A 57,671-nucleotide genomic window follows, 5' to 3' on the forward strand; every position below is an offset into this window, starting at 1 on the left:
GGTTAATCAGAAAAAATTGGAAGAAACCGCTCAATTTTATTTGGATAAATTGGAATTAAATATTTCACCATCTACCCAATTAAAAGAACTGTCTATTGGGCAGTGGCAGATGATTGAAATAGCCAAAGCGTTAAGTCGTGGAGCAAAAATTATAGCTTTTGATGAACCAACCAGTAGTTTATCAGCCCCTGAAATTGAAAAATTATTTTCGGTAATTAATGAGTTAAAAGCTGAGGGAAAAGTCATTTTATATATTTCTCATCGTATGGAGGAAATTTTCAGAATCAGTGATGAAATTACTGTATTGAAAGATGGGCAGTATGTGCAAACTTTTTCAGATTTATCTCAAATTACCAATGATGATCTTGTGCGAAGTATGGTTGGGCGTAATTTAGGGGATATTTATAATTATCGCCCAAGAGCGTTAGGTAAAGAACGCTTAATCATTTCTCATTTATCCGGAACGGCTCTGAAAGGTGATTTTAGTTTAAGTGTAAAAGCCGGTGAAGTTTTAGGATTATTCGGTTTAGTCGGTGCCGGGCGGTCAGAATTACTTAAAGTGATTTTTGGTGCCGATAAAATAACACAAGGGACAATTGAATTAGATGGAGAGGCGCTAATTATAAATTCGCCTAAAGATGCGATTGCAAATGGTATTGTACTTTGTCCGGAAGATCGTAAAAAAGAGGGCATTATTCCAACTGCGACAGTAGGTGAGAATATCAATATTAGTGCCAGAAGATTGCATAATTTTATGAATTTTATCATCAATGATAAATGGGAGAAAAATAACGCTGAATTTCAGCGTAAGCAAATGAATGTGAAAACACCTTCTATTGAACAATTAATTGTGAATTTATCTGGTGGAAATCAACAAAAAGCGATTTTAGGGCGATGGTTATCTGAAAATGTGAAAGTTTTATTGTTAGATGAACCAACAAGGGGTATTGATGTAGGAGCTAAATCGGAAATATATGATTTAATTTTTAAACTGGCAGATCAAAAATTAGCCATTATTGTGGTTTCAAGTGATTTACCTGAAGTCATCGGCTTATCTGACAGGATTATGGTTATGAAAGGACGGCAAGTTACCGGTGAAGTTAGCCGAGATAATGCGACGGAAGCCGGAATATTGAAATTAGCTATGGTGAATAATTAGACTTTTTATTGATGAGGAATAAGTTATGTCAGATGTAATGAATGCAAATGTGAAATCAGCAAATACAATCAATAAAATTTGGACTGCTTACGGAATGTTGTTGATTTTCTTCGTCACTTTTATTGTTGCCTGTATTTTTGTACCAAATTTTGCTACTGCGATTAATATGAAAGGGTTAGGCTTAGCTATTTCAATGAGTGGAATGGTAGCTTGTGGAATGTTATTTTGCTTAGCTGCAGGTGAAATTGACCTATCGGTAGCTTCAGTGATTGCTTGTGCCGGAGTGGTTACAGCGGTGGTAATTAATCAAACCCAAAGTGTTTGGCTTGGTGTTTTAGCCGGTGTTGGATTAGGTATTGTAGTGGGATTATTAAATGGTTTTATTATTGCAAAACTAAAAATAAATTCCTTAATTACAACCCTTGCCAGTATGCAAATTGCACGAGGATTAGGTTACATTATTTCTGATGGTAAAGCGGTAGGCATTACTAAAGAAGAATTTTTTGAAATCGGTTATCAAGATTTCTTAGGCGTACCGCTACCTATTTGGTTTACGATTGTTTGCTTTATTATTTTTGGTTTCTTATTAAGTAAAACAACCTATGGACGCAACACCTTAGCGATTGGTGGTAACCAAGAAGCAGCCAGATTGGCAGGTATTAATGTAGATCGCACAAAATTAATGATTTTTGTGGTATCAGGTTTTATTTCTGCTGTTGCAGGCGTTATTCTTGCAGCCCGTATGACCAGTGGACAACCAATGACATCTGTCGGGTTTGAATTAACTGCAATTTCCGCCTGTGTTCTCGGCGGAGTTTCACTAACCGGTGGTGTGGGAAGAATATCTTTCGTTATTGCAGGGGTGTTAATTTTAGGAACTATTGAAAATGTAATGAATTTACTGAATATCTCTCCGTTTGCTCAATATGTTGTGCGTGGCTTAATCTTGATGGCAGCGGTAATTTTTGATAAATATAAACAAAAAATATTTAGATAAAATATCGAGGGTATTATGCCTCAACATAAACAGGATTCACAAAATAATCCTCTCCTTCCCGGGTACGACTTTAATGCTTATTTAGTGGCAGGTTGTACCCAAATTGAAAAAGCGAATGAACTTGATTTTCCTATCTACCGCCCTAACGGTATGAATGGTTATATTCTCAATTTAACCATAAAAGGCAAAGGTTCGGTTTTTCAAAATGATCACCAATTTGATTGCAATGTTGGTGATCTTCTTTTATTCCCACCTAATGCAGTTCACGATTACAAACGTTCGCCTGATTCGGAATCTTGGCATCATCAATGGATCTATTTTCGAGCCAGAACCTTATGGAAAGATTGGTTAAAGTGGAGTGATACGATTGCAAATGTCGGCAGATTAAAGATACCTGATCAAAAAACATATCAGAATATTTTAGCGTTATTTCAACAAATCGAAAAAGAATACAATTCTAACCGCTTGTTTTCCGAAGCAATGTCAATGTGCTTACTTGAACAGCTTATTATTACTTGTATTGAGCTAGAACCTTCCAACCAAAAACGAAAAATAGAGCCAAGAATATTAGATGTATGTAATTTAATCTCACAAGATATTCATTTAAACCACAAAATTGAAGAATTGGCGGAATATATCCATATTTCACCTTCCCGCTTAACTCATTTATTTGTAGAACAAGTTGGCACAAGTATAGTGAAATGGAGGGAAGAACAGCGAATGATAAGAGCAAGACATCTATTACATACCTCAAATGCTCCTATTTATCATATAGCCAGACAATTAGGTTATGATGACCAGCTCTACTTTACCCGTTTATTCAAGCGTTATACAGGATTAAGCCCTTCAGCGTTTAGGGATTCGAGATGAAATTGTGATCTTAATCTCATTTAAAATAAAGTAGCTGTTTTGTCCATATAAATAGCGGTTTATCCCCTAACTGTATTTGAATTTGGGTGTTAGTCTAGCACTTAATTAAATGTGGTTTAGGGGGGTATTTTATGTCAGAAGTACAAAATCCTATTGCGGAAGGAAAGGTTTCTCTTGGTATTGAATTTGGTTCAACCCGTATTAAAGCTGTTTTAATTGATACTCAAGGAAATATTCTTTCGGTAGGTGGATTTAACTGGGAAAATCATTTTATTGATGGGGTGTGGACTTATCCTTTAGAAGAAGTTTGGACTGGAGTTCAGGTTGCGTTCAAAACTTTATCTGAAAATGTGCAGCAACAATATGGTCAACCTTTACAGAAAATAGCCAATATTGGTATTAGTGCAATGATGCACGGTTACCTTGCTTTTAATCAACAAAATGAATTATTAGTGCCATTCCGCACTTGGCGAAATAATTTTACCAGTGGAGCCTCTCATCAATTAACACAACTGTTTAATTACAATATTCCTCAACGTTGGAGTATTGCCCATCTCTATCAAGCTATTCTGAATAATGAAACGCATCTCTCAGAAGTTAATTTTATAACAACCTTAGCCGGTTATGTGCATTGGCAATTAACAGGCGAGAAAGTATTGGGTATTGGTGATGCATCCGGAATGTTTCCTATTGATTTAGGTTTACAAAATTACAATGCTCAAATGCTTTCTCAGTTTGATGAACTGATAAAAGATAAAAAGTTTGAGTGGCGTCTAAGCAATATTTTACCCAAAGTGCTAGTGGCAGGAGAAAAAGCAGGTGTTTTAACGGAACAAGGAGCGTTATTGCTTGACCCAAGCGGCAATCTAAAATCTGGTTCTTTGCTATGCCCGCCTGAAGGAGATGCTGGCACAGGAATGGTCGCTACTAACAGTATTTCTGAAAAAACAGGCAATATTTCAGCGGGTACTTCTGCTTTTGCGATGATCGTACTACAAAAAGAGCTTTCAAAAGTATATGAAGAATTGGATATGGTAACAACGCCAACAGGTAAGCTGGTTGCGATGGCTCATTCCAATAACTGCTCTTCGGATATTAATGCGTGGGTTGGATTATTTAAAGAAACCTTATCTGTCTTAAATTTATCTTGTGATACCGACACCCTATATCAAACCCTATTTTTAAAAGCCTTAGAGGGCGATGCTGATTGCGGTAATTTGCTCTCTTATGGATTTTATTCAGGCGAACATATTGTGGGATTACCAGAAGGCTGCCCTACCTTTATGCACCCAGCCAATGCAAATTTCAATTTAGCGAATTTTATGCGGGTTCATCTCTACACTGCATTTGCGGCAATGAAGATTGGAATGGATATTTTAATGCAACAAGAGAAAGTGGAGATTACCCAAATTCTTGGTCACGGAGGCATTTTTAAAACCGAAAATGTCGCACAGAAAATTTTAGCTTCCGCTTTAAATGTCCCGATTGCCACAATGCAAACTGCAAGTGAAGGAGGTGCTTGGGGAATTGCATTATTAGCTAATTATCTCAATGAATATCAAAAAGGGATCTCGTTAGAGGATTATCTTAACCATCAAATTTTCAGTTCTACATCAGTTTCGATTGTCGAGCCGGATGTAAAAATCTCAGCTGGCTATGACATTTTTATGCAACGTTATAAAAAAGGCATTAATGTTGTAAAAGAAGTAGTTTCAGTATTTAAACAATAAGGAGTTGTTATGGAATTTATTAAATCATTAGAGGCTTGGTTTATTGTTGGTAGCCAACATTTGTATGGGGCCGAAGCCTTAAAACAAGTAGAGCTTGATGCAACTGAAATAGTCGATTATCTGAATAAACAGAACCCTTTTGTAAAAATTAAATTAAAACCGGTGGCAACTACAGCTGAAGAAGTTTATGCCGTGTGTAAGGACGCAAATAGTCAAGAAAACTGCATTGGGGTCATTGCGTGGATGCACACTTTTTCACCTGCTAAAATGTGGATTGCCGGGCTGCAGGCTTTCTCTAAACCGTTAGTTCAGTTCCATACTCAATTTAATCGCCACATTCCTTGGGATAAAATTGATATGGATTATATGAATTTGCACCAAACTGCTCACGGCGACCGTGAATTTGGTTTCCTCGTCTCTCGCCTACGTTTACCAAGAACAATTGTTGTCGGACATTGGCAAGATGAAAGTGTATTAGATAAATTCAATCGTTGGATGCGTGTGGCGGTTGCAATTTACGATCATAAACAACTTAAAATTGCTCGCTTTGGCGATAATATGCGAGAAGTGGCAGTAACAGAAGGCGATAAAGTAGAAGCCCAAAAAGTGTTTGGTTATAGCGTAAACGGATACGGTGTTTATGAACTGGCAGAAGCGATTGATGCTGTCTCTGATGAAGATGTTTGCAAATTATTGGCAGAATATGACCGCTTGTATAATGTTGAAGAGAGCTTGAAAGAGAATGGTGCAGCAAGAGAATCGTTAGCATATTCAGCACGAATTGAAATTGGTTTAAAAACGTTCTTGGACAACGGTGGATTTAAAGCCTTTACCGATAATTTCCAAAACTTAAACGGCATCAAACAACTGCCGGGCTTAGCGGTACAACGCTTAATGGAACAAGGTTATGGCTTTGGTGGCGAGGGCGACTGGAAAACCGCTGCTCTTGTGCGTGCCGTTAACGTAATGGGGTATGGCTTACCAAATGGTTCTTCTTTTATGGAAGATTACACCTACGATTTAGATGAGAAAAACCAAGTTGTGCTAGGGGCTCATATGCTTGAAGTTTGTCCATCTATTGCCAAAGAAAAATCAACATTAGCCATTCGACCGCTAGGTATTGGAGGCAAAGCAGATCCTGTTCGCTTAATTTTCAGTAGTAAGGCAGGAAAAGCAGTGAATGCAACCGTTGTAGATATGGGAGACCGTTTTAGAATAGTTGTTGCGGATTTAGAAGCTATCGCCCCTCCAAATCCAATGCCAAATTTACCGGTTGGGCACGCTTTTTGGAAGCTTCAACCCAATTTTGAAGTTGGCACTCAAGCATGGATTTTAGCCGGCGGTGCTCATCATAGTGCATTTAGTTTAGATATTGATGCCGATATGCTACGAACTTTTGCTGAATATTTTGGTATTGAGTTTATCCATATCAACCAAAATACCGAGCTACCACAACTTAAAAATGAATTACGCTGGAATGATTTGGCATATAAATTTTCAAAATAATTAAAAAGGAATTGAGTAAGCGGTTATCTTTCCTTAAAAAACTTACACTTTTTGAGCAAAATATAACCGCTTTTTATAATAAGCTACGAAAGCATCATTTTTCCGATTGTTGATAGGTTTTCAAGGTTTCCATATTAAAAAAATAAGGTTTTAATATCAGTAGTATATCGAAAAAATGTTTAAGTTTTTCATCTTGTTGAACGCTATTTGATAGACTTTCTAAGGTTATATTTACCTCAAACTGTGCTAGTTTTTTTGCTACATCAATGTAGGTTTGGAGTAGGTTTAATTCTGTTTCATTACAGCGGCGGATAATCGCTAAAATATCTCTCTCCTTCCGGGTGAAAATTCCTTCGCGTGGGTTTAATAATCCCTTTTCTATATATTCATTAAGCATTTGCTCACTTATTTTAAATTCATTGCATAGCTGCGCTGAGCCAAAGGTTTCATTTCTTTCCCCAATCATTAATGAGAAGGTATGAATTAGACTTTCATAAGGGTTGTTTTTATCAAAATCAGGTTGTAAAAAAAGAGTCTTTATTTGAGAAATGCTTGCATTGCAATTAGTTTGTAAATATTTGATAAATTCGAGGAGTTTTACATTACTTTCATCATATAGGTGAAAATTAGGTTTATCTTTATAGGGTTCAGGTAAAATTCCTTCCTTGATGTAATATAGAATAGTAGATTTTGGAGTATTACTAAGCTTGACTAAGTCGTTCATTTTTAGCATGAATTACGTCCTTCTTTTCAGTCTTTATTTTATACACAAGTGTAAAGTAAAACTTTATAGTTCTGATTATAAATTTAAACTAAATTGTTTGTTTTTTACAATAGTTTTTTTACTTTTTTGTAAAAAGTAGTCACTTTTTTTTAAAAGTGTGAAGAATGCCTCGTTTTCACAAGTTTTGGGGTTGCAACTCTTAATTTGTGACGTATAATTTATGGCTGATTTTCATTGATTTAACAGTGGTTAATTATTAATCTCATTGAGTGGAAGGTTTACTGCAAAATAAGGATAAAAGGTGTCTGCTGTAATCAATAAAGCAAAATCACAGTATAAACAAGCATTAAAGACTGAGTTTTTTATCTTGTGTCTTTTGGTAGTTGGACTGTCTTGTTGGAAAATGAATCTTGATTTTTCCTTTTTAGGCGGTGCTTTAGCAAGTTTTTTACCACATCTTGTGTTTGTATATTGGATTTTTTTCAAAAAATCGGCAAAAAATCAATCAAAAATGACCGCTTTCTATCGTGGTGAAGGAATGAAATGGTTGGTTACTATTATTTTGGTGATCGGCTGTTTTAAATTAATACCAAATCTAGATTTTGTTTGGTTTTTTGTTGGATATTTTATCGCATTATTTTTAAATAATATGATTCCGTTTGTGTTAAGCAAACATCACCGCTAATTTTAATTAAAAGGATATGTTATGGCTGGAACGACAGCAGAATATATTAGCCACCACTTAAGCTTTTTATCAACAGGTGAAGGCTTTTGGGCTGTGCATTTAGATACGCTATTCTTCTCTTTAGTGGCAGCTGTAATTTTCTTATGGGTTTTCTCGCGTGTAGCAAAAAATGCAACCACAGGAGTTCCTGGAAAATTACAATGTTTTGTAGAGATTGTGGTGGAATGGGTAGATGGCTTGGTGAAAGATAATTTCCACGGTCCACGTAATGTGATAGCGCCATTGGCGTTAACCATTTTCTGTTGGGTGTTTATTATGAACGCGATCGACCTTGTTCCTGTCGATTTCTTACCACAGCTTGCAAATCTGTTTGGGATTCATTATTTACGTGCAGTACCAACAGCAGATATTAGTGCAACGCTGGGTATGTCTATTTGTGTATTTGCGCTAATTTTGTTTTATACAGTTAAATCGAAAGGTTTTGGTGGTTTAGTAAAAGAATACACTCTACACCCGTTTAATCATTGGGCATTTATTCCAGTAAATTTTATCCTTGAAACAGTAACGCTACTTGCAAAACCGATTTCATTGGCATTCCGTTTATTCGGTAATATGTATGCTGGTGAGTTAATCTTTATCCTTATTGCAGTAATGTATATGGCAGACAACTTCGCTCTACAGGCGTTGGGGATTCCATTGCACTTGGTTTGGGCAATTTTCCATATTTTAGTTATTACGCTTCAAGCCTTTATTTTTATGATGCTAACGATTGTTTATTTGAGTATCGCTTATAACAAAGCGGATCATTAAACTACCCTTGCAAGCGGTAGGTTTTTTGCAAATTTTTGCAAAATATTGACCGCTTGAATTTATATTTTTATCAACAACCTAGCCTTCGGGCTAATTCCTCAATCTAATGGAGAACATTATGGAATCAGTAATCACAGCAACAATTATTGGTGCTTCAATTTTATTAGCTTTCGCTGCGCTTGGCACTGCTATCGGCTTTGCTATTTTAGGTGGCAAATTTTTAGAGTCATCAGCTCGTCAGCCTGAATTAGCATCAAGCTTACAAACTAAAATGTTTATCGTTGCTGGTCTTTTAGATGCTATCGCAATGATCGCTGTAGGTATTTCATTACTATTCATCTTCGCAAACCCGTTCATTGATTTATTGAAATAAGTCGGGATTTGATTAACCGTTATTCAGTTGAATAACTTTACCGGCTTTTAGGAGGGCGTTGTGAATTTAAATGCAACACTAATTGGTCAACTGATTGCGTTCGCACTTTTTGTTGCGTTCTGTATGAAGTTTGTATGGCCACCGCTAATTCGAGCGATAGAAGAGCGTCAGGCAAATATTGCTAGCGCATTGGCTTCTGCCGAAAAAGCGAAACAAGAACAAGCTGATTCTAAAGCGGCTGCGGATCAAGAAATCCTTAGAGCGAAAGAAGAAGCACAAAATATCATTGATTTAGCAACAAAACGTCGTAATGAAATTTTAGAATCTGTACAAGCAGAAGCTGAAGTGGAACGTCAACGTATTATTGAACAGGGTTACGCGGAAGTTGAAAGCGAACGTAAACGTGTTCAAGAAGAGCTTCGTCAAAAAGTGGCTGCATTGGCTATTGCTGGTGCAGAAAAAATCGTGGGTCGTTCGGTGGATGCTGCTGCGAACAACGATATTATTGATAAGCTAGTTGCGGAACTATAACTAGGAGGGGCAGATGTCAGAATTAAGCACAGTAGCTCGCCCCTATGCTAAAGCGGCTTTCGATTTTGCTTTAGAACAAGGTCAATTGGAACAATGGCAGCAGATGTTAACTTTTTCTGCCGCCGTCGCTAGCGATGAGCAAGTAGCTAGTTTTCTTAACTCATCACTTGCAAGCGGTCAGATTTCTGAGACGTTTATCAAGATTTGTGGCGAACAATTAGATCAATATGGGCAAAATTTCATTCGCGTAATGGCTGATAACAAGCGTTTAGCAGTATTACCTGCGGTATTGAATGCATTTTTAGAATTAAGAGCAGAACAGGAATCAATTAAAGATGTTGAGGTTGTTTCTGCAGATAAATTAACAGATGCACAAGAAGCAAAAATTGCCAATGCGATGGAAAAGCGACTCGGAACGAAAGTACGTATTACTTCATCAATAGATAGTTCATTAATTGCGGGTGTGATCATTCGTTATGATGATGTAGTGATTGATGGTAGTAGTCGTGGACAGCTAAACCGCTTGAGTCAAGAGTTGAGCTTGTAAGAGGAATAAAAAATGCAACTAAATTCAACTGAAATTAGTGAATTGATTAAAAAACGTATTGCCCAGTTTAATGTGGTGAGTGAAGCTCAAAGCACAGGGACAATCGTTTCGGTAAGTGACGGGGTTATTCGTATCCACGGCTTATCTGATGTAATGCAAGGTGAAATGATTGCATTACCGGGCAATCGTTATGCGATTGCATTAAACTTAGAAAGAGATTCTGTTGGTGCAGTTGTAATGGGACCTTATGCCGATTTAGCAGAAGGTATGCAAGTACAATGTACCGGTCGTATTTTAGAAGTGCCGGTTGGTCGTGGTTTATTAGGTCGTGTTGTAAATACCTTAGGTCAGCCAATCGATGGTAAAGGCGAAATCCAAAATGACGGTTTCTCACCAATCGAAGTGATCGCACCGGGCGTTATCGACCGTCAATCGGTTGATCAGCCGGTTCAAACCGGTTACAAAGCTGTTGACTCAATGGTACCAATCGGTCGTGGTCAGCGTGAATTGATTATCGGTGACCGTCAAACCGGTAAAACCGCATTAGCGATTGATGCGATTATCAACCAACGTGATTCAGGCATTAAATGTATCTACGTTGCAATCGGTCAAAAAGCCTCTACTATCGCTAACGTGGTGCGTAAATTAGAAGAGCACGGTGCATTAGCGAACACTATCGTGGTTGTAGCATCTGCATCTGAATCTGCTGCATTACAATATCTTGCACCTTATGCAGGTTGTGCAATGGGTGAATACTTCCGTGACCGTGGTGAAGATGCGTTGATCGTTTACGATGATTTGTCTAAGCAAGCAGTTGCTTACCGTCAAATTTCATTGTTATTACGCCGTCCACCGGGTCGTGAAGCATTCCCGGGTGATGTGTTCTATCTACACTCTCGCTTATTAGAGCGTGCGTCTCGTGTAAATGCAGACTATGTAGAACGTTTCACTAACGGTGCTGTGAAAGGTCAAACCGGTTCTTTAACCGCATTACCGATCATCGAAACCCAAGCAGGTGACGTTTCAGCCTTCGTACCGACTAACGTAATTTCAATTACCGATGGTCAGATTTTCTTAGAATCAGGCTTATTCAATGCTGGTATTCGTCCTGCGGTAAACCCGGGTATCTCGGTTTCTCGTGTAGGTGGTTCTGCGCAAACTAAGCTGGTTAAAAAACTTGCTGGTGGTATCCGTACCGCACTTGCTCAATACCGTGAATTAGCTGCATTCGCACAGTTCGCATCAGATCTTGATGAAGCAACACGTAAACAGCTTTCACACGGTCAGAAAGTAACTGAATTGTTGAAACAGAAACAATTCGAGCCGATGTCTGTTGCACAATTAGGTTTATCATTAGCAGCAGCTGAATACGGTTACTTAGATGATATTCCGGTTGAGCGTGTAGGCTCATTTGAAGCGAACTTATTAGCTTATGCTCAAAGTAACTACGGCGAGTTTATGCAAGAACTGTCAAAATCTGGCAATTTCAACGATGAAATTAAAGATAAATTGAACGAGATTTTATCTGGTTTCAAAAAGAACAGTGCTTGGTAATCTAACTTTTTAGCGGAGAAATAATATGGCAGGTGCTAAAGAGATAAGAACCAAAATTGCAAGTGTTCGTAATACACAAAAAATTACCAAAGCGATGGAAATGGTTGCCGCATCAAAAATGCGTAAAACCCAAGAGCGTATGGCAGCTTCTCGCCCTTATGCTGAAAGTATTCGCAAGGTAATTAGCCATATTGCCAAAGGTAACATTGAGTATAAACACCCATTTTTGACTCCACGTCCAGTAAAAAAAGTTGGCTATTTAGTAGTTTCAACCGATCGCGGTTTATGTGGTGGCTTGAATATCAATTTATTTAAAACCGTTTTACATGAATTGAAAGAAAAAGATGACCAAGGTGTTAAGTCTCGACTTGCTGTGGTGGGAAATAAAGGGATCTCCTTTTTTAACCCAATGGGGCTAGAGATTAAAGGTCATATCAATGGATTGGGTGATACACCGGCAATGGAAGATTTAGTCGGTATTGTTAACGGTATGGTAAATGCCTACCGTGAAGGCGAAATTGATGAAGTGTATGTGGTATATAACCGTTTTATAAACACGATGTCACAAAAACCGACAGTACAACAGTTGCTTCCTTTGCCTGCACTGGAAAATGACTCATTAGAGCAAACCGGTTCTTGGGATTATCTCTATGAACCAAATCCACAAGCGTTATTAGACAGCTTACTGGTTCGTTATTTAGAATCTCAAGTTTATCAGGCAGTGGTAGATAATCTTGCGTCTGAACAGGCTGCTCGAATGGTGGCAATGAAAGCAGCAACCGATAACGCAGGTAATCTGATTAATGAGTTACAGTTAGTGTATAACAAAGCTCGTCAAGCAAGTATTACGAATGAATTAAATGAAATTGTCGCGGGTGCCGCAGCAATTTAACAATGAATAGAGGAACGGTAATGGCAACGGGAAAAATTGTACAGATCATCGGTGCGGTAATCGATGTTGAGTTTCCGCAAGATGCAGTACCAAAAGTTTATGATGCATTAAAAGTTGAATCAGGATTAACCCTTGAAGTTCAACAACAATTAGGTGGCGGTGTGGTCCGTTGTATCGCACTTGGTTCATCTGATGGTTTAAAACGTGGCTTAAAAGTTGAAAATACGAATAAAGCGATTGAAGTACCGGTTGGTACAAAAACACTCGGTCGTATTATGAACGTATTAGGTGAGCCAATTGATGAAGCAGGCCCAATCGGTGAAGAAGAACGTTGGACAATCCACCGTGCAGCACCAAGCTACGAAGAACAAGCGAACAGCACCGAGCTTTTAGAGACCGGTATCAAAGTTATCGACTTAGTCGCTCCGTTTGCAAAAGGGGGTAAAGTTGGCTTATTCGGTGGTGCGGGTGTAGGTAAAACCGTAAATATGATGGAGTTAATCCGTAACATCGCTATCGAACACAGCGGTTACTCGGTATTCGCCGGTGTAGGTGAGCGTACTCGTGAGGGTAACGACTTCTACCACGAAATGAAAGACTCTAACGTATTAGACAAAGTATCACTGGTTTACGGTCAGATGAACGAACCACCAGGCAACCGTCTGCGTGTGGCATTAACCGGCTTAACCATGGCGGAAAAATTCCGTGATGAAGGTCGTGACGTGTTATTCTTTGTGGATAACATCTATCGTTACACCCTAGCCGGTACTGAAGTATCTGCGTTATTAGGTCGTATGCCGTCTGCGGTAGGTTATCAGCCGACATTGGCAGAAGAGATGGGTGTATTACAAGAGCGTATTACCTCAACCAAAACCGGTTCTATTACCTCTGTACAAGCGGTATATGTTCCGGCGGACGACTTAACTGACCCGTCTCCGGCAACTACCTTTGCCCACTTAGACTCAACGGTGGTATTAAGCCGTAATATCGCTTCACTCGGTATTTACCCGGCGGTTGACCCTCTTGACTCAACCTCTCGTCAGTTAGATCCACTCGTGGTTGGTGAGGAACACTATAACGTTGCTCGTGGTGTACAAGGTACATTACAACGTTATAAAGAGTTAAAAGACATCATTGCAATTTTGGGTATGGATGAATTATCGGAAGACGACAAACGCCTTGTTGCTCGTGCGCGTAAAATCGAACGTTTCCTTTCACAACCATTCCACGTTGCGGAAGTATTCAACGGCGTACCGGGCAAATTCGTACCGTTAAAAGAAACAATTCGTGGCTTTAAAGGCATTTTAGAAGGCGAATACGACCATATTCCGGAACAAGCGTTCTATATGGCGGGTTCAATTGACGAAGTGGTTGAAAGAGCAAAACAGATGTAATTTTGTTCTAAACTAAAGGAGAACAACATGGCATCTCAATTTGAACTCACAGTGGTGAGTGCAGAACGTAAAATCTTTGAAGGCACTGTTACCAGCGTGCGTGTTTCAGGAACAGACGGTGAATTAGGGGTGTATGCAGGGCATGCACCGTTATTAACCGCAATTAAACCGGGAATGGTTAAATTCACTTTAGCTGACGGCAAAGAAGAATTTATCTACGTTTCAGGTGGTTTCCTTGAAGTACAACCGACCGTAGTAACAGTGTTGGCAGATACCGCAATTCGTGGCGAGGAGCTAGACGAACAACGTATTCTTGCCGCAAAACGCAAAGTAGAAGAAACACTTTCAAAAACCAGCGATGCAGATATGACCGCGAAGTTAGCGAGAGAAATTGCGAAACTGCGTGTTTACGAACTCACTAAAACCAAATTAGCGAACAGACGTTAATATCAAAAAACCCCACGAAAGTGGGGTTTTGTTTTACAAGCGGTCAAAAACAGTAAATTTTTTGTAAAATCTGACCGTTTGTGAACGTTAAAAGCGAACCCTAAGGTTCGCTTTTTTATGATTAAAGAATATTCTCAAACTGTTCAAACACTTCTTTTGGCCAAACGCTGGATTGCACTTCGCCGATGTGTTTTTTGCGTAGTAAGAACATCACTAAGCGAGACTGACCGATACCGCCGCCGATTGAAAGCGGGAGCTTGCCGGCTAATAAATCTTTGTGCCAATCCATTTCGAGACGGTCTTCGTCGCCGGTTAAATCAACTTGTAAGCGTAAGGCGGTTTCATCTACACGAATACCCATTGAGGAAAGTTCAAAGGCTGTGCCGAGTTCTTCGTTCCAAACTAAAATATCGCCGTTTAAGCCTTTGTAGCCTTGTTCGGACTCGGTTGTCCAGTCATCATAGTCCGGAGCTCGTCCATCGTGAGGTTTACCGTCTGATAATTTGCCGCCGATACCGATTAAGAACACCGCTCCGCACTCTTTACAGATAGCATTTTCACGCTCTTTGCTGGTCATATTCGGATAGCGTTGCACTAAGTCTTCGCTGTGAACGAAAGTAATTTGTTTAGGCAATACAGATGGAATATCGAAACGAGCCTCCACCGCTAATTCGGTTAAACGAATTGCTTTATAGATTTCGTTTACGGTTTCTTTTAAGAAATCGAAGTTGCGGCGACCTTCAGGAATGACTTTTTCCCAGTCCCATTGGTCAACATATACCGAGTGTGTGCGATCTAAAGAATCTTCATCAGGGCGAAGAGCTTTCATATGAACAAATAACCCTTCTCCTTCTTTAAATCCAAAGCGAGCTAAGGTGTGGCGTTTCCATTTTGCAAGAGAATGAACCACTTCATAAGTAGAGCTTGGAATACATTTTACGTTTACTTTTACCGCTTTTTCGATACCGGAAAGGTTGTCTTGCATACCGTTGCCGACTTCGCTCAAAATAGGACCTTGTACTTCGATAATGCCTAATTTATCAATAAGGTATTGCGTAAAGGTGTTTTTAACGAAACTGATTTCTTGTTGCTGTAAAATAAAAGATTTTTTCATTGTTTGCTTTCCTAATTAAAGAATGTTGATTTTTATTTCTCGTGCTTGATTGCATTTAAGAATTGATGAGTGCTAATTTAAAGAAATATCTAAAAAATGCAATATTTATCAAATAAAAAAGCATTTGTGATAAATTTCATTTAAAATATTTGCAATATTTTTAAATATTATCTAATTAGTTTGATTTTGAGGAGAAAAAATGTACAGTAAAAACACGACTAAATCGGAAATTGATAAGCTGGATCAAAAAATTTTACGTTGGCTAATTAAAGATGCTCGCACGCCTTATGCGGAAATGGCAAAAGTTTTTGGTGTGAGTGCTGCAACTATCCATGTCCGTGTTGAAAAAATGCGCCAAGCCGGCATTATTGAATCCACCAAAATTGTAGTGGACGAGCGTAAGGTTGGGTATGACGTGTGTTGCTTTATTGGCATTATTTTAAAATCAGCTAAAGATTATGATAAAGTAATTGCTAAACTTAGTGAATTTAATGAAGTTGTTGAGGCGTACTATACCACTGGTAATTATTCTATTTTTATTAAAGTAATGACCCATACCATCGAGGAGTTGCATTCGGTATTAGCAGGAAAAATTCAGTCTATTGATGAAATTCAGTCAACAGAAACGCTTATTTCACTTCAAAATCCTATTTCAAGAGATATTCTTCCTTAAAAGAATTAAGTAAAGATAAGACCACTTGTATTGTGGTTACAAGCGGTCGTTTTGTTTTGGTTTTTTGCAACTATTTTGTCTACTATGCCTATTTTTCCAAAATAGTCTTAATCAATAGCATTAATGCGGCGGCATCATCAACCAAACCGAGTGGGCCTAGAATCGCTTCGGGTAGAATATCTACAGGGCTGAACATATAGATTAAGATAATAGCGATTTTAATCCACTTCGCCTTATTTGCACTGATTTTGTTCATTGATACTTAAGTTATAATTGTTCAACAAATGATGGTAACCATTCTTCAGCACTGCCATCGTGGTCGAAATTATTCATTACATCAATTCTCAGTGATTCGCAAACTTGGCTTGCCCCTTTCGCTTTGAGAGCTTCTTCAACAATATTTACTGCATTGCAGAAGGTGTCATAGTCGGAGCTACCTAAACCGATTACACCAAATTTCATACTGCTGAAATCAGCCAAGCTAGTTGCTAAATCACCAAATAACGGTTGGATATTTTCGGGTAGCTCGCCGGCTCCGTGGGTGGAGGTAACGACAATCAGATTGGCTTTACCTTCAATATCGGCAAGGGTGGCTTGGTTAAACAGTTCCACTTCAAAACCTTGTTCGCTTAATACCTCATTAATGTGATCGGCAACATATTCTGCACCGCCTAAGGTGCTGCCGGTGATGATACAAATAGATGTCATAATAATCTGTTCTCCGTTATTTTTTGGCTATTCTAGCGAAGATCGCTTGCTTTGCAATAGCTTATTTTTTGCAATAGTTTGATTATATCTTATAACTTTTGGTTATTTTTAAAACTAAAGAATGCCGAGTAAGTTAGCGAAAAATGTTAAGGAGTCTTTATGCGTCTTTCTCAATTATCTCTTTCTGTTTTACTCTTAACTGCCAGCAGTTTGGTGGCAGCAGCTCCGGCAAATACGCTGATTAATTGCGTGGCAACTCCACCGATGAAACTTAGCCCTGCAATTACTAATGATGCCAATGATTTCAATGCCAGCTCACAACAAATTTATAATCGCTTATTGGCGTTTAAAGCCGGTGAACTGACGGTTGAGCCGAGTTTGGCAGAATGTTGGGAAATTAGTGACGATGGCTTAAGTTACACTTTCTATTTGCGTAAAGATGTGAAATTTCATTCCAATAAACAGTTTACGCCAACTCGAACGCTGAATGCTGATGATGTGGTGTTCTCGTTCCAACGCCAGATGGATTCAAACCATCCTTACCATAAGGTCTCTGACGGCACTTATTTCTATTACCATTGGATGAATTTGCCGAAGATTTTAAAAACAGTGGAAAAAGTGGACGATTACACCGTTAAAATCACCTTACAGCAACCCAATGCCCCTTTTCTGACAACCTTAGCGATGGATTTCTTGTCGATTTATTCAAAAGAATATGCGGATAAATTGCTGGCGGAAGGCAAGCCGGAGTTATTGGATCAATCCCCGATCGGCACAGGGCCTTTTGTGTTCCAAGTCTATCAAACCGATCAAGCGGTGCGTTATGTTGCGAACCCGGATTATTTCCAAGGTAAAGCAAAATTTGAGAAACTGATTTTTAGTATTACCCCTGATGCGGGAACTCGTTATGCCAAACTGAAAGCGGGTGAATGCGATGTGATTGATTTCCCGAATATTTCCGATATTGCCCAAATGAAACAAGATCCGAAGGTGAATTTATTACAGCGAGACGGGCTGAATTTAGCTTATATCGGCTTAAACAGCACCAAACCGGCATTAAATAACGCCAAAGTTCGCCAAGCCTTGCATTATGCAACCGATAAGAAAGCGATTGTCGAGGCTGTTTATCAAGGCGGTGGCACGGTGGCAAGTAATCCGTTCCCTGATTCGGTGTTGGGCTATAATCCAAATTTACCGCAATATGAATTTAACCTTGAAAAAGCCAAAGCCCTATTAACAGAAGCCGGCTTTGCCGATGGTTTTGAAACAGAAATTTGGGTGCAGCCGGTTGTGCGACCTTCCAATCCGAACCCACGCCGTACCGCAGAAATTATTCAAGCAGATTGGGCGAAAATCGGGGTGAAAGCGAAATTAGTGACCCACGAATGGGCGGATTTCAACAAACGCACCCGTGAAGGCGAGTTCTCTGCCGGCACTTATGGCTGGACAAGCCGTAATGGTGATCCGGATAACTTCCTTTTCCCATTATTGAGCAAAGCCAATATTCCCGGCACTAATTATGGACGTTGGACAGATGAGAAATTTGAGCAGTTATTAGCTCAAGCTGTACAAACCCAAAACCGTGATGAGCGTGCGAAGCTCTATCAACAAGCGGTGGAAATTGCCAACGAGCAAACGCCATTTATTCCACTGGCTCACGCTATCAACTATGTACCACTCAGCAAACGGGTGCAAGGTTTTGTGCAAAATCCGTTTGGCTACACGCCATTTTATGGGGTGAGTTTATCGGAGTGATATGCCATACAAGCGGTCTATTTTTGCCACTTTTTTGCAAAATGTGGTAGAGAATAGACTGCTTTTCTTTTAGAATGAGTTACCTTTCTATACGGATAAATCTATATGAAAAAGATACTCCTCTTAGTTCTTTTACTTACGCTTGCAACTCAAATAAAAGCAGATGAAGGTAATAACACACAGGTTTGTGCTGAGCAACAACATCAAATTATTGCTCATTACTTTAAGATTTCTCAAGAGAAACTTTCTGCTCGTACTTTAGCTTCTGCCTGTAAAACAGCTCCTAACAATTCAACGGAAACCTTAGTGAGTTATGCGGTAATAGAGCCTAAATACAGCAAAGAAAATTATCAAAACGACGAAAACACACCTAAGTGGACGCTTTTTGTTGCTCGTGTGAATGATAATGCGATATTGCAATCGTGGGAGCAGGATATGGAGATCGATGCCTCTATCGATGTGAATGCAGATAGTCTTAAAATTGATACCGCCCGTTATATTCTAAACGACAAAGTAAGAGCTTTCGGCGTGAGGTTTAATAACGCTGCTCGTGGTCCAAGTGCTCCTGAGTATTCTGCAAATGATCATTTGATGTTATTTGTGCCGGAAAAAGAAAAGTTAAAACTTGTTTTTGATTACCCGATGACTTTTTGGTCTATTTTAGATGATAAAGAAACCAAAACCGAAACAGCAAACCTGGTATTGCAAATGGATAAAAAGCAGACTAACGGCTTCAACGATATTATTTTGAAAGCGGATATTACCCAGCTCGTTTGGAGTACAGGGTTTTATGATATAGGTAGAGAGTTGAAATCAGAAAATACTCGCCAAGAAAAAGTGCGATTAAAATATAATGGTGACCGTTACACCGTGGTAGAAAAAGCAGAATGGCTTCATTAATTGCAAGTCGTTGAGAAAAAATCACCGCTTGTTACTCCAAGCGGTGATTTTCGTTTAGCCTTTTGCAACTTAAATTACAAGAATTTAGCTTTTAACTGTTTGGTCACTTCTTTTTGTGCCGGAGTTTGTTCTTTCGTCATCGGCTCACGGCAGTAACCTGCTTGCACACCTTCTAACTCCAATAAGCCTTTGATGGTTTGGTATAAACCGTTGCCTAAAATGCCTTCGATTAAATCGTTGGTTACATTTTGGATTTCAAATGCTTCTTTGATTTTGCCTTGTTGGGCTAATTCAAAGATTTGTCTTGCACGAATACCGTTTACGTTGAAGGTTGAGCCGATTGCACCGTCCACACCTAATACCGTTGCCGGTAGCATCATTTCATCGAAACCTGCGTAGATTAAGTGGTTCGGGAACGCTTTGCGTAAACGCTCTAACAGGTAGAAATCGCCGGCGGTGAATTTCACACCGATGATTTTTTCGTTCTCAAATAATTCAGCGAATTGGCTCACACCGATGTTTACGCCGGTTAAGAACGGAATGGAGTAAACGATCATTTTGTTGCCGGTTTCACGAATAATGGTTTCGTAGAAGTTTTTGATTTCCGGGAAGCTGAATTTGTAGTAGAACGGTGTTACCGCTGATAAGCTGTCATAGCCTAATTCGGTGGCGTATTTACCCAGTTCTACCGCCTCTTTTAAGTTTACGCTACCGACTTGGGCGATAAGGGCGATTTCATCTTTTGCTTCATCTTTGGCGATACGGAAAATCTCTTTTTTCTCTTCGGTAGAAAGCATAAAGTTTTCACCCGTTGAACCGCCGACATATAAACCGTCCACTTTCATTTTGTCGATGTTGTGGCGGATAATTTGGCGTAAGCCTTTTTCATTGATGGTGCCGTCTTCGTTGAAAGAGACTAATAACGCACTAAAAATACCTTTTAAGTTTTTCATTTGGATCTCCAAAGTTAGAATTTGTTAAAGAGTTACACCTTGTTTCAGTTGGTTTTCCGCCCACCAAGCCGCACCGATTAAGCCGGCATCTTGCCCGGATTGAGCATTTTCCAATACGCAATGATATACGCTCGGCATTTCGGCTAAATAGTCGGACACCAGCGGTAAATACCCTTCCGCTAAGCCCACGCTGCCGCCTAATACCACTTTTTGTATATCTAAACTGATTTTTAAATCGGCAATTAAATTAGCAATCGCTTTTGCAGATTTTTGCACTAATTCGACCGCTTGTGGGTTGCCTTGGCGGAATCGCTCGAACACCTCTTTCGGTGAACAGGGCGGTTCCCATTGGCTAGAAACTGCCTCTATTGCACGCCCTGCTGCGATGGCTTCGACACACCCCACACGCCCACAACCACAGCGAGGCCCGTTCGGATCGGCTAGAGTATGCCCGATATGCCCGGCAATGCCGTTTGCACCGATTTGCAGTTCGCCGTTTAAAATAATGCCACCGCCCACGCCGGTGGAAACGGTAATAAATACAAAATTTTTGACCGCTTGTCGGTCTTCATTTAAATATTCGGCACACACCGCCGCTTGCACGTCATTTAATAACGCAATCGGCTTGTCGGTATGCTTTGCAATGCTTTGTTTCAACGGGAATTCTGCTAATTCGCCTAAATTTTTTGGATTTAATGCAGTAAGAACCCCTTTATTGATAATGCCTGTTGAGGCAACCGCCACAAAATCAAATTGTCCTTGATAATGTTGCATTATCTCACCAATCGCTTGATGCAAACTGCCTGCCTGATCAGCTTGTGGTTTATCAGTCGGGGTCTGAATTTGTTGGCGTTGTGACACTTGATTGTGTTGCACAATTGCCGTGGCAATTTTAGTACCACCGATGTCTATTGCTAAACAACGCATAATCAGCCCCTATTTTTGAGCCGATTTTACAGAGTCGGCAAACCAGCTCACAATATGCTCTAAGCGGGTTAATGCTGAGCCAACGGTAACGTAATCTGCTCCGATTTCAATCGCCGTTTTTGCCAGTTCAGGTGTGTTGTAGCGACCTTCCGCCATAACATTACAACCGGCAGCTTTTAAATCTTTCACTAATTGATAGTCCGGCTCATCAGGCACTTCGCCACCGGTGTAGCCCGACATTGTGCTACCCACAATATCAAAGCCTAATTGCTGGCAATGTAAGCCTTCTTCAAGGTTGGAGCAATCCGCCATTGCCAAGCAACCTTTTTCGTGAATGCGTTTTACCGCCTCTTCAATGCTGACCGGGCGGGTGCGGAACGTACCGTCCACCGCAATAATATCGGCACCGGCTTCGGCTAAGGCATCAATATCTTCTAAAAATGGCGTAATACGCACAGGAGAATCGGGCAAATCACGTTTTACAATGCCGATAATCGGCACATTCACTGCCGCACGAGCGGCTTTTAAATTATCGATACCTTCAATGCGAATGCCTTTAGCACCACCAATCACAGATGCCGCTGCCATTGCAGCCACAATTTCAGGTTTATCCATCGGGCCGTCATCAACAGGTTGGCAGGAGGCAATCAGCCCGTTTTGAATTTGACTTAAAATAGAATCACGAGATAGTGTTGACATAACAGTTCCTTTTTTATGTTCAAAAGGTAGTCAATGGACTAGATTTTGTTTGTGAAGAAATACTCCAAATAATTATAATTTAATAAATATTTACTACAAACAGAAAAATAAAAAAATGTGAGCTAAGTCTCATTTTTTATGAAAACGAGAGGAGGAAATCACTAGAAATGCAAAAAGCCGTTAAAGATTAACGGCTTTTGAAAAGTGGCGGAAGTGCATGGGAGTTGAACCCACCCGAGAACGCTGGCGTCCTCAACAGGATTTGAAGTCCTGCCACCTCACCGGAGATGACGCACTTCCGAAAAATTGGCAATATTGTACTTTATTTATTAGAATTGTCCAAAATATTCTCTCAATCATTCACATTATGCAACAACTATTTCGCCAAATTCCCTCGCTCGACCTCTTGTTGAAAAAGCCACAAGCGGTCGAATTATGCCAAAAATTTGCATATTCCAGCGTGGCTGAACAAGCCAGAAACCTGATTACTCAAGCTCGCCAATTTATTTCCCAACAGCAAGCCTTGCCGGATTTTATTGCCGATGAAAACCTGTTTTTTACAAGTCTGGAGCAAAAATTGCAAGCGTTGAGTGAGGTGAAAATCCGCTCCGTGTTCAACTTAACCGGCACGGTGCTACACACCAACTTAGGGCGTGGGTTGTGGTCGGAAAAGGCGATACAGGCAGCAACCAACGCAATGCGAAATAATGTGGCGTTGGAATTTGATATTGAAGCAGGCAAGCGCTCGCACCGAGACAACTACATTTCCGAGTTGCTGCACATACTTACCGGAGCGGAGGCAGCTTGCATTGTGAATAATAATGCGGCGGCAGTGTTGTTGATGTTAGCAACCTTCGCACAAGGCAAGGAAGTGATCGTTTCCCGTGGCGAGCTGGTGGAAATTGGCGGGGCGTTCCGCATTCCGGATATTATGGCTCAAGCAGGTTGTAAATTGGTGGAAGTTGGCACGACTAATCGAACCCATTTAAAAGATTATCGCAACGCGATCACCGAAAATACCGCTTTTTTGATGAAAGTTCACACCAGTAACTACCACATTGAGGGGTTCACCAGCTCGGTATCTGAAGAGGAATTGGTGGCTCTCGGTAAAGAATTTAACCTGCCGGTGATTACCGACTTAGGTAGCGGTTCGCTGACCGATATGCAAGCCCTTAATTTGCCTGCTGAGCCAATGGTTCAGCAAAAGGTGGCAGCAGGGGTAGATTTGGTTTCCTTCTCGGGCGATAAATTATTAGGCGGTCCACAAGCCGGCATTATTGTCGGTAGCCAAGCGATGATTAGCCAACTGCAACAACACCCGCTAAAACGGGTGCTACGTTGCGATAAAGTGATTTTATCGGCACTTGAGGCAACGCTACGCCACTACTTATTCCCGGAACAATTAACCGATAATTTACCGACCCTTCATTTACTCACTCAACCGCTTGAAACCTTGCAACACAAGGCGGAGCGATTAAAACAGGCATTATGCAAGCGGTTAAATTCTGCTTATATTTTGCAAATTGAGCCAAGCCTCGCCCAAATCGGCAGTGGTGCGTTGCCCACAGAAACCTTGCCCTCAGTGGCAGTAACGATTTCTGCTGAAAAACAGAGTGATTTAATTGCATTGGAACAACAATTTAAAACCTACCCAAACCCGATTATCGGACGTTTCGCTCAGCAGAAATTTTGGTTGGATTTACGCTCGGTCGCGGAGTTTGATAAATTGATTGAGATGTTGGGATATTAGTTACGGTAGGGACAGGTCCTGTGCCTGTCCGATAAATTACAGAATAAGATAAAGGAATCCTTATGGATCTGCACCACATTCGAGAAGACTACACCAAAAAAGTGCTTTCAATCCAAGATTGTCACTCAAACCCAATCAGCCAATTTGAACAATGGTTGAGTGAGGCTATCAATGCCAAAGTGAATGAGCCGACAGCAATGAATATTGCTACCGTTGCAGCAAACGGGCGACCAAGTAGCCGAATGGTGCTGTTGAAAGAGGTAAATTCACAAGGCTTTGTGTTCTTTACCAATTATCAAAGCCGTAAAGGGCGGGAAATTGCCGATAATCCGTTTGGCTGTTTAACCTTCTTTTGGGCGGAATTACAACGCCAAGTGCGGATTGAGGGGAAAATAGCAAAAATTCCGGCAGCAGAATCCGATGCCTATTTTGACTCACGTCCTTACACCAGCCGTTTGGGAGCTTGGGCGAGCGAGCAGAGCCAGCCTATCGAAAACTACAAGGCATTATTGCTAAAATCAGCTCAATTTGCGTTGAAATATCCGCTTTCAGTGCCTCGCCCACCGCATTGGGGTGGCTATATTCTGATTCCAGACAGCATTGAGTTCTGGCAAGGCAGAAGTAGCCGATTACACGACCGTATTCATTATTGGTTGGAAAATAATGAGTGGAAAAAAGAGCGGTTATCGCCTTAAATACATTCCTTGAACTTTAGTTTTATCCGGTTACAATATTGAATGATCTAAGTTTGTAAGGGGGAAATATGGAACTCACACTCACACAAGATTTAGCAAAATTACGCACAGATAAGCCACAAAGTTTTTATACTAATGATGAACTTGATTTATTACATCAATTAGAAAATGGTTTAATTGAAACTAAATCCCACGCTCAGGTAATGGAAGATTTACGCAAAAAATTGGGAATCACGGAAAAATGATGAAGTTTGATTACAATATTGTTTGGCTACAGAAAGCAGAAATAAAATTGTTTTATCAAGCAGATTATATATTACAACAATCCCAAAACCCGATTATTGCAGAACAATTCTATGATGCGATAAAAAGTGAAGTGGATAAACTTTCCTTTACTGCCGATGTTTATCGACTTCGCAAGAAAAAAGAAATTCCCATTTTAAACGGTAAGTACCAAGTAAAGTTCCTGATCGGTCAGGAAAATGTCTATATCGTAGATTTTAAATCTGCTCGCCAAAATAGTTACTCATTTTTATAAGGACTATCAATGATTATCTGCACCGCCGGTCACGTTGACCACGGCAAAACCTCGCTTTTACACGCCTTAACCGGCACTAACACCACCCATTTGCCCGAAGAACAAAAACGTGGGCTAACCATTGATTTGGGCTATGCCTATTTACCGATTGAAAATGATATTTTAGGCTTTATTGATGTGCCGGGGCATCAGCGTTTTTTATCTAATATGCTGGCAGGGCTTGGCGGCATTCAACACGCCTTGTTGGTGATTTCAGCCGAAGAAGGGATTAAGCCACAAACCGAAGAGCATTTAGATATTCTCCGCCTGCTGAATTTCCAGCATATTATGGTTGTGATTACCAAGGCAGATCGGGCGGAAGCGGCTCAAATCAGCCACTTAATTGAGCAAGTGAAAACAAGCTATCCGTTTTTAGCGGAAGCAAAAACCTTTGTTACTTCGGCAAAAACGCAGCAAGGGATTGAAGAATTAAAAGCACACTTAATTCAATTAAATCAACAACATACCCAAACCCATAAACCGTTCCGTTATGCGATTGACCGTGTGTTTAATGTGAAAGGAGCAGGGTTGGTCGTTACCGGCACAACAGTGGCGGGTAAAGTGAGCGTTGGCTCTGAGTTATTTTTATCGAATGGTAAAAAAGTGCGGGTAAAAGCGATTCACGCCCAAAATACGCCTTCGGAAACAGGAGTGGCAGGGCAACGTTTGGCGTTAAATCTCGCTAACGTGGAAAAAGAGGAAATCAAGCGAGGCGATTGGATTACCGAGCTTGAGCCGACATTTGCTACCGATCGGATTACGGTTCAACTAACTGCCAATCAAGCCTTCAAAGAAAACAGCATTGTGCATCTTTACCATTTTGCCTCACACGTTACCGGCAAGTTGAATTTGCTTGAGGGGCAACAAGCGGTCAAAAATCAGCAATTTTTTGCAGAAGTGATTTTAGATGAGCCACTCCATATTGCCGTTGGCGATAAATTGATCATCCGCAGCGGTGATGACAGCCAAACGTTAGCTGGAGCAGAGGTACTGGAAATTCATTCGCCAAAACGGCATAAACGCACGGAAGCTCGTTTGGCTTTGGTAAAAAATTTAGCAAAAACCACCGCTTGTAATGACTTTGAGGCACGCCTTGCACTTTATCTGCAAAACAGAGCGATGGATTTATCGTTGCTTTTATGGGCGGAGCAATGTTTTGCGGAGGATATTGCAAAACTAGGGTTTGATGTCTCGTCTAAATGGTTATTCAATGCGGCTTTTAAAGCTCAAGCCCAGCAACGGGTGTTGGAGAAAATGGCGGAATACCACCTGCAACATCAAGATCAAATCGGCGTGACCAAAGCCCGTTTATATCGCATTGCGTTATTGGATTTGCCTGAAAACTTGGCGAATCAATTTATTGAGGATTTGGTGGAGCAAAAAGCCTTAATTAATAGTCGTGGTTGGTTGCATTTGCCGGAACATCGAATCGAATTGAATGCTGATGAATTGCAAATTTGGCAACAAATTCGACCGCTGTTTGAGGTGACCAATCAAGCTCTTTGGGTGCGGGATATTGCAAGCCAGCTCTCGATTGATGAAACTCAAATGCGGAATTTGCTGTATAAAGCCGGGAAATTGGGTTATTTAATCCCAATCGTCAAAGATAGATTTTTATTAAGCGAGCAAATCGGACAATTTGCAATGTTAATTAAAGCATTTATCGCCCAGCACGGCAGTATTTCAGTGAATCAGTTGCGAGATGAGTTGCAGTATGGGCGAAAATTAACGGTGCAATTAATTGAATATTTTGATCGCAGCGGTTTTTTAAGACGAAAAGGCGATGTGCATTTGTTAAGAGACAGTGAAACATTTTAGCTGATGGCATTAGACTTAGATTTTTTTATGCGAAAAAATAAATTTACTAATTCTAAAATCTATGCTAAAAAACTGGCTCTAAGAGGCAAATGCAACTCAAAGAAGTTTTGTATCTCTTGTGGTGTTTGAGCAGTGGCTCAAAGCAATAAATCTTTGTTTTCTGATCCTTAATTTTAGGAGTTAAAAATGAAAAAATTAGTCAAACTTTCTTTCCTTGCAAGCCTTGTGATGGGAACAGCATCTGTTCAAGCGGCTGAAACATTTGTGACTATCGGAACAGGCGGTCAAACCGGTGTTTATTATGTTGTGGGTCAATCTATTTGCCAATTAGTAAACCGTGATTCAGCAAAAACAGGTTTAAAATGTAACGCTCCTTCAACAGGGGCATCGGTTGCAAACTTAAATGCGATTGCAGCAAAAGAAATGGATATGGGGATTGCACAATCAGACTGGCAATACCACGCCTATAACGGCTCAAGCTCATTTGAAGGTAAGAAAAACGATAAAATCCGTGCCATTTTCTCGCTTCACCCGGAACCGTTTACCGTAATGGCTCGTACCGATGCGAATATCAAATCTTTCGATGATTTAAAAGCAAAACGTGTAAACGTGGGCGACCCAGGTTCTGGTACTCGTGCAACAATGAACGTGATTTTAGCGGCAAAAGGCTGGACGGATAAAGATTTCAAAGTGGCTTCTGAATTAAAACCGGCAGAAATGGCATCTGTAATGTGTGATAACAACTTAGATGCGATCACTTATAACGTAGGTCACCCGAATGGTGCGTTAAAAGAAGCAGCCGCTTCTTGCGATGCGAAATTAGTGCCGGTAACCGGCCCTGAAATTGATAAATTAGTGGCAGATCACTCATATTATGCCAAAGCTACGATTCCGGGCGGTTTATATAAAGGTTCGGACGAGCCGACAGAAACCTTCGGTGTATATGCAACGTTAGTGACTTCTGCCGATGTGGATGCAGATAAAGTGTACAATGTAACCAAAGCGGTATTTGATAACTTCGACCGTTTCAAACGTTTACATCCGGCGTTTGAACACTTAAAACAAGAAGAGATGATCAAAAACGCCCTTTCTGCTCCGTTACACGAAGGTGCAATTCGTTACTATAAAGAGAAAGGTTGGATTAAGTAATATTTCCTTTCTGTAATTTGATTCAATCAGCACGTTTTTTAGCGTGCTGGTTTTTTGCTTTTTTGAAACTGTTGATAAGTTATCGATTTTCACCTTTAATTGATAACTTATCAACAGTGTTTTCACGAGCAAGCGGTTGTTTTTTGAGGAAATTTGTAAAATTTAATAAGAAAATGACCGCTTGCGTTTTGAGGAGTCTTTATGTCAGTTGAATCTAAGGTTGATTACGATGACCTACAAGATATGGTTGCTTCCAATGACAGTGGCGGTCGAACCCCGTCTGGTCTTGCGAAAAAAGCCATTGTGTATGTCGCCATTCTTTGGTCTGTGTTCCAAATTTATTATGCTTCTCCATTGCCGTTTGTATTCCAAGAATGGCTTACTCACGCAGGCATTAATTTGAATGTGGTGGTGGACGACACCAAAGCTCGTTCTATCCACTTAGCCTTTGCAATGTTCTTGGCGTTCCTATCTTACCCTGCTTTTGCCAGCTCGCCTAAACATCATATTCCTAAAATAGATTGGGTGTTTGCCATCGTAGGAGCTGGGTTAGCGTTGTATTATATTTTCTTCTATGAAGGTTTGGTGAAACGTTTTGGAGCGCCAAATACGCAAGATATTATCGCCGGCTGTTTAGGGATTTTATTGGTGCTGGAAGCGACCCGCCGTAGTCTTGGCTTACCGCTTGTGATTATTGCGATTGTATTCCTGATCTATAACTTCTTCGGGCAATATTTCCCGGCAGATTGGATTGTAAGCCACCGCTCAGGTTCGCTTTCTCAAATTATCAACCAACAATGGATTACCACTGAAGGCGTGTTTGGTGTAGCTCTTGGGGTTTCGACCAAATATGTGTTCCTGTTCGTATTATTTGGGGCGTTGCTCGATAAAGCAGGAGCAGGTAACTACTTTATTAAAACCGCCTTTGCCTATTTAGGGCATTTGCGTGGTGGTCCGGCAAAAGCGGCGGTGGTTTCTTCCGCTTTAACCGGCTTGATTTCAGGCTCATCGATTGCAAACGTCGTGACGACAGGTACATTCACCATTCCAATGATGAAACGGGTCGGCTTTACCAAAGAAAAAGCCGGTGCGGTGGAAGTTGCCTCATCAGTAAACGGTCAAATTATGCCACCGGTAATGGGGGCTGCAGCGTTCTTGATGATCGAATATGTGAATATGCCGTATAGCCAGCTGATTACTCACGCCTTCTTACCTGCGTTAATTTCGTATATTGCGTTGGTGTATATCGTGCATTTAGAAGCTTGTAAGATGAATTTACAAGGCTTACCAAGAGCCGAAGAGCCAAGCCCGATTTTAGTCTTCTTGCTAAGAACCGTAGCTTCAATTTTAGTGATCGTAGGATTAGCGATTGGCGTTTACTACGGCTTAGGTTGGATTCGTGATGTGGCAGAAGATTATGCGTTTATGATTGTCTGTGCTTTCTTAGGCTTATGGTATCTACTGGCTATTCGCCGTGTGGCAAGCTACCCTGATTTAGAAGCGGACGATCCAAACTCAGAAATTGTTTCTCTACCAAAAAGAAAACCAACCGTAAATGCAGGTTTACATTACCTTATTCCTGTGGTTGTGCTACTTTGGTGCTTAATGGTGGAAATGCTTTCGCCGGGCTTATCCGCATTCTGGGGAACCATTACCTTAATTTTTATTCAATTAACCCAACGCCCGTTACTGAATTTCTGCCGTAAAGAGAGCGTAACCAAAGAGATTATCAAACAAGGTGTTCGAGATGTGGTAGATAGCCTTGAGGCAGGTGGTCGTAATATGACCGGTATCGCCCTCGCTACCGCAACAGCAGGGGTTATTGTCGGCGTTGTGGCACTAACGGGCTTTGGGGTTCAGCTTTCAAGTGTGATTGAACTCCTATCAATGGGCAACATTGTGCTAATGTTGATCTTGGTAGCCGTATTCAGCTTGATTTTAGGAATGGGCTTGCCGACAACTGCGAACTACATTGTGGTGTCATCATTAATGGCAACGGTTATCGTGGAAGTCGGTCGCCAAAACGGGTTAATTGTGCCGCTAATTGCTGTGCACTTATTCGTGTTCTACTTCGGGATTATGGCAGATGTGACCCCACCGGTAGGCTTAGCCTCATTTGCTGCTGCGGCGATTTCGGGCGGTAGCCCGATTAAGACCGGTATGGTAGCGTTTTTATACAGCCTCAGAACTGCTATTTTGCCGTTCCTGTTTATTTTTAATACCGATCTATTATTAATTGATCTGCGTTATCCGGGGCACGGCTGGGTTGTCTTTATTACCGCAACTGTTGGGGTTCTCGCCTTTACCTCTGCCACAATGCAATATATTGTGACCAAAAACAAATGGTGGGAAACGGTGTTGCTGGTTGTGGCTGCTTTCGCCTTGTTCCGCCCGGGCTTCTTTATGGACAGAATTTATCCGTCTGAACGTCATATCGAGCCGGTGCAGTTTGAAGAGCAGTTGCTTGAAAGCAAAGTGGGTCAAAACGTTACCTTAAAAGTGGAAGGCTTAAACCCTTACGGTAAAGAAATCGAGTTCTACGCTCAGTTACCTGTGCCTGAAGGTTCAACAGGCGAAGAACGGTTGAAAAATTTAGGCTTAACGCTGATTCAAACCGATGAGAAAATAGAAGTTGATGGCGTAGAAACACCAAAAGTGGTGATCGATATGGTAGAAATTGATTCTCCTGCCGCAAAAGCAGGCTTAAACTGGGATCAAACCATTCACTACATTGTCGTACCGCAAGATGCTCCTTCTAAAGATTGGATCTTCATTCCTGCTCTATTGTTGGTATTTGGCATTGTGGCAAACCAACGCCGTAGAGTGAAAAAACAGCGTGTTATTGCATAGTATTTATATGCTATGTAGGGACGGGTCCTGTGCCCGTCCGCTATTTTAGTTAATATTCGGGCAGGCACAGGACCTGCCCCTACGGAATAAATATGTATAACAAATTACTTATTGCGATTGATTTAGCCGACCTAAAAAGTGCTAAATATGTGGTGGATACGGCATTACAAATTACGGCAAAAAATCCGAATGCGGTTTATCGGGTTGTGTCTATTATTGAGCCGGTGGATAACAGCTTAATTTCCGCATTCTTGCCGAAAAATTTCGATAAAGAAGTGGTGGCAGAGGCGAACCAAAAATTGCACGAATTTACCAAAAAACATTTTCCTGAAGGTTCAAAAGTGCAGCACATTGTGGCGTATGGTACGATTTATGAAGAAATTTGCCGTATCGCCGATGAAAAGTCGGTGGATTTAATTATGATGCTGGCAAGCAGCAAACCAAATGCGAAGGGCTTAAGCTCTAATACGGTTAAAGTGGCTCGCAACACCACCAAGCCAATTTTAGTTTTAAGATAATCCCGCATTCAGTTACAATAGTGCCATTCTGTCGGAATGGCATTTTTATTTATGAAAAAACAATCGTTCAAAGCACTTTCTTCTAGAGCAATAAGTGCAACCATTATTTTACAGGTGTTAGATCAAGGTAAATCACTTTCCACCTTGATTCCTGACGCTCAAAAACAGCTTGAACCAAAAGATTTACCCTTAGTGCAAGAAATCACCTTCGGAGTGTGCCGTGTGCTGCCTCGCTTGGAATCGATCATCAAATTATTAGTTGAAAAACCGCTGAAAGGCAAAACCCGTTTGGTGCATTGCTTACTGTTAGTGGGTTTATACCAACTGCTTTATATGCGAGTGCCGGCACACGCTGCGGTTGATGAGGTAGTGAATGCAACTAAAACGCTAAAATTGGATAGCTTCCGAGCCTTGACCAACGGTGTGCTACGCCGTTTTCTGCGAGAGCAAGAAGAAATCTTAGCGAAGGTAGATAAACATTGGCAGACGCTTCATCCTGAATGGTTGGTCAATAAACTTAAAAAAGCCTATCCGAACTGGCGAGAAATTGTTGAAGCAAACAACCAACGCCCGCCAATGTGGATTCGAGTCAATCAACAACATATCAAGACCAATGATTATGCGGTGTTGATTAGCAAGCTGGTTGAGCCTGAATTTGCAAAAAATTCAGCAAATCCGACCGCTTGCCTGCCAAACTGTGCCTTATTGCTGGAGAAAGCGGTAAATGTGAATCAACTGCCTCATTTCGAGCAAGGCTGGGCAACAGTGCAAGATGCTCACGCACAATGGTCGGCGGAGTTGCTTGGGGCAGAAAATGGTGAAACTATTTTAGATGCCTGTGCCGCACCGGGTGGCAAAACTACCCATATTTTAGAAAAAGCACCAAAGGCAAGCGTCATTGCATTGGATATTGAAGAGAGCCGTTTAAGCCGAGTGCGTGAAAACTTAGCCCGGCTTGGGCAAACCGCACGGGTGATTTGTGGCGATGCCTCCAAGCCTGAGGAATGGCTTGAAGAGGGCGTAATGTTCGACCGCATTTTACTCGATGCCCCTTGTTCCGCAACCGGCGTTATTCGCCGCCACCCCGATATTAAGTGGCTGCGTAAAGAGAGCGATATTGCAGAATTAGCCGAATTACAGGGCAAGATTCTTAAGGCATTATGGCAAAGGTTAAAGCCAAACGGCATTTTGTTGTATGCCACGTGTTCTGTTTTACCGCAAGAAAACAGCGAGCAAATTCAACGATTTTTGCAGACCACACCAAATGCAAAACAACTTGAAATTGATTTTAACGGCGAAAAAGTGTTAGAAAAACAGTTCTTCCCACAACCAAACGGTGGTGATGGTTTCTTCTACGCAAAACTACAAAAAGTGGCAGAGTAATGAAAGTAATTATTTTAGGGGCAGGACAAGTTGGCTCTACGCTGGCAGAAAATTTGGTGAGCGAAGACAATGATATTGTCTTAGTGGATAATGACCCAACTCGTTTAGACAAGCTCAAAGATAAACACGATTTACAAGTGATTCGGGGCGAATATGCTTCACCCCAAACCTTGCGTGATGCCGGTGCCGGTGATGCTGATCTATTAGTTGCTGTAACTAATAGTGATGAAGTGAATATGATCGCCTGCCAAATTGCTTACACTTTATTTAATGTGCCGACCAAAATTGCCCGTATTCGTAGTGCTGATTATGTGAGAGAACGGGAGCGATTGTTTAATGATGATGTATTGCCTATCGACCATATTATTGCCCCTGAAATTTTAGTCAAAGAAGATATTTTACGCCTTATTCACTATCCGGGGGCGTTGCAAATTACTCATTTTGCTGATGAGTTAGTCAGTATCGTGAATGTAAAAGCCTATTACGGTGGGCCTTTGGTTGGTTACCCGATTTCCGCCCTGCGTGATCATTTACCCCATATTGATGCTCGGGTCGTGGCGATTTTCCGCCAAGATAAAGCCATTGTGCCACAAGGCTCAACCATTATTGAGGCGGGCGATGAAGTCTTTTTCATCTGTGCAACCCAACATATTCGAGCAGTAATGGGGGAACTGCAACGGCTTGACCGCCCACACAAGCGGATTATGATTGTCGGTGGGGGGAGCATCGGTTCTTCGTTAGCTCGGGATTTAGAAGATCAGTATCGGGTAAAAATTATCGAACGCAATCCGGCTCGAGCTGAAAAATTGGCAGAAAAACTCTCTAAAACGATGGTGCTTACCGGTGATGCCTCCGATGAAGAGTTGCTGTTTGAGGAGCATATTGAGAATATTGATTTATTCCTTGCCGTCACCAGTGATGATGAAGCGAATATTATGTCCGCCCTGCTGGCAAAACGGCTTGGGGCGAAAAAAGTGATTATTTTAGTGCAACGCCCTGCCTATTTACACCTGATTCAAGGTGGCACTATTGATATTGCCATTTCCCCACAACAAGCTACTATTTCTGCTCTCGCTAGTTACGTTAGAAAAGGCGATATTTTACAAGTTTCTTCACTCAAACTTGGGGTTGCAGGAGCGGTAGAAATTATCGCTCACGGCGATGAAACCACTTCAAAAGTGGTTGGACGACAAATCCGTGAATTAAAACTACCGCAAGGGGCAATTGTTGGGGCGGTGGTGCGAGGCGAAGAAGTTATTATCGCTCACAAATCCACTATGATTGCAGAAAATGACCGTGTGATTATTTTTGTGAACGATAAGAAACAGATCGATGAAATTGAAAAACTGTTCCAACTTGGTGTGTTTTTCTTATAAAGCCAAGCTACGCATTGCTACACGAAACAATGTGCTTTTTGTTTGGTAAATTTTCACGAAAATTTGGCCGCTTGTAAAATAAGAAAGCCGCAACGTGATTGCGGCTTTTGTATAAATCGAGCTAATTTTAAATTAACGGAACGGTTGATCTAACGGCACTTCGGCATCAGGTTCACCTGTAATACGGTTACGTAAATCGCGACGAATCACCTCAATGGTCCAGAACCAGAAAATATGACCAACTAATTCAGAAATGTGTTCATATAACGGCCATTCAGCAACCGGTGGTGTTAAACCTAATGCCGGGAAGGTGATGTAGTGAACACAAATATTAGCGATGATACCGGCACCAATGCCTTGCCAGAATTTAATTTTTGGGAAGATTTCCGCCACAATGCAGTAACCAATCGCAAAAACTAACGAGAAAATCATATGGGTTACGCCAATCCAGTTGAACGCGTGGTCAGCAAAGGTAAATGCTGCTTCAGTTGGATCGATACCAATATAATCACGTAAGAAAACGTGTGGTGGGTTTAAAAATGCACGTGAACATTCTTGTAATGCGATGGTTTTGGCAGCCACTTGGTCTGCTGCGGCATTCATTGCATCTAACACCGGTTGCGGGCAAGCAGCGGTAAACAGATCAATCGGACTACGAGGTGGGAAAGGATGTTCTGCCCCCCATTTTACGAATGCTGAAATAATACCGGCAATAATCCCGATAAATACAGCTAGCCCATAACGACGGCGGTTTGGATTGGTTTGTTGGAAAATACTCATAATGAAAATCCTAATTTGAGTGATAATTGTGTTGTGTTAATCAAGCCATTTTATGGAATGTGATTTCAAAAAAGGCTAATGGCATTCTGCACTCAATTAATTTAAATTGCAAATTAATTAGCCAAAAAGAGTTAACTATAAATAATTATTAAACATTTACTTAACATTAGAATATTTTTGTTTGCAATTTTGATACAAGGTTAACCTAAAAGAAAACTCCCGCTTATTTTGATAAGTGGGAGTTTTTAGAAGAATCTATACTTTATCATCAAATTGCAGATAAACCACCTGAGTTTGTAGGTATTCCTCTAAGCCGTGCTTACCGTCAGCACCGCCAATACCCGATTTACGCCAACCGGCGTGGTAGCCTTGCATTGCTTCAAAGTTTTCACGGTTTACATAAGTTTCTCCGAATTTTAAGCGGGAAATTACTTTCATCGCTTTACTGATATTTTGCGTGTAAACCGAAGAGGTTAAGCCATATTCACAATCATTGGCTAAGCGAATCGCTTCATCAATAGTATCAAATGTCGCAACCGGAATGACCGGACCAAAAATTTCGTGACGCATAATATCCATAGAGTTATCTACATTGTCGATAATAGTTGGCTCAAAGTAGTAGCCTGTTCCTTCAACCACCTTACCGCCTAATACCAGATTACCTCCTTGATGCAGTGCGTGTGTCACCATTTCCTGCACTTTATGCAAGCCTTTTTCATTCACCATCGGTCCCATATCAATGTCTTGTTGTTCTAATGGATTACCATATTTCACCGCTTGCATTTTCTCTACCAATTTTTGGACAAATTGCTCTTTAATTGAACTCTGTACATAAATGCGTTCTGCACAGTTACAAACCTGCCCTGAATTGATGACTCGAGAATTGACAACGGCGGTTGCGGCAAGCTCAAGGTCTGCATCGTCTAATACGATGGCTGGGGCTTTGCCCCCTAATTCTAAATTGACTTTAATGATATTCTTGCTGGCGGCTTCCATCACTTTTTGTCCGGCAAACTGGCTACCGGTAAAGGAAACCATACCGACTTTTTCATTACCTGAAAGTTCCGGCCCGACTTCATTGCCATAGCCGGTGACGACATTAAATACCCCTTTAGGTAAACCGACTTGATGCACGATTTCCGAAAAGAGAATCGCATTATTAGGTGCATCTTCACTCGGTTTAATCACAATAGTATTACCTGTTACTAATGCCGGAGCCGCTTTACGGGCGATGAGGAAGAACGGGAAATTCCAAGGCAAAATGCCGGTGGTTACGCCAATCGCTTTTTTGTATAGGAAAATATGTTCATTTGGGCGATCACTTTGGATAATTTCTCCTTCATAACGTCTCGCCCATTCTGCCATATAGTCTAAGTAGTCAGCGGTAAAATGTACCTCAACGGTTGCTAAGGACAGAGTTTTACCCATTTCTTCGGAAATAGTGCGAGCAATTTCATCGGCACGCTCACGAATCCCCACAGCAATTTGACGTAAATATTTTCCTCGTTCAATGGCGGGTAAACATTCCCAAGCTTCTTGGGCGGCTTCAGCAGCATCTATAGCGATTTTGGCATCATCAGCTCCGCCACGAGGGACTTCGGAGATAGCTTTTTCGGTGGCAGGGTTATAGACTGCTAAAGTGCGACCATCTAACGCAGGCATAAATTCACCATTAATATACATTTTATATTGTTTCACCATGAGTTGCTCCTTTTTTATCCACAGTGGAAGTTGATGACTATCATTCGGTAACTGAACCGCCTTTGCAAACAAATTGTTTTATTTTTGTTAATTTATAGATATAAATGTGAACAAAATCACATTTCTTTGCGATAAAAAAGCAACAAAAATGCCCGATTTTTCCATAAATATGAAAAATCGGGCATTATGACTATCAGTGTTTTTTTAACAGAAATTGCAAATTTTTATTAAAAAATCACCGCTTGTCTATTTAACAAAGATAGAACTTAGTATGCGATCCGATATACCTCCAACAACTCCTCAGCAGTACAATCTCTTGGGTTGCCACCGGTGCAGACATCATTAAAGGCATCGACCGATAATGCCACTAAATCGGCTTCTTTAACGCCGATTTGATGCAGTTTTGGCGGAATGCCGACATCTTGTGAAAGCTGTTGTACGGCAGCAATGGCGGCGTTGCGGTACTCTTCTTGGCTCATTTCATCTACGCCTTTTACTCCCATTGCTCGGGCGATTTCACGGTATTTTTCGCCGGTGTAATTTTTATTAAATTCCATCACATACGGCAGTAATACTGCGTTGGCAATGCCGTGTGGGGTGTCGTAATAAGCAGAAAGCGGGTGTGCCATACTGTGAACTACGCCAAGCCCAACGTTGGAGAAGCCCATTCCAGCCACATATTGTCCCAATGCCATTGCCTCGACATCTTTCGGATTTTTCTCCACCGCACCACGCAATGAACGTCCGATAAGCTCAATCGCCTTCAGATGTAAGGCATCAGTTAATTCCCACGCAGCTTTGGTAATGTAGCCTTCAATGGCGTGGGTGAGAGCGTCCATACCGGTTGCGGCAGCCAAGCTTTTTGGCATAGATTCCATCATATCCGGATCGACTAACGCCACTGCTGGTACATCGTGAACGTCCACGCACACAAATTTACGTTTTTTCTCTTCATCGGTAATCACATAGTTAATAGTGACTTCTGCCGCCGTACCTGCGGTGGTTGGAATAGCGATAATCGGCACGCATTTTTGATGGGTTGGAGCGACACCTTCCAATGAAAGTACATCGCTAAATTCAGGATTATTGATGATGATACCAATTGCTTTGGCACTATCAATCGGTGAGCCGCCACCAATCGCAATTAAATAATCGGCACCGGAGGCTTTAAATTTGGCTACCCCAGCCTTGATTACATCTACCGCTGGGTTAGCTTTTACCTCATCGAAGATTTCATAAGGCAAGCCTGCGGCATCAAGCAAGGCGGTGACTTTTTGGGCAACGTTAAATTTGATCAGGTCTTTGTCTGTCACCACAAGGGCTTTTTTGAAACTCCGGCTGGTAACTTCGTGAACAATATTTTGGATTGCTCCTTTGCCGTGGTAGCTGGTTTCATTGAGGATAAGACGATTTGCCATACTATTTTCCTTCTTAAAAGTTAAACAATTCGATTAACTTGCAAGCGGTCAAATTACGTCATTTTTTGCAAAGTTTGATAAAAATTTCACCGCTTGTTGCGATTCTTTTGTTGTGAGTGTGCTTAGGGCTAAATATTCAAAATACGTTTGATTTCATCACGGTAGGCTTCGGCATCGCTACCAAAAATAGATTGAATCACTGCACCGGAGGTCACGACGCCTAACGCACCGACAGATTTAATTTTATCCCATTCTACAATGTCGGTATTTTTCACCTCCACCCGTAAGCGGGTAATGCAGGCGTAAACATCGACAATATTTTCTCGACCGCCAAGTGCGGCAATCACCACTAAGGCTTTATCGGTAAGGGTATTTGACATATTGGCTTCCTTTCGGCTGAAAGGGTGGGCAACCCCACCCCGTTTAACTTGAATGTTAGTAAAGAACACCTTTCGCTTCTTCGCTATCAATGTTTTCTTTCGTGACATAAACCACCCCGGTATCAATCACTTTTTCGACTTTCTCGCCTTTAATCAGCTTGCCGATGGTGTCCACGCCTTTATAGCCCATTTGGTAGGAAGATTGCACCACGATGCCGTCTAGTGTTCCGTCACGCACGAAGTTTTGTAGGTCGGAGTTTCCATCAAAGCCCACCGCCACAATTTTGCCGGCAAAGCCTTTTTGTTTCACCGCTCGTGCCATTCCTACCGCAGTCGGTTCGTTCGCCCCGAAGATCGCTGTAAGATCAGGGTTAGAACCTAACACGTCTTCGGTTTGGTTTAATGCTTTGGTCATATCCGAATCGGAGTAGTACGGGCCGACCAGTTTGTAATCGGCTTTTGCTTTGATTTCGTCAATAAAACCACCGGTACGCTCAATCGCAGAAGCTGCCCCTTGGGTAAAGCTCATCACTGCCACTTTGCCGCCTTTGACTTTGGCAAGCAGTTTTTCCGCCGCTAATTTACCTGCCGCACGGTTGTCGGTGGCAAGGAAAGATTGGTAGTATTTGCCGTCACTGTTGATGCCGGAATCGATAAGCACCACCGGAATGCCACTCTCATAAGCTTTTTTCACCGCCGGCACTAATGCTACCGGGTCTGAGGCGGCCAGTACGATGCCTGCCACGCCACGGTTTACTGCGTTATCCACCATATTCACTTGGGCGTCAATCGCTGTTTCGGCTTCCGGCCCTTGGAAGGTGACTTTGTATTGTCCTCCAATATCTTTGCCGGCAGTTTCAGCCCCTTTACGCACGTTTTGCCAGAAGGTAGAGTTGGCAGATTTCACAATCACAGCGATTTCATCAGATTTTGCCATTGCACTGCCTGCAAATAAGGTTGATAAACCAAAGAGGGTCGCAGTAAATAATGCTGATTTTTTCATTTTAATTCTCCTTTAAGAGTGGATTATTTTTTACCGGCTTTTTTGGATTGGCGGAGCTGGTCGAGAGAGACCGCCACGATAATCACAAGCCCGATGACAATCATTTGAACAAATGAAGAAACGCCATTCATATTCAAACCATTACGGAGTACCCCGATAATGAATGACCCGATGAGTGTGCCGGGGATAGTACCCACACCGCCCATAAGCGATGTGCCGCCCACCACAGCACTGGCAATCGCATCCAGCTCGTAAGAGACCCCTCCGTTTGGCTGGGCGGTGACGAGACGGGAAGCGAGGATAACGCCGGTTAAACCAGAGAGTAAACCGCTGGCAACATAGGCATAAATTTTGACGAGATTGGTTTTAATACCGGATAAGCGAGCGGCTTCTTCGTTTGAACCAATCGCATATAAATAGCGTCCGACTTTCAGCTTAGAGAGAGCAAAAGTGAACAGAATGGTGATGAAGATCATAATGATGACAGGGTATGGAATACCGGCAAACACCACTTTCGGCAAGCCGTTTGCCCCTTCTTCTACAATCTTAAACAATGCACCGTTACCAAGATTAGCGAAGGATTCCGGCATTCCGGAAACCGGTGCGGCATTGGTAACATACAGTGCCAAACCACGGGCAACCATCATCATTCCAAGGGTGGCAATAAACGGAGGCAGTTTCATTCGGGTGACTAAAATACCGTTGATTAAGCCACAAATGCCGCCAACCAAAATCCCCAAAATCATACCGAGCGGTACCGGCACGCCGGCATTGACAATCATCGCCGCTGCCACACCGGAGAGTGCTACCACCGAACCGGTACTTAAATCAATCCCGCCGGTTAAGATCACACAGGTTGCCCCGATACCGATTAACGCAATGGTAGAGGTTTGTAGCCCTACTGTCATAATATTATTGGAGGTAAAGAAGTATTCATTGGTAACGCTGAAAAAGATGATTAATAGTACTAAGCCAGCTAATGCGGCCATTTTGCGTAACATTTCTTTTTGTTTTTCATTCATTTTTCCACCCCATATTCACGAGCAAACATATTTTTAACACCGGTTGCATAATGCATAATTTCTTCTTGATTGGTTTTTTTCGTCTCCAGCATCCCTGTCATTCTGCCTTCACGCATCACAATGATACGGTCGGAAACCCCTAACACTTCAGGTAATTCGGAGGAGATGACGATAACGCCTACACCATTGGCAGCAAGTTCATCGAGCAGTTGGTAGATGGCATATTTTGCCCCCACATCAATCCCTCGAGTCGGCTCATCAAAAATCATCACTTTTGCTTCACGGAATAACCATTTCCCAATCACCACTTTTTGTTGGTTGCCCCCACTTAAATTTTGCACTTTCTGTTCAATGGTTGGGGTTTTGATCTCCATTTTGCCAATGAAGGTTTTTGAGGCTTTTTCTTCTTCCTCATAAGAAATCACGCCCATCGCATTGGCAACTTTATCCATAGAAGCCATCGTAATGTTTTCACGAATCGACATTCTTACCGCAACACCATTGAGCTTGCGGTCTTCCGACAAATAGGCAATGCCGGCTTTAATAGCATCACTTGGATCTTTAATGCTGACTTTGTGGTCGTGGACAAAAATCTCGCCACCGTCAAGCGGGTCTGCCCCAAAGATGGCTCGAGCCAGTTCGGTGCGTTTTGCCCCCACCAAGCCGGTAATGCCGAGAATTTCCCCTTTACGTAAGTCAAAGTTCAATGGTTCAAACACTCCCTTACGTTCAGCATTCATAATCGAGAGGATGATGTCGTTTGTCACCACAGCGGTTTTTGGTGGGAAATGGTTATCCAATGAACGCCCAACCATTTTGGTAATGATCTCATCCATCGTGATTTCATTGAATTTATGGTTAGAGACATAAGTGCCGTCACGGAAAATCGTAATATGGTTACAGATGCGTTTTAGCTCTTCCATACGGTGAGAGATATAGACAATGCTCACCCCTTTGGCACGCAATCTATCGACTAACTCAAACAATTTATCAATCTCTTTTTCGGTCAGGGCAGAGGTAGGTTCGTCCATAATCAACACTTCCACATCAAATGAAAGGGCTTTGGCAATTTCTACCATCTGTTGTTTTGCCACCGACAACATTCTCACTTCATCGTTTGGATCAACATCAATCTCAAAGAAATTCAGCAATTTAGCCGATTCTTCCACCATTTTGTCTTTATCCACTAAACCGTGTTTGAGTGGCTCACGGGCGAAGAAAATATTCTCTGCCACCGTTAAATGGGGAATGAGGTTCAGTTCTTGGAAAATCATACTAATGCCCGCTTTTTGTGCCTCTAATACCGACTCAAAGCGAACAGGCTGACCTTTATATATGATTTCACCTTCATCGGCTTGATATACGCCCAGCAAGCATTTCATCAAGGTGGATTTGCCAGCACCGTTTTCTCCCATTAATGCGTGAACTTCGCCCTTACGCAGCGTAAGCTCAACACCTTTTAACGCATTGACCCCCGCAAAGGATTTACTGATGTTTTTCATCGTGAGTATTACTTCATTTTGCATACTGCACTCCGTTTGTAAAAATTTTAAGAAATATCACCGCTTGTATGTTATTTATGGCAGGCTATTGTTCGCCTTCCACCCAAGAACCGTAGGATTTAAATTTTTCTAATACGATATCCATTTGTGCTTTATCTAAGGTTGGAATTGTTTTTCCGCTTGCCAATAGTTTCAAATACCACTCAGCAATCACTTCAACCTCGTGGGCGATGCCAAGTGCTTTGTCGAGGGTTTTATCTGCGGTGATTAAGCCGTGGTGAGCGAGTAAAATTGCTTTGCTGTGTTTAATGCCTTCACGCACATAGTCGGCTAATTGGTGAGTGCCGAAAGGAGCATAAGGCACGCAAGGAATATAATTGGTTCCGGTGCAGGCGATCATATAGTGAATGGCAGGGATAGGTTCGCCTAAAATAGACACTGCGGCACAGTTTTTCGCGTGATTATGAACTACCGCATTGAGTTCCGGACGGGCTTCATACACCGCTAAATGGAATTGCCATTCGCTTGAAGGGAGTTTACCCTCTTCGTGTTTGCCGTTGGCATTGACGAACACAATCGAATCTTCTGTCATTTCTTCATAAGGTGTGCCGGTTGGGGTAATCAGCATACCGTCTTGGTAACGTACACTCACATTCCCTGCCGTGCCTTGGTTTAACCCGAGTCGGGTCATTTCCAAGCAGGTGTCAATAATTTGTATTGAGAGTTGCTGTCTGTTCATTTTGAACTCCTTTTAATTTGTAAAAAAATTTGCTTTTTTGACCGCTTGTAATTGGTCATTAAGGCACCGGCGTGACGCCTTTTTTGATAATAATATTGCCGTATTTGGCAAGTTCGCCGGTGATGACCACCGCATAAGCCGATTTTGCACGTTCATAGAAAGCAAAGCGTTCTACCCGTTCTACTTTGGGGGTTGAGCCAATGACTTTTTTAATCGCATTGAGATAACGCTCTTCCACCGTTGGGTCTAAGCTATCGCCTGCCACCGCTTGCATCATCGCCAGTGGGGCTTCCACGTATTGGTCAAACTCAAATAGAGCAGAAATACCTTCTAATAAGGTTGCAACACTTAAACCATCTGCTCGAATCACTTTTGAATGGAGAGAATGGGCAGGGAAGTGGGCGTCAGAAAGCACCAATTCATCGCCGTGTCCCATTTCGGCTAAGATTTTTAATAATTCAGGTGAAATTGCCGGGTGAATACCTTTTAACATTGCAAACTCCTATTGGTAAAACACGCTATTTTCTGATGGATTGATCCGTTTTACATTGGGCTTCATTGCTCGTTGAGCCGCATTCGGGCTTTCAAAAATGCCGGCTCCGGCAAAGGTGAACATTGCTGCACCTAATACCGTACTTTCCGGAAAATCCACCACATCAATCGGGCGGTTTAGCACATCGGCACGGATTTGGTTCCATAACGCATTTTTAGAGCCGCCACCTACGCAAATTAGGCTTTCTGCATTAAAGTGACCGACTTGTTCTAACACGTCTAATCCGGCTTTTAATTGATATGCCATATATTCCAACGCCGCACGGTAAATTTCAGCACGGGAGCTGTGCATTGACAGCCCGAGAATCGAGCCGGTTTGACCTGTTGTGCCATCAAAATTGCCGACTAATTTCACACCGTTAGCCCCTGCCGGCACGGCTTGTGCTTCTTCAATCATTGTGCGGTAATAGTCTGGTGTATTGGCAACGTCAGCAAAGAAGCGTTTGCCAAACCATTCCACTACTCCCGAGGCGACCCATTGCACACCCGGGTTGAAGTAGCCCGATTGGCTGTCAAACTCAATGGTTAAGCCGTGTTGCACAAATTGCCATTCGGGTTTCGCTCGTGGAGTGCGAGCCATTAAAATTTCCCAAGTGCCGGAGCTTAAAACCGGTTGGTTGTAGCCTGCACCGGAGCCGAAAATCGCAAATTGGGTATCGTGTCCGCAAGAAATCACGGGAATTTGACCGCTTACACCGAAGGTTTCGGCAAGTTCCGGCGTTAAGTAACCCACTACCTCACCGGCACTTTTCATCGGTGGGAAATGGCTCTCGTTTAACCCCAGCAATGCCAGCACCTCACTATCCCAATGGTCATTTTCAATATTTGTCATCATTGATGTACCAGCCATTGTGCGGTCTGTGGTCTGCACTCCCGTCAGGCGGTAAGTCAGCATAGATGAGATAAATAAGAAACTGTGAGCTTGTTGGTAAATTTCCGGTTTGTTTTCTTTCAGCCACAATAATTTAAACAGCGTGTTAAAGCTGTAATGCCCGACCCCGTTGCGGCGATAGAGAGCTTCTACGTCAAGATAGCCGGGGAGGTTTTCCATCATCGGTAAGGTTCTCGGGCATTTCCACGAAATAATCGGATAGAGCTGTTTGCCGTGTTGATCGAATAACGTACCGTCCACGCCAAAGGTGGTTACGGAAATCCCCACAATTTCTTGACGTTGTTGTTCTGAAAGTTGAGATAATGTTTGTTTGGCACAGGTCATTAATTTCGACCAAATTTCCTCCATATCCCAAATATGGAACTCGGGGTTTTCCGCATCAGGTTGCGTGTTATTCGGTAAGTGATGTGCCGCCACAATTTCACCCGCTTGATTAATCGCAATCGTGCGAAGGTTAGTGGCACCACAGTCGAAGATAAGGGCGATAGACATAGGTTTTCCCCTTGTTTGTAGGGTGCATTTGCCAACGCACCACGCTTTACGTTGAACGGTGCGTTAGCAAACGCACCCTACATAAGCATTATATTATTTATACAGCGGGCCAAAATTCGCACAAGCACGGTAGTCTTGACCTTCTTTGTCTTGACCGAAACCGTTCCACGCACTTGGGCGGAATACGTCTTTATCTTCCACGTTGTGCATACAAACCGGAATGCGGAGCATTGAAGCGAGGGTAATTAAGTCTGCCCCAACGTGTCCGAAGGTTGCCACACAGTGGTTTGCCCCCCAGTTCGCCATTACGCTATACACATCGGTAAATGCCCCTTTTCCGGTTAAGCGAGGTACGAACCAAGTGGTCGGCCAGGTTTCGTTAGTGCGTTTGTTTAAAATCTCGTGTACGTTTTCCGGCAAGTCGATAGACCAACCTTCGGCAATTTGTAAAACCGGCCCGATACCTTTGATCAGGTTGATTCGGTGCATCGTAAACGGCATTCCGCCTTTGGTTAAGAATTGGGAAGACAAGCCACCGCCACGGAAATATTCGTGAACCGCCGGACACCAACGGGTGTGTTCTAAACAGCGTTTTCCGTCTTCTTCGGTCACTTCCCAAGCCGGTTTAATAGTTGGTTTGCCTGCTCTATCGGTATGCTGACCTGTTCCGTCTAACGCCGCAGAGCCGGAGTTGATTAAGTGGATAAAACCGCTTTTCGGACGCCAGCCGGTGACACGTTCTACCGAGTCTTCGCTCCAGTATGTCCGCACATCGGCAAAGATTTGTGCCTGACCGGTTAATAAATTACCGAACAACATATTCACGCCATTTAAGCTGTCGTTTTCAGTTGCCATAATGTATGGTGCGCGAACGCCGTTCCAGTCATAGGTAGAATTAAGAGTGGCTTCCATAAAATCACCGTTTGGCAAATGGTCTGTCCATTGGCGTTGCCCTTGGAAACCGGCAGCAATTGCATTATGCCCTAAGGCTTCTTCACCATAGCCTAGCTCTGCCAAGCGAGGATTACCCACCATTAAATCACGGGCAATCATGGTCATTTTCACCACGTCTTCCCAGAGTTTTTCACGCTCTTCCGGGTTACGCTGATTTTCCGGTGCGTTGACATCAATGCCTTCTTTGCAATAGGTTTTCACCCAGCTCATTGCTAATTTAAATTCTTCGGCATCGTAAATGTGGCGATCTAAACGGCGTTTAATTTCGGTCATATCCACATATTCGTTACGCATACCCAAATATTCTTGGAAGAATTGTTGGTTTACGATAGAACCAGCAATCCCCATTGAAACAGAGCCGATAGATAAATAAGACTTGCCACGCAAGGTCGCCACCGCAAGACCAGCACGGGCAAAGCGGAGTAATTTTTCACGCACATCGTCTGGAATAGATTGATCGTCCGCTTCTTGCACTTCCGTGCCGTAAATCGAGAATGCCGGCAAGCCAAGTTGGCTATGGCCTGCAAGAGAGGCTGCTAAATAGACCGCTCCCGGGCGTTCGGTGCCGTTAAAGCCCCAAATCGCTTTCGGCATATGCGGGTCCATATCAATGGTTTCAGAGCCGTAACACCAGCAAGGGGTTACGGTAATCACTGCACCCACATTTTCACGCTTAAATTTTTCTGCACAGGCAGCGGCTTCGGCAACGCCACCAATGGTTGAATCGGCAATCACGCATTCCACAAATTCACCGTTTGGGTGGCGGATTTCCGATTGCAATAAATTCGCTACGGCTTTCGCCATATTCATGGTTTGTTCTTCTAGGGATTCACGCACGCCTAAACGGCGACCGTCAATGGTCGGGCGGATACCAATTTTTACTGGAGTTGATTTGAGAGTTGTCATAGCGGGTTCTCCTGATTGGTTAAAAAATTTGCTTGCGGAATTTATTATGCATACACAATAAGTGTTATGAATAAAAATACGAAATTAGTTTAAAAATTGTGAATATGATCACAAAAATGATAGGTTTATTCAGAAAACTGATGAAAAAAGAATGCCCGATTTTGTCTTTTTTCTAACAAATCGGGCATATTCACCGAGTAAAATTAAAGAATGAGCTGAATGTGGTTCTCTAAGCAATAGCGTTGGAGTGTATTAGAGGGCATTTGATTAACAAATAGTTTATCAATACAAGACAGTGCTTCCATTTGGATTAAATCTTTACGCTCGAACTTGCTATGGTCAACCAATAGAAAGACTTGTTTGCTGTTTGCGATCAGTTTCCGTTTAAATGAGATATTAATTTCATTCGATTCCCAAATCGAATAGTCTGCAATCCCGGTGCAAGAAATGATCGCAATATCAATTTTTAAGCGAGACAGAAGTTGTTCTGAAAGTGGGCCATAAAACGCATCATATTTTTCCAAATAAATTCCGCCGGTAGCAATGGTTTTGATATGCGGTTTTTGGGAAAGGCTACGAATAATCCGCATAGAGCTACTCACCACCGTACAAGGGATATTGGGAAGCCGTTGAGCAACGTGCCAAGAGGTAGAACTTGCATCAAGAGCAATAACTGCTTCCGGTGGGAGGTGCAACAGAACATTCTCGGCAATATTGCGTTTTGCATCGCTATTGGTGCGTAACCGAGTACTAAATGAACGTCCAATATCTTTTTTCTTATGGCTTACCGCTCCACCGTGAGTGCGGTGCAAAAGCCCGTTTTTATCTAGCTTGTTTAAATCACGCCGAATAGTTTCAACTGAAACCGCACAATGTTCTGCCAATTCCTGTACACCGGCTTCATCAAATTGTTCCAAATAAGCGATGATTTGATTATGTCGTTGCTGCATACACTTTCCTTAGTCAATTTTTGCCTAAATTTAACCGCTTGTGGCGCACCTGTCGAGTAAACAAATTTTGTTTTTAGACTGCGATCACATTTTGTTGTTACAAGCGGTTATTTTTAGGGAACTTTTTGCAAAATTTGTAACTTATTTTGCAAAATTGGATTTCAGACTAATTGACAACCAATTTTAACTCTGTAAAATTCGCCTTGTTTTGGTGTTGAGAATTATTTTTAATATCAAAATTGGTAATCCTCTTAAATAATTTACCTCAAGGAATAACAGATGCAAAAATTCAAATTACTCCCTGTTTCTGCCGCAGTGCTTAGCGTACTTGCTGTTAACGCATTTGCTGAAACTACTTCAACCGATGTTGCTGTATTAGATACAGTTACAGTAACTGATAACCAAGGTTTAAAAGTTCAAACTAACGTTGTTACGACTCAGAAAAAAGATGAAAGTACCCAAACGGATTTACGTGGTTTGTTAAAAGATGAGCCGGCAATCAGCTTAGGAGGCGGTAACGGGACATCTCAGTTCCTTTATATTCGTGGTATGGGGCAAAACTCAATTGATGTGAAAGTGGATAACACTTACTCTGATAGCCAAATTCACTATCACCAAGGTCGCCATATGTTAGATCCTGCACTTGTAGGTACGGTTACAGTACAAAAAGGTGCGGGTAGTGCTTCAGCCGGTATCGGTCAAACCAATGGTGCGATTATTGCGAAAACCGTAGATGCATTAGATTTATTAAAAAATAGCGATAAAAACTTCGGTGCAAAATTAGGCACAGGTATCAGCACTAACCATGCTCACAATTTTAATGCGGCTGTGTATGGTAAAGGTGAAATTTTTGATGTGTTAGTGTCAGGTAGTCTAGTAAGAGACCGTAATTACAAAGGCGGTAAAGATTATGTGAACCACTTTGGTACAAACCGTGTACCATACAGTGCGTTAGATAAAAGTAGCTTCTTAGCGAAATTAGGTGCAACTCTTGGTGATCATCGCTTTGTATTAAGTCATTCTAATGAGCGACACGAAGGTGAGCGTTTAGTGCGTGAAGAGTTTGATACTGCTCCGGTGGGTACTCCGAATAACCGTGTTACTTTAGACAGACAAGCACCTGCAAACCGTAGAATGACTGTGCAAAGAACCAACTTAGAATGGACGGGTAAAAATTTAGGCTTTGCTCAAGAAGCAACAGCGAACGTTTACCAATTAGTTCAAGGCCGTTGGTCTGAAAATGATAAAGGCAATGGTTATGCAGGTGGTATTGATGGGCCAACCAAACTAAAAACGGTAACTCACGGTGCGAATGTTAATTTTGATTCAGCAGTACACGAGAATGTTTTATTGAAATACGGTGTGAACTATCGTCATCAAGAAGTTAAGCCACATGTAAAACTTAATCCGAATGTCGTTAATCAAGAGAAAACCGATACCGGTCTTTATGTTGAAGCAATTACTGCACCTATGGATAAAGTGACTTTCACGACAGGTGTTCGTTATGACCACTTCGACTTTAAAGCGATGGATGGTAAAAAACGTAGCGATGGTACTTTTAATCCAAGTGTGGGTATTATTTATGAGCCAATCCAACACTTAAGCTTAAGTGCAAGCCATAACTATGCAAGTCGTAGCCCTCGTATGCACGATGCTATTATGTCGCACGGTGCACGTGGTATGGTGACGATTGCAGATAACACCAAAGCAGAACGTGCAAGAAATACCGAAATTGGCTTTAACTATAATGATGGTACATTCAGTTTTGATGGTAGCTACTTCTGGCAACACATCAAAGATGCGTTAGGGACAACTAATGGTCGTGATAACCACGGTAATGCTGCACAAGCAATCGTAAACGGCGGTAAAATCAAGAACCGTGGTTATGAGTTAAATGCCGGCTACCAAAATAACGGCTTTACTGCTCGTATCGGTGTGGCACACAGCAAGCCTCGTTTCTATACAGAAACTTCTATGCAACGTAACCGCCAAGGTCAATTAACAGAAACCGCAGTATTAAGTAGCAATCCGGAATATGCATCAGCTATCGGTCGTACTTGGACAGCATCTGTAAGCTACCGTTTCGAGCAACCAAACATTGAGGTTGGAGTACACCACCGTATTGTTGAGAAAGTAAGACCTGAAGATAACTATTTTGTAACAGGTGGTACATTACAAACTAATACAGGCACAGGTAAAAAAGGCTACAATGTAACCGATATTACTCTTAACTGGAAACCGTTTAATGATGATAGTGTGAATGTGAACTTTGCTGTAGATAATGTAGCGAACAAACTGTATAATGCACACGGACAACGTGGTAATTTCCCTGCTCGTGGTCGTGAATTCCGTGCAGGCGTGAACTACACATTCTAATCTAATTTCATTTAGTCAAAACGCCCGAATTATCGGGCGTTTTTTTATGGCTTTACAAGTGGTTATATTTCAGTGATTTTTTGCAAAATCTATTCTGCAAACATTTCCTGTAAAATACCTAATAACTTGTGCAGTGTTTCAGTCTCTAATTCTCCAACTTTTTTCACTAAGCGTGCTTTATCTACCACCCTAATTTGCTCAGGTAGAATCAACCCTGACTTGCCTTGAAAATCCACAGGGATACGGAAAGGAGCCGGACGACTACCCGTTGTCATAGGTGCAATCAATGCTGTTCGTAGATAATCGTGTATTTCAGGTGGGGAGATAATCACACAAGGTCTGGTCTTCTGAATTTCACTGCCAATAGTCGGATCAAGATTAACAAGATAAATATCTCCTCTTACCATACCCATTCGTCCTCAATATCAACCGGAAAATCAAGTAACTGATCATCACCGCTTTCAGAAATCTGACGGGCAGCTAACGCCCAACCTTGTCGGGATTTTGGAGGAGCAGAAAGAATGATTTTATTATCTTTTACCTCCATTTCTAACTGATTGCCCAAACCGAGCTGTAATAAAACGGCTTTCGGAATAATGACAGCTTGCGAATTCCCCAGCTTTCGTAATGAAACTTGCATATTCTCTCCTTGGTTGTAATAACAAAGTTATTATATTGAAGTGTAAATACAAACACAAGCGGTGAGATTTCAGTGATTTTTTGCAAAGTGTTCATTAGTATCGAACAAATTTATTCGATACTAATGAATAAATATATCTAGCAGCAAACGGTTGCCAAAATATAGCAATCGTTTGCGTAATAAATTATAATCACTATAGTTTTTCATCTTAAATAGGAAAATTCCACTAATGACTATGCAAACCTTTCGTGGCTCACCGGCCTTATCTGCCTTCCGTATTCAACAACTTCTGCAAAAATTCCAACAAAATCAATTAGCTGTAAAATCAGTTTATGCGGAGTTTTTGCATTTTGTAGCGTTAAATCGACCGCTTGTAGCCGATGAAGAAAACAAAATCAAAGAGTTATTGCACTATGGTCCAACGCTGGAAGAACACGAGCCAACAGGGTTTTGCCTGATTGTTACCCCGCGCATCGGCACGATTTCCTCGTGGTCGTCTAAGGCAACCGACATCGCCCACAACTGCGGTTTGGCGGCAGTAGAGCGAATTGAGCGTGGCACGGTGTATTATCTAGAATTTTCTGAAATGCCTAATGAAAGCCAACTTGCGACGTTGAAAGGCTTGTTGCACGACCGTATGATGGAAACGGTGTTGGAAAGTGCCGATCAAGCCGAGCAACTTTTCGCTCAGCAAGAGCCGAAGCCGTTTACCAGCGTGGATATTTTAGGTGGTGGTCGTAAGGCGTTAGAAGATGCGAACGTGAATTTAGGCTTGGCGTTGGCGGACGATGAAATTGATTATTTGGTGAAAAATTTCACTCAACTTGGGCGTAACCCGAACGATATTGAGCTGTATATGTTCGCTCAAGCCAACTCGGAGCATTGCCGCCACAAAATTTTCAATGCGGATTGGACGATTGATGGGGTAAAACAGGAAAAATCCCTGTTTAAGATGATTAAAAACACCTTTGAGAAAACCCCGGACTATGTGCTTTCCGCCTACAAAGACAATGCGGCGGTGATGGAAGGCTCAACGGTCGGGCGTTTCTTCCCCGACCAAGACGGGCAATATCGCTATCATCAAGAAGATGCTCATATTTTAATGAAAGTGGAAACCCACAACCACCCGACAGCGATCTCACCCTTCCCGGGGGCAGCGACCGGTTCGGGCGGTGAAATTCGAGACGAAGGGGCGACAGGGCGTGGGGCGAAACCAAAAGCCGGTTTAACAGGATTTTCGGTGTCAAACTTAGTGATCCCAAACTTTGAACAGCCGTGGGAAAACCCGCTTTCTAAGCCGAATCGCATTGCCTCGGCGTTAGACATTATGATCGAAGGCCCATTGGGCGGAGCTGCTTTTAACAATGAATTTGGTCGCCCTGCGTTGTTGGGGTATTTCCGTACCTATGAAGAAAAAGTGAACAGTTTTGCCGGCAAAGAGATTCGAGGCTATCACAAGCCGATTATGCTTGCCGGTGGTATCGGCAATATTCGTGCCGAACACGTTCAGAAAGGTGAAATCCCGGTGGGGGCGAAACTCATCGTGCTGGGCGGCCCTGCGATGAATATCGGCTTAGGCGGTGGGGCTGCATCGTCAATGGCATCGGGTAAATCCAAAGAAGATTTGGATTTTGCTTCCGTTCAACGGGAAAACCCTGAAATGGAACGCCGTTGCCAAGAGGTGATCGACCGTTGCTGGCAGATGGGCGAGGAGAACCCGATTTTATTTATTCACGATGTAGGGGCTGGTGGTTTGTCTAACGCTATGCCTGAATTGGTGCACGATGGCGAGCGGGGCGGTAAGTTTGACCTGCGTAAAATCCTGTGCGATGAAAAGGGAATGTCGCCGCTTGAAATTTGGTGTAACGAATCGCAAGAGCGTTATGTGCTGGCGATCGCCCCTGAAAAGCTCGATATTTTCACCGCACTTTGCGAGCGTGAACGTGCCCCGTTTGCAGTGATTGGAGAGGCAACCGAGGAGAAACATTTAGAGCTTGCCGATCCGCATTTTGGCAATAAACCGATTGATTTGCCGATGAATGTATTGCTCGGCAAAACCCCGAAAATGCAGCGTGATGTTTCGTCAAAAAATGTGAAAAATCCACCGCTTGCAACCGACAATATTGAGCTTAAAGAGGCGTTCCACCGTGTGCTACGCTTGCCGGTAGTGGCGGAAAAAACCTTCTTAATCACCATTGGCGACCGTTCGGTCACAGGAATGGTGGCACAAGATCAGATGGTCGGCCCGTGGCAAATTCCGGTGGCGGATTGTGCGGTAACGACTGCAAGTCTGGACAGCTATTTTGGAGAGGCAATGGCAATGGGCGAACGCTCGCCTGTGGCATTGCTGGATTTCGCCGCTTCCGCTCGCTTGGCAGTTGCGGAAAGCATTACCAACATTGCGGCGACTAACATTGGCGACATTAAACGCATCAAACTTTCTGCCAACTGGATGTCGGCAGCTGGACACGAGGGAGAAGACGCAGGTTTATATGAAGCAGTGAAAGCGGTGGGCGAGGAGCTTTGCCCTGAGCTTGGCATTACCATTCCGGTGGGTAAAGATTCGATGTCGATGCGTACCACTTGGGAAGAGAATGGCGAACAAAAATCCGTGACTGCGCCGCTTTCGCTGGTGATTTCGGCATTTGCCCGTGTGGAAGATGTGCGTAAAACCGTCACCCCACAATTTCGCACCGATAAAGGCGACACTCGCTTGTTACTGATCGACTTGGGTGAAGGCAACAACCGCTTAGGGGCAACCGCCTTGGCTCAGGTATATAAACAGCTTGGCGACAAACCTGCCGATGTGGTGAATGTGGCTCGCTTAAAAGGCTTCTTCAACGCAATGCAAACCCTTGTCGCACAAGGAAAATTGCTTGCCTACCACGACCGCTCGGACGGTGGTTTAATCACCACACTGGCGGAAATGGCATTTGCAGGGAATTGCGGAATTTCGGTGGAAATCGACCGCTTGGGGGCAGACGATTTAGCCGTGTTATTCAACGAAGAACTGGGGGCAGTAATCCAAGTTCGCACCGAAGAATTGAGTGAAGTGCAAGCGGTGTTAAATGCCGAAAATCTTGCAAATCTCACCTTTGATATTGGTACAGTGTTTGATGGCGACAGCTTTGAAATTACCCGCAACGGCGAAACTGTATTTAGCCAAAAACGCTCCGAACTGCGTGGCATTTGGGCAGAACTCACTCATCAAATGCAACGTTTGCGAGACAACCCTGAATGTGCAGACCAAGAATTTGCAGCGAAAAAAGACCCGAATAACGAAGGCTTATCCGCATTTTTAACTTACGATGTGAACGAAGACATCGCCGCCCCATACATCAACAAAGGCGTAAAACCGAGCGTGGCGATTTTGCGTGAACAAGGCGTAAACAGCCACTATGAAATGGCGGCAGCTTTCGACCGTGCCGGTTTCAACGCTATTGACGTGCATATGTCAGACTTGATTTCGGGCAGACGCAACCTCAACGACTTCAACGCAATGGTGGCGTGCGGAGGCTTCTCTTACGGCGATGTATTAGGTGCAGGCGGCGGCTGGGCGAAATCGATTCTGTTCAACCCAATGCTGCGTGACCAATTCAGCCAATTCTTCGCCAACCCGAACACGTTAACCCTTGGCGTGTGCAACGGCTGCCAAATGGTCTCCAATCTTGCAGAAATCATTCCGGGAACGGAAAATTGGCCTCGCTTTGTGCGGAATAAATCCGAACGCTTTGAGGCACGGGTAGCGATGGTGAAAATTAACGAAACAAACTCTGTGTGGTTCGCAGGTATGGCAGGTAGCCATATGCCGATTGCGGTTTCGCACGGTGAGGGAAGAGTGGAGTTTAAAAATAGTGATCAGCTTCACAATCTGCAAAAACAGCATTTGATTGCTGCTCAATATGTGGACTACAATCTGAATCCAACCGAACAATACCCGGCTAACCCGAACGGCTCGGCATTAGGTATTACCGCCCTTACCAATACGGACGGAAGAGTAGCAATTATGATGCCACACCCTGAACGAGTGTTCCGAGCAGTGAGCAACTCTTGGGCTCCGGAAGATTGGACAGAAGATGGGGCTTGGGTGAGATTGTTTAGGAATGCGAGGGTTGGGTTGGGGTAATTCAAGATTAAAGGTAGCTAAACTAATGAGTATATTAAGTAGCTACCTTTCTTATGAAGAAGAATACATGATAGAAAAATCCCTCTAAATTTTGAATCTAGAGGGATGTAGGGTGGATTGGGTGCTAACACCTGAGATTCACTCATAATGTTAGGCCATATCCTATTATTTATAAGTATCACAATAGGTGATAAACTTCTTACATCATACACCTTTCTAAGAAAAATACAACATGAAAATAGACAAATACCATGATTTATCTGAATTTTCTCAATCGGAACGCTTTTTTTTATCTTGCTGGTATAATTTAGTACATGAATCATCGTTAGATTCATATAGAGTTCGAATAATGAACCCACTAAATATTACAGAGGAATTAAAACAAATCTTAACAGTATCTCATTCAAATAATGAGGATATTTTTCTTGTGTATGATGAGTTTATTTCTATAATTGAAAAGGATTTGTTTTTTAAGGAAACAAAAGATTCTAAGTTAATAATAGAGAGCATAAGTAAATCTATCATTAATAAAAGCAAACAGCCAATCGGGAAATCTTTTAAATTTGAAAAGAATAATATTGCCACAATATCATTTATTGATGAATTGATAATTAATATACATGAGAAGTATATAGATTTCTGTATTGAGTGGTTTATAGAGAATCTTAAAAATGACTTAACAAGAGAAATTAAAAGCAACATAAAGAATCAATTAAATCATTTTATTAGTTTTCTGATTCATAAGGGATATGACATTAAGACGTTAGTCGATTATTATAATAACATACTTACAAGGGATAAGAAAAAGTATTACAAGAAATTTATTGATAGGCTTAGGCTTTTGAAAAGAATAATATCTGGAAAAGATGATCAGAGAGATATTATATTTTGTATCTGCGGAAATAATAAATCTGATATAGATAACTTCCCGATAGAGTTTTTTAATGAAATAACAAATATAAACTTCTTTCGAGAGATTACTGATATTAAGACTTATTTGTCTAGTAAAGAACCTATTAGGGAATTAACAGAAGATAATGTATCTAAAATAGATTCTATATTTAATAGAAGAGATTATCAACATAAAATATATGTCCTGTTATCTATAAATGGTGTTGATGGTAAAGCAGCTGGTTTCAAAGCATACCAACAATTAAATAGTATTCTTGATTTAATTAGGTTTGAGTTTTTCGAAAGGTCATTATATATATCTGATTCTTTTGCTTTCCTACATACAAAGAAAATAATCGAACATAAAATAAATTTCTCCATCCCCAATCCTAAAGATGAATTTAATTTAGATGGTTTAAAATCTTTTTTAAGTAATTTCTTTTTGGCATTATTTAATTCGAATATATCTGAATCAACAAATATGCATATAACATCCGCACTACAATTTTATAGATATGGTAAGGATTCAAATAATCAGTTAAATAAATTAACAAATTGGTGGACGGCTCTAGAACACTTAACATCTCAAAAGAAAATAGGTAGTATAGGTGGTTGTATAATAGAAAATATTCCATTGATTTTATCTAAGTTGTATCTAAGTAAACATTTGTCATATATTAAGAAGGAGTTAGTTAGGTTTAATATAGAATTAAAAAGTGAATCTGGAGAAGATGTTTTATTAAAAGAGAAGAGTAATGCTGATTTTTTTAAGATTTTAAGAGATGATTTTTATAAAAAACAAATTGTAAACCATTTAAATGGTATTGACACTTACATTTCTTTCTGCATAGATTGTTTTATTGAAGATATCTTAGATGATAATAAGGTGTTTTCTATTTTATCTAAGCATAGGGATGTTATAGAAAAACAATTACAACGAATATATAGAACTAGATGTGATATTGTTCACAGTTCAAAGTCAAACATAAATACTGCATTGCTTTGTTCTCATTTAGAGTATTATTTAAAGGTTTTATTTAATCAGATTATATTATATTTCGGTAAAAGATCTTATATCAAAACATTAGATGAGTTTTTTAAACGTGAGTTTGTAGAGTTTGGTGATTTATTTGATGATAATGTTAAAGATAAATCTCTACTCTTAGAGAAATTGCTAACATTATAGCCCCCGATGGCACAAGCGTCTCGCTTGTGTCATCGTTATTCTTGCCCTTGCCTATCATTTGTTGTAAATCATTGTTTCCACAAATAACAAGCGGTCAGATTTTTGTGAAAATTTGCAAAGGCGGGATTATTTTTGCGATCTCCGTCGTAAAAATGGTATTGTGTGATGGTGATTTTATATGATCTGTTTATTCTTATTCCATTTAATTGGGGCAATGAGCCGAAAATATAAATGCCACGAAAAGAGCGGTGCCTATTTTTGAGTTTTATACAGTATATTGGATCGATATTTTATTCTTCAGGTTTATTTTTAAGTATATTTAAAAACCTTCTCCAATTCTTTCTATAATATTCTTCAATATAAGCTACAAATTCTAAATTACTCGTATTTTTGGTACAAACAGAACCCTCTGGGATAAAAAGCGCATTATTGGAATTATAATCGGAATCCATATAGCAACTACATATACCGATATGAGGGTTCTTTCTATTATTTAGTAATCTACCTTGTGCTCTTTCCATCAATGAGAGCGGTAATCGATCAATAAAACATTCTCTAAGTGAATGAAGAGTATCATTGTCTCCTACAGTGCCAAGCAGCATTTTTTCCCAAGTATGTGAAGGGCTTATATCTGACACAATAAAATGATAAATCGCTACATATGGGAAACCTATATCATATAGTCCTTGGGCTTGAGTAAAACCAAATTTCTTTGGTGATTTTCCTTGCTGTTCATATGATGCTCGTATAACTTTCGCTTCTATAGCAAGGGATTCTGAAAAGATAATATTCTCCTCAGTATAAGGAATGATTAAAATATCAATATCTCCCGGCTTATTTAAGTTTTGATGAAGTTCTTTAGAGGGGATAAGAATAGTCGCCAAAACGCCTTTATAGTCAGAGATATTAAAAAATGTAGGATGAGTTTTTCTTAAACACTCACCTAATAATCTCATATTAGCTATCAGTCTTAACAGCATTCCATTTTCATTATGATTGTTCATCCACTCTTTAGGACAAAAAAGAGGAGCATTACTAGTAAGTGGCTTAGTTTTATAGAGTTCCATTTGCTATTTTTAATTAAGCGATATGTATAT

52 protein-coding genes and 1 tRNA gene (1 of these 53 only partly in view) are annotated in these 57,671 nt (G+C 41.6%); 30 read left to right on the forward strand and 23 right to left on the reverse strand.

Annotated features, from left to right (window positions below; genetic code table 11):
* From araG to araA, 5 genes are all read left to right on the forward strand, one after another.
* Positions 1 to 1,159 carry the 3' portion of an L-arabinose ABC transporter ATP-binding protein AraG gene (araG, locus tag ACJ7Z2_RS02595; protein WP_409500695.1) on the forward strand. It extends 332 nt beyond the left edge of the window, so the window shows 1,159 of its 1,491 coding nt (coding positions 333-1,491); the start codon falls outside the window, past its left edge; its stop codon occupies positions 1,157 to 1,159.
* Positions 1,160 to 1,184: 25 nt separating this feature from the next.
* Entirely contained in the window at positions 1,185 to 2,156 is a 972-nt protein-coding gene (gene araH / locus ACJ7Z2_RS02600; RefSeq protein WP_409500696.1) for an L-arabinose ABC transporter permease AraH, read from the forward strand.
* Positions 2,157 to 2,171: 15 nt separating this feature from the next.
* Positions 2,172 to 3,026 carry an arabinose operon transcriptional regulator AraC gene (gene araC / locus ACJ7Z2_RS02605; protein ID WP_409500697.1) on the forward strand — a complete coding sequence of 285 codons (855 nt, stop codon included), beginning with the start codon at positions 2,172 to 2,174 and terminating at the stop codon, positions 3,024 to 3,026.
* Between the two features lie 131 nt (positions 3,027 to 3,157).
* Positions 3,158 to 4,756 carry a xylulokinase gene (locus ACJ7Z2_RS02610; protein WP_409500698.1) on the forward strand — a complete coding sequence of 533 codons (1,599 nt, stop codon included), beginning with the start codon at positions 3,158 to 3,160 and terminating at the stop codon, positions 4,754 to 4,756.
* A gap of 9 nt (positions 4,757 to 4,765) precedes the next feature.
* On the forward strand, positions 4,766 to 6,262 hold the full coding sequence (araA, locus tag ACJ7Z2_RS02615) for an L-arabinose isomerase (RefSeq protein ID WP_409500699.1): 1,497 nt from the start codon (positions 4,766 to 4,768) through the stop codon (positions 6,260 to 6,262).
* A gap of 94 nt (positions 6,263 to 6,356) precedes the next feature.
* Here the strand turns inward: araA and ACJ7Z2_RS02620 are convergent, their stop codons facing one another.
* A complete protein-coding gene (locus ACJ7Z2_RS02620) occupies positions 6,357 to 6,995 on the reverse strand; it encodes a MerR family transcriptional regulator (RefSeq protein ID WP_409500700.1) in 639 nt (212 codons plus the stop codon).
* 292 nt (positions 6,996 to 7,287) lie between these two features.
* Here ACJ7Z2_RS02620 and ACJ7Z2_RS02625 point away from each other — a divergent pair, with 292 nt between their 5' ends.
* The 9 genes from ACJ7Z2_RS02625 (at position 7,288) to ACJ7Z2_RS02665 (ending at position 14,219) form a co-directional block, all read left to right on the forward strand.
* A complete protein-coding gene (locus ACJ7Z2_RS02625) occupies positions 7,288 to 7,671 on the forward strand; it encodes an ATP synthase subunit I (protein WP_409500701.1) in 384 nt (127 codons plus the stop codon).
* 21 nt (positions 7,672 to 7,692) lie between these two features.
* Positions 7,693 to 8,481 (forward strand): F0F1 ATP synthase subunit A, encoded by a 789-nt coding sequence (gene atpB / locus ACJ7Z2_RS02630; protein ID WP_126301414.1) that lies wholly within the window; start codon positions 7,693 to 7,695, stop codon positions 8,479 to 8,481.
* 118 nt (positions 8,482 to 8,599) lie between these two features.
* Positions 8,600 to 8,854: a F0F1 ATP synthase subunit C gene (gene atpE / locus ACJ7Z2_RS02635; protein ID WP_005599073.1), complete on the forward strand. Its 255-nt coding sequence runs from the start codon at positions 8,600 to 8,602 to the stop codon at positions 8,852 to 8,854.
* 60 nt (positions 8,855 to 8,914) lie between these two features.
* Positions 8,915 to 9,385 (forward strand): F0F1 ATP synthase subunit B, encoded by a 471-nt coding sequence (atpF, locus tag ACJ7Z2_RS02640; protein WP_021279958.1) that lies wholly within the window; start codon positions 8,915 to 8,917, stop codon positions 9,383 to 9,385.
* A gap of 13 nt (positions 9,386 to 9,398) precedes the next feature.
* On the forward strand, positions 9,399 to 9,932 hold the full coding sequence (gene atpH / locus ACJ7Z2_RS02645) for a F0F1 ATP synthase subunit delta (RefSeq protein WP_126301415.1): 534 nt from the start codon (positions 9,399 to 9,401) through the stop codon (positions 9,930 to 9,932).
* A 12-nt stretch (positions 9,933 to 9,944) separates the two neighbouring features.
* The gene (gene atpA / locus ACJ7Z2_RS02650) at positions 9,945 to 11,486 is read left to right on the forward strand and encodes a F0F1 ATP synthase subunit alpha (protein ID WP_006248986.1); all 1,542 of its coding nucleotides are present in this window, start codon (positions 9,945 to 9,947) and stop codon (positions 11,484 to 11,486) included.
* Between the two features lie 25 nt (positions 11,487 to 11,511).
* Positions 11,512 to 12,378, forward strand: a complete 867-nt coding sequence (gene atpG, locus ACJ7Z2_RS02655; protein ID WP_006251387.1) for a F0F1 ATP synthase subunit gamma — start codon at positions 11,512 to 11,514, stop codon at positions 12,376 to 12,378.
* 20 nt (positions 12,379 to 12,398) lie between these two features.
* Entirely contained in the window at positions 12,399 to 13,772 is a 1,374-nt protein-coding gene (atpD, locus tag ACJ7Z2_RS02660) for a F0F1 ATP synthase subunit beta (protein WP_006248984.1), read from the forward strand.
* 27 nt (positions 13,773 to 13,799) lie between these two features.
* Positions 13,800 to 14,219, forward strand: coding sequence for a F0F1 ATP synthase subunit epsilon (locus tag ACJ7Z2_RS02665; RefSeq protein ID WP_409500702.1), 420 nt, complete (start codon positions 13,800 to 13,802; stop codon positions 14,217 to 14,219).
* A gap of 121 nt (positions 14,220 to 14,340) precedes the next feature.
* On the opposite strand, the gene asnA is transcribed toward ACJ7Z2_RS02665, so the two are convergent.
* A complete protein-coding gene (gene asnA, locus ACJ7Z2_RS02670; protein WP_126301418.1) occupies positions 14,341 to 15,333 on the reverse strand; it encodes an aspartate--ammonia ligase in 993 nt (330 codons plus the stop codon).
* 199 nt (positions 15,334 to 15,532) lie between these two features.
* Here asnA and asnC point away from each other — a divergent pair, with 199 nt between their 5' ends.
* Complete coding sequence (asnC, locus tag ACJ7Z2_RS02675; protein ID WP_006248981.1) at positions 15,533 to 16,006, forward strand: transcriptional regulator AsnC; 474 nt, start codon at positions 15,533 to 15,535, stop codon at positions 16,004 to 16,006.
* Between the two features lie 88 nt (positions 16,007 to 16,094).
* Here asnC and ACJ7Z2_RS02680 read toward each other — a convergent pair whose 3' ends face one another.
* Entirely contained in the window at positions 16,095 to 16,262 is a 168-nt protein-coding gene (locus ACJ7Z2_RS02680) for a DUF1232 domain-containing protein (RefSeq protein WP_409500703.1), read from the reverse strand.
* A gap of 11 nt (positions 16,263 to 16,273) precedes the next feature.
* Complete coding sequence (mioC, locus tag ACJ7Z2_RS02685; RefSeq protein WP_409501099.1) at positions 16,274 to 16,717, reverse strand: FMN-binding protein MioC; 444 nt, start codon at positions 16,715 to 16,717, stop codon at positions 16,274 to 16,276.
* 156 nt (positions 16,718 to 16,873) lie between these two features.
* On the opposite strand from mioC, the gene ACJ7Z2_RS02690 reads away from it, so the two are divergent.
* Both ACJ7Z2_RS02690 and ACJ7Z2_RS02695 read left to right on the forward strand, forming a co-directional pair.
* Complete coding sequence (locus ACJ7Z2_RS02690) at positions 16,874 to 18,469, forward strand: ABC transporter substrate-binding protein (RefSeq protein ID WP_409500704.1); 1,596 nt, start codon at positions 16,874 to 16,876, stop codon at positions 18,467 to 18,469.
* Positions 18,470 to 18,574: 105 nt separating this feature from the next.
* Positions 18,575 to 19,369 (forward strand): hypothetical protein, encoded by a 795-nt coding sequence (locus ACJ7Z2_RS02695; RefSeq protein ID WP_409500705.1) that lies wholly within the window; start codon positions 18,575 to 18,577, stop codon positions 19,367 to 19,369.
* 74 nt (positions 19,370 to 19,443) lie between these two features.
* Here the strand turns inward: ACJ7Z2_RS02695 and nanA are convergent, their stop codons facing one another.
* The 4 genes from nanA to ACJ7Z2_RS02715 form a co-directional block, all read right to left on the reverse strand.
* The gene (gene nanA, locus ACJ7Z2_RS02700) at positions 19,444 to 20,322 is read right to left on the reverse strand and encodes an N-acetylneuraminate lyase (protein WP_006248966.1); all 879 of its coding nucleotides are present in this window, start codon (positions 20,320 to 20,322) and stop codon (positions 19,444 to 19,446) included.
* Between the two features lie 24 nt (positions 20,323 to 20,346).
* Positions 20,347 to 21,249: an N-acetylmannosamine kinase gene (locus tag ACJ7Z2_RS02705; RefSeq protein ID WP_409500706.1), complete on the reverse strand. Its 903-nt coding sequence runs from the start codon at positions 21,247 to 21,249 to the stop codon at positions 20,347 to 20,349.
* 9 nt (positions 21,250 to 21,258) lie between these two features.
* The gene (locus ACJ7Z2_RS02710) at positions 21,259 to 21,948 is read right to left on the reverse strand and encodes an N-acetylmannosamine-6-phosphate 2-epimerase (protein ID WP_409500707.1); all 690 of its coding nucleotides are present in this window, start codon (positions 21,946 to 21,948) and stop codon (positions 21,259 to 21,261) included.
* 205 nt (positions 21,949 to 22,153) lie between these two features.
* A tRNA-Sec gene (locus ACJ7Z2_RS02715) sits at positions 22,154 to 22,248 on the reverse strand.
* A 67-nt stretch (positions 22,249 to 22,315) separates the two neighbouring features.
* Between ACJ7Z2_RS02715 and selA the strand changes: the two genes are divergently transcribed.
* The 10 genes from selA (at position 22,316) to trkA (ending at position 34,064) form a co-directional block, all read left to right on the forward strand.
* The gene (selA, locus tag ACJ7Z2_RS02720) at positions 22,316 to 23,698 is read left to right on the forward strand and encodes an L-seryl-tRNA(Sec) selenium transferase (RefSeq protein ID WP_409500708.1); all 1,383 of its coding nucleotides are present in this window, start codon (positions 22,316 to 22,318) and stop codon (positions 23,696 to 23,698) included.
* A 62-nt stretch (positions 23,699 to 23,760) separates the two neighbouring features.
* Positions 23,761 to 24,393 carry a pyridoxamine 5'-phosphate oxidase gene (pdxH, locus tag ACJ7Z2_RS02725; RefSeq protein ID WP_324682593.1) on the forward strand — a complete coding sequence of 211 codons (633 nt, stop codon included), beginning with the start codon at positions 23,761 to 23,763 and terminating at the stop codon, positions 24,391 to 24,393.
* Between the two features lie 68 nt (positions 24,394 to 24,461).
* The gene (locus tag ACJ7Z2_RS02730; RefSeq protein ID WP_409500709.1) at positions 24,462 to 24,638 is read left to right on the forward strand and encodes a hypothetical protein; all 177 of its coding nucleotides are present in this window, start codon (positions 24,462 to 24,464) and stop codon (positions 24,636 to 24,638) included.
* The gene (locus ACJ7Z2_RS02735) at positions 24,635 to 24,931 is read left to right on the forward strand and encodes a type II toxin-antitoxin system RelE/ParE family toxin (protein ID WP_006251374.1); all 297 of its coding nucleotides are present in this window, start codon (positions 24,635 to 24,637) and stop codon (positions 24,929 to 24,931) included. The genes ACJ7Z2_RS02730 and ACJ7Z2_RS02735 overlap by 4 nt, the downstream gene beginning before the upstream one ends.
* Before the next feature lie 9 nt (positions 24,932 to 24,940).
* Positions 24,941 to 26,788: a selenocysteine-specific translation elongation factor gene (gene selB / locus ACJ7Z2_RS02740; RefSeq protein WP_409500710.1), complete on the forward strand. Its 1,848-nt coding sequence runs from the start codon at positions 24,941 to 24,943 to the stop codon at positions 26,786 to 26,788.
* Positions 26,789 to 26,974: 186 nt separating this feature from the next.
* Positions 26,975 to 27,937 (forward strand): TAXI family TRAP transporter solute-binding subunit, encoded by a 963-nt coding sequence (locus tag ACJ7Z2_RS02745; protein WP_409500711.1) that lies wholly within the window; start codon positions 26,975 to 26,977, stop codon positions 27,935 to 27,937.
* 201 nt (positions 27,938 to 28,138) lie between these two features.
* Entirely contained in the window at positions 28,139 to 30,787 is a 2,649-nt protein-coding gene (locus tag ACJ7Z2_RS02750; RefSeq protein WP_409500712.1) for a TRAP transporter permease, read from the forward strand.
* Positions 30,788 to 30,879: 92 nt separating this feature from the next.
* Complete coding sequence (locus ACJ7Z2_RS02755) at positions 30,880 to 31,305, forward strand: universal stress protein (RefSeq protein WP_126301428.1); 426 nt, start codon at positions 30,880 to 30,882, stop codon at positions 31,303 to 31,305.
* Positions 31,306 to 31,341: 36 nt separating this feature from the next.
* Positions 31,342 to 32,688 (forward strand): 16S rRNA (cytosine(967)-C(5))-methyltransferase RsmB, encoded by a 1,347-nt coding sequence (rsmB, locus tag ACJ7Z2_RS02760; protein ID WP_126301429.1) that lies wholly within the window; start codon positions 31,342 to 31,344, stop codon positions 32,686 to 32,688.
* Complete coding sequence (trkA, locus tag ACJ7Z2_RS02765) at positions 32,688 to 34,064, forward strand: Trk system potassium transporter TrkA (protein WP_126301430.1); 1,377 nt, start codon at positions 32,688 to 32,690, stop codon at positions 34,062 to 34,064. Before rsmB ends, trkA begins: the two co-directional genes overlap by 1 nt.
* Positions 34,065 to 34,196: 132 nt before the next feature.
* Here the strand turns inward: trkA and ACJ7Z2_RS02770 are convergent, their stop codons facing one another.
* The 12 genes from ACJ7Z2_RS02770 to ACJ7Z2_RS02825 all read right to left on the reverse strand — a co-directional run bounded on the left by ACJ7Z2_RS02770 (position 34,197) and on the right by ACJ7Z2_RS02825 (position 47,355).
* Positions 34,197 to 34,844 carry a YagU family protein gene (locus tag ACJ7Z2_RS02770; RefSeq protein ID WP_126301431.1) on the reverse strand — a complete coding sequence of 216 codons (648 nt, stop codon included), beginning with the start codon at positions 34,842 to 34,844 and terminating at the stop codon, positions 34,197 to 34,199.
* 255 nt (positions 34,845 to 35,099) lie between these two features.
* Positions 35,100 to 36,545 (reverse strand): aldehyde dehydrogenase, encoded by a 1,446-nt coding sequence (gene aldA, locus ACJ7Z2_RS02775; protein ID WP_409500713.1) that lies wholly within the window; start codon positions 36,543 to 36,545, stop codon positions 35,100 to 35,102.
* Between the two features lie 266 nt (positions 36,546 to 36,811).
* Entirely contained in the window at positions 36,812 to 37,963 is a 1,152-nt protein-coding gene (fucO, locus tag ACJ7Z2_RS02780) for a lactaldehyde reductase (protein WP_409500714.1), read from the reverse strand.
* Positions 37,964 to 38,091: 128 nt separating this feature from the next.
* Entirely contained in the window at positions 38,092 to 38,343 is a 252-nt protein-coding gene (locus ACJ7Z2_RS02785; protein ID WP_021279689.1) for a PTS transporter subunit EIIB, read from the reverse strand.
* Between the two features lie 55 nt (positions 38,344 to 38,398).
* On the reverse strand, positions 38,399 to 39,346 hold the full coding sequence (locus tag ACJ7Z2_RS02790; protein WP_126301434.1) for an ABC transporter substrate-binding protein: 948 nt from the start codon (positions 39,344 to 39,346) through the stop codon (positions 38,399 to 38,401).
* Between the two features lie 23 nt (positions 39,347 to 39,369).
* Positions 39,370 to 40,368 carry an ABC transporter permease gene (locus tag ACJ7Z2_RS02795; protein WP_126301435.1) on the reverse strand — a complete coding sequence of 333 codons (999 nt, stop codon included), beginning with the start codon at positions 40,366 to 40,368 and terminating at the stop codon, positions 39,370 to 39,372.
* The gene (locus ACJ7Z2_RS02800; protein ID WP_409500715.1) at positions 40,365 to 41,894 is read right to left on the reverse strand and encodes a sugar ABC transporter ATP-binding protein; all 1,530 of its coding nucleotides are present in this window, start codon (positions 41,892 to 41,894) and stop codon (positions 40,365 to 40,367) included. Before ACJ7Z2_RS02800 ends, ACJ7Z2_RS02795 begins: the two co-directional genes overlap by 4 nt.
* Positions 41,895 to 41,955: 61 nt before the next feature.
* The gene (locus tag ACJ7Z2_RS02805) at positions 41,956 to 42,609 is read right to left on the reverse strand and encodes an L-fuculose-phosphate aldolase (RefSeq protein ID WP_409500716.1); all 654 of its coding nucleotides are present in this window, start codon (positions 42,607 to 42,609) and stop codon (positions 41,956 to 41,958) included.
* 58 nt (positions 42,610 to 42,667) lie between these two features.
* Positions 42,668 to 43,102 (reverse strand): L-fucose mutarotase, encoded by a 435-nt coding sequence (gene fucU / locus ACJ7Z2_RS02810; protein WP_154703647.1) that lies wholly within the window; start codon positions 43,100 to 43,102, stop codon positions 42,668 to 42,670.
* Between the two features lie 9 nt (positions 43,103 to 43,111).
* The gene (gene fucK, locus ACJ7Z2_RS02815) at positions 43,112 to 44,545 is read right to left on the reverse strand and encodes an L-fuculokinase (protein WP_409500717.1); all 1,434 of its coding nucleotides are present in this window, start codon (positions 44,543 to 44,545) and stop codon (positions 43,112 to 43,114) included.
* A gap of 93 nt (positions 44,546 to 44,638) precedes the next feature.
* A complete protein-coding gene (gene fucI / locus ACJ7Z2_RS02820; RefSeq protein ID WP_409500718.1) occupies positions 44,639 to 46,405 on the reverse strand; it encodes an L-fucose isomerase in 1,767 nt (588 codons plus the stop codon).
* Between the two features lie 203 nt (positions 46,406 to 46,608).
* A complete protein-coding gene (locus ACJ7Z2_RS02825; protein ID WP_409500719.1) occupies positions 46,609 to 47,355 on the reverse strand; it encodes a DeoR/GlpR family DNA-binding transcription regulator in 747 nt (248 codons plus the stop codon).
* 279 nt (positions 47,356 to 47,634) lie between these two features.
* Here ACJ7Z2_RS02825 and ACJ7Z2_RS02830 point away from each other — a divergent pair, with 279 nt between their 5' ends.
* Positions 47,635 to 49,731, forward strand: coding sequence for a TonB-dependent receptor domain-containing protein (locus ACJ7Z2_RS02830; RefSeq protein ID WP_409500720.1), 2,097 nt, complete (start codon positions 47,635 to 47,637; stop codon positions 49,729 to 49,731).
* Between the two features lie 89 nt (positions 49,732 to 49,820).
* On the opposite strand, the gene ACJ7Z2_RS02835 is transcribed toward ACJ7Z2_RS02830, so the two are convergent.
* The gene (locus ACJ7Z2_RS02835) at positions 49,821 to 50,144 is read right to left on the reverse strand and encodes a type II toxin-antitoxin system PemK/MazF family toxin (protein ID WP_126301443.1); all 324 of its coding nucleotides are present in this window, start codon (positions 50,142 to 50,144) and stop codon (positions 49,821 to 49,823) included.
* Positions 50,132 to 50,371 (reverse strand): AbrB/MazE/SpoVT family DNA-binding domain-containing protein, encoded by a 240-nt coding sequence (locus ACJ7Z2_RS02840; protein WP_126301444.1) that lies wholly within the window; start codon positions 50,369 to 50,371, stop codon positions 50,132 to 50,134. The genes ACJ7Z2_RS02835 and ACJ7Z2_RS02840 overlap by 13 nt, the downstream gene beginning before the upstream one ends.
* Before the next feature lie 229 nt (positions 50,372 to 50,600).
* Between ACJ7Z2_RS02840 and purL the strand changes: the two genes are divergently transcribed.
* Positions 50,601 to 54,497 (forward strand): phosphoribosylformylglycinamidine synthase, encoded by a 3,897-nt coding sequence (gene purL / locus ACJ7Z2_RS02845; protein WP_409500721.1) that lies wholly within the window; start codon positions 50,601 to 50,603, stop codon positions 54,495 to 54,497.
* Positions 54,498 to 54,846: 349 nt separating this feature from the next.
* Positions 54,847 to 56,574, forward strand: coding sequence for a hypothetical protein (locus ACJ7Z2_RS02850; protein ID WP_409500722.1), 1,728 nt, complete (start codon positions 54,847 to 54,849; stop codon positions 56,572 to 56,574).
* A 290-nt stretch (positions 56,575 to 56,864) separates the two neighbouring features.
* Here ACJ7Z2_RS02850 and ACJ7Z2_RS02855 read toward each other — a convergent pair whose 3' ends face one another.
* Complete coding sequence (locus ACJ7Z2_RS02855; protein WP_409500723.1) at positions 56,865 to 57,641, reverse strand: hypothetical protein; 777 nt, start codon at positions 57,639 to 57,641, stop codon at positions 56,865 to 56,867.
* Positions 57,642 to 57,671 lie beyond the last annotated feature (30 nt).

It is taken from the genome of Mannheimia glucosida (genome assembly GCF_046267875.1).
Taxonomy (GTDB): domain Bacteria; phylum Pseudomonadota; class Gammaproteobacteria; order Enterobacterales; family Pasteurellaceae; genus Mannheimia; species Mannheimia glucosida.

Excerpts from the sequence above, each read along its gene's own strand:
- araH (WP_409500696.1), top strand. The coding sequence starts at position 1,185 with ATGTCAGATGTAATGAATGCAAATGTGAAATCAGCAAATACAATCAAT.
- araC (WP_409500697.1), top strand. The coding sequence starts at position 2,172 with ATGCCTCAACATAAACAGGATTCACAAAATAATCCTCTCCTTCCCGGG.
- ACJ7Z2_RS02610 (WP_409500698.1), top strand. The coding sequence starts at position 3,158 with ATGTCAGAAGTACAAAATCCTATTGCGGAAGGAAAGGTTTCTCTTGGT.
- araA (WP_409500699.1), top strand. The coding sequence starts at position 4,766 with ATGGAATTTATTAAATCATTAGAGGCTTGGTTTATTGTTGGTAGCCAA.
- ACJ7Z2_RS02620 (WP_409500700.1), bottom strand. The coding sequence starts at position 6,995 with ATGCTAAAAATGAACGACTTAGTCAAGCTTAGTAATACTCCAAAATCT.
- atpB (WP_126301414.1), top strand. The coding sequence starts at position 7,693 with ATGGCTGGAACGACAGCAGAATATATTAGCCACCACTTAAGCTTTTTA.
- atpE (WP_005599073.1), top strand. The coding sequence starts at position 8,600 with ATGGAATCAGTAATCACAGCAACAATTATTGGTGCTTCAATTTTATTA.
- atpH (WP_126301415.1), top strand. The coding sequence starts at position 9,399 with ATGTCAGAATTAAGCACAGTAGCTCGCCCCTATGCTAAAGCGGCTTTC.
- atpA (WP_006248986.1), top strand. The coding sequence starts at position 9,945 with ATGCAACTAAATTCAACTGAAATTAGTGAATTGATTAAAAAACGTATT.
- atpG (WP_006251387.1), top strand. The coding sequence starts at position 11,512 with ATGGCAGGTGCTAAAGAGATAAGAACCAAAATTGCAAGTGTTCGTAAT.
- atpD (WP_006248984.1), top strand. The coding sequence starts at position 12,399 with ATGGCAACGGGAAAAATTGTACAGATCATCGGTGCGGTAATCGATGTT.
- ACJ7Z2_RS02665 (WP_409500702.1), top strand. The coding sequence starts at position 13,800 with ATGGCATCTCAATTTGAACTCACAGTGGTGAGTGCAGAACGTAAAATC.
- asnA (WP_126301418.1), bottom strand. The coding sequence starts at position 15,333 with ATGAAAAAATCTTTTATTTTACAGCAACAAGAAATCAGTTTCGTTAAA.
- asnC (WP_006248981.1), top strand. The coding sequence starts at position 15,533 with ATGTACAGTAAAAACACGACTAAATCGGAAATTGATAAGCTGGATCAA.
- ACJ7Z2_RS02680 (WP_409500703.1), bottom strand. The coding sequence starts at position 16,262 with ATGAACAAAATCAGTGCAAATAAGGCGAAGTGGATTAAAATCGCTATT.
- ACJ7Z2_RS02690 (WP_409500704.1), top strand. The coding sequence starts at position 16,874 with ATGCGTCTTTCTCAATTATCTCTTTCTGTTTTACTCTTAACTGCCAGC.
- ACJ7Z2_RS02695 (WP_409500705.1), top strand. The coding sequence starts at position 18,575 with ATGAAAAAGATACTCCTCTTAGTTCTTTTACTTACGCTTGCAACTCAA.
- nanA (WP_006248966.1), bottom strand. The coding sequence starts at position 20,322 with ATGAAAAACTTAAAAGGTATTTTTAGTGCGTTATTAGTCTCTTTCAAC.
- ACJ7Z2_RS02705 (WP_409500706.1), bottom strand. The coding sequence starts at position 21,249 with ATGCGTTGTTTAGCAATAGACATCGGTGGTACTAAAATTGCCACGGCA.
- ACJ7Z2_RS02710 (WP_409500707.1), bottom strand. The coding sequence starts at position 21,948 with ATGTCAACACTATCTCGTGATTCTATTTTAAGTCAAATTCAAAACGGG.
- selA (WP_409500708.1), top strand. The coding sequence starts at position 22,316 with ATGCAACAACTATTTCGCCAAATTCCCTCGCTCGACCTCTTGTTGAAA.
- pdxH (WP_324682593.1), top strand. The coding sequence starts at position 23,761 with ATGGATCTGCACCACATTCGAGAAGACTACACCAAAAAAGTGCTTTCA.
- ACJ7Z2_RS02730 (WP_409500709.1), top strand. The coding sequence starts at position 24,462 with ATGGAACTCACACTCACACAAGATTTAGCAAAATTACGCACAGATAAG.
- ACJ7Z2_RS02735 (WP_006251374.1), top strand. The coding sequence starts at position 24,635 with ATGATGAAGTTTGATTACAATATTGTTTGGCTACAGAAAGCAGAAATA.
- selB (WP_409500710.1), top strand. The coding sequence starts at position 24,941 with ATGATTATCTGCACCGCCGGTCACGTTGACCACGGCAAAACCTCGCTT.
- ACJ7Z2_RS02745 (WP_409500711.1), top strand. The coding sequence starts at position 26,975 with ATGAAAAAATTAGTCAAACTTTCTTTCCTTGCAAGCCTTGTGATGGGA.
- ACJ7Z2_RS02750 (WP_409500712.1), top strand. The coding sequence starts at position 28,139 with ATGTCAGTTGAATCTAAGGTTGATTACGATGACCTACAAGATATGGTT.
- ACJ7Z2_RS02755 (WP_126301428.1), top strand. The coding sequence starts at position 30,880 with ATGTATAACAAATTACTTATTGCGATTGATTTAGCCGACCTAAAAAGT.
- rsmB (WP_126301429.1), top strand. The coding sequence starts at position 31,342 with ATGGCATTTTTATTTATGAAAAAACAATCGTTCAAAGCACTTTCTTCT.
- trkA (WP_126301430.1), top strand. The coding sequence starts at position 32,688 with ATGAAAGTAATTATTTTAGGGGCAGGACAAGTTGGCTCTACGCTGGCA.
- ACJ7Z2_RS02770 (WP_126301431.1), bottom strand. The coding sequence starts at position 34,844 with ATGAGTATTTTCCAACAAACCAATCCAAACCGCCGTCGTTATGGGCTA.
- aldA (WP_409500713.1), bottom strand. The coding sequence starts at position 36,545 with ATGGTGAAACAATATAAAATGTATATTAATGGTGAATTTATGCCTGCG.
- fucO (WP_409500714.1), bottom strand. The coding sequence starts at position 37,963 with ATGGCAAATCGTCTTATCCTCAATGAAACCAGCTACCACGGCAAAGGA.
- ACJ7Z2_RS02785 (WP_021279689.1), bottom strand. The coding sequence starts at position 38,343 with ATGTCAAATACCCTTACCGATAAAGCCTTAGTGGTGATTGCCGCACTT.
- ACJ7Z2_RS02790 (WP_126301434.1), bottom strand. The coding sequence starts at position 39,346 with ATGAAAAAATCAGCATTATTTACTGCGACCCTCTTTGGTTTATCAACC.
- ACJ7Z2_RS02795 (WP_126301435.1), bottom strand. The coding sequence starts at position 40,368 with ATGAATGAAAAACAAAAAGAAATGTTACGCAAAATGGCCGCATTAGCT.
- ACJ7Z2_RS02800 (WP_409500715.1), bottom strand. The coding sequence starts at position 41,894 with ATGCAAAATGAAGTAATACTCACGATGAAAAACATCAGTAAATCCTTT.
- ACJ7Z2_RS02805 (WP_409500716.1), bottom strand. The coding sequence starts at position 42,609 with ATGAACAGACAGCAACTCTCAATACAAATTATTGACACCTGCTTGGAA.
- fucU (WP_154703647.1), bottom strand. The coding sequence starts at position 43,102 with ATGTTAAAAGGTATTCACCCGGCAATTTCACCTGAATTATTAAAAATC.
- fucK (WP_409500717.1), bottom strand. The coding sequence starts at position 44,545 with ATGTCTATCGCCCTTATCTTCGACTGTGGTGCCACTAACCTTCGCACG.
- fucI (WP_409500718.1), bottom strand. The coding sequence starts at position 46,405 with ATGACAACTCTCAAATCAACTCCAGTAAAAATTGGTATCCGCCCGACC.
- ACJ7Z2_RS02825 (WP_409500719.1), bottom strand. The coding sequence starts at position 47,355 with ATGCAGCAACGACATAATCAAATCATCGCTTATTTGGAACAATTTGAT.
- ACJ7Z2_RS02830 (WP_409500720.1), top strand. The coding sequence starts at position 47,635 with ATGCAAAAATTCAAATTACTCCCTGTTTCTGCCGCAGTGCTTAGCGTA.
- ACJ7Z2_RS02835 (WP_126301443.1), bottom strand. The coding sequence starts at position 50,144 with ATGGGTATGGTAAGAGGAGATATTTATCTTGTTAATCTTGATCCGACT.
- ACJ7Z2_RS02840 (WP_126301444.1), bottom strand. The coding sequence starts at position 50,371 with ATGCAAGTTTCATTACGAAAGCTGGGGAATTCGCAAGCTGTCATTATT.
- purL (WP_409500721.1), top strand. The coding sequence starts at position 50,601 with ATGACTATGCAAACCTTTCGTGGCTCACCGGCCTTATCTGCCTTCCGT.
- ACJ7Z2_RS02850 (WP_409500722.1), top strand. The coding sequence starts at position 54,847 with ATGAACCCACTAAATATTACAGAGGAATTAAAACAAATCTTAACAGTA.
- ACJ7Z2_RS02855 (WP_409500723.1), bottom strand. The coding sequence starts at position 57,641 with ATGGAACTCTATAAAACTAAGCCACTTACTAGTAATGCTCCTCTTTTT.